Source organism: Roseateles sp. GW835-FHT13E02, assembly GCF_058794035.1.
The window spans coordinates 113,236-170,099 of record NZ_JBXAGJ010000012.1 but is presented as its reverse complement, the minus strand read 5'-3'; the positions used below and the strand labels follow the sequence as shown (position 1 = coordinate 170,099).

Below are 56,864 nucleotides of genomic sequence, written 5' to 3'. Positions count from 1 at the left end.
CGGGTTTTTCAGGCGCGGGCGCAGGGCCAGCAGCACCTGCAGCACGGCGGCATGCAGGCCTTCGCAGCGCTTCAGGTCCACCATGGGGCGGGCCTGCTCGCCCAGCCAGCTGGCCAGGGCCTCGGCGTCCTCGACGCTGATCTGGCCGTCCAGGGCTGCGTGTTGTTTCAGGTATCGGATGGCCATCACAGCAGCTCCTTGGGGTTGAGGATCATCAGCACGCTGCCGTCGCCCATCAGGGCGGTGCCGGCGAAGGCGGTCAGGCCGGACAGCACGCCGTCCAGGGGCTTGAGGATGATGTCGCTGGTGCCGTGGAACTCGTCCACCACCAGGCCGATGGGCTCCTGGCCCAGTCGCACCAGCAGCACGGCATGCTCGCCCTCGCTGTTCAGGCGCGGCGCGCTGCCGATCTCGAGCAGGCTGTTGAGGCTGCGCAGGGGCACGACGCGGCCGCGCAGCACGGCGGTCTGGGCGTTCTTGAAATGGTGGATGTCCTCGGCCGGCACGCGCACGGTCTCGATGATCAGATCCATGGGCACGCCGAAGCGGATGCCGGCGGTCTCGATCATCATCACATTGGTCACCGCCATCGACAGGGGCAGGGACAGGCGGATGCGTGTGCCTTGGCCGCGCTCGCTGCTCAGGCTGACGACGCCGTTGACCCGCTCGACGGCGGCGCGCACCACATCCATGCCGACGCCGCGGCCAGACAGGTCGGAGATCGCGTCCGCGGTCGAGAAGCCCGGCAGAAAAATCAGCTGCACCGCTTCATGCTCGCTGAGCAGCTCGGCACGTTCGGCTGGGATCAGGCCGCGCTCGACCGCCTTGGCCCGCACCCGCTCGGTGTCGACGCCGGCGCCGTCGTCGCTGATGTCCAGCAGCACGCGGTCGCCCTCCTGGCGGGCGCTGACGCGCAGCGTGCCCATGGCCGGCTTGCCGGCGGCCAGGCGCTGGGCCGGGCTTTCGATGCCGTGATCGAGGCTGTTGCGCAGGATGTGGATCAGCGGGTCGGCGAGCGACTCGATGACGTTCTTGTCGGCCTCGGTGTCCTCGCCTTCGATCACCAGGCGCACCTCCTTGCCCATGCGCTTGCTGGTGTCGCGCACCAGGCGGCCGAAGCGTTGGAAGATGGTGCCCACCGGCAGCATGCGCACCTGCATGATGGCGTGCTGCATGTCCTCGGCGATGCGATTGATGACGGCGTACTGGGTCTTGATCTCGCGCGCCAGGTCGCGCTGGCCGTACAGGCTCTCGGCGCGCTGGGCCAGGTAGGGCAGGGCGTTCTTGGCCACCACCATTTCGCCGATCAAGCCCATCAGGCGATCGATCTTGTCCTGGTTGACCTTGAGCACGCGCGGGCCGCGCTCGCCGTGGCCGCCGCCGCTGGCCAGGGCGGCGTCGCTGCCCAGGTCCTCGCTGGCCGCGCTGCTGCTGCTGCTGTTGCTGTTGCTGTTGCTGTTGCCGCCGCCCGGCGTGGCTTTGCTGCCGCTGCCCGGGCGCTGCAGACCCGACCAGGCCAGCAGGGCCGCGGCGCTGTCGGGCACCTGCTGCAGGCTGCCCAGTGCGGCATCGAGATCGCCGACCAGGGCGCCTTCGGGGGCCGTGCCTTCGCAGGCCAGCACCTGCAGCAGATGGGCAAAGACCTCGCGGGTGGCGCGCAGGCTGGCGGCATTGGGCGCGCCCTGCTCCAGCAGGCGGCGCTGCTCGTCCCAGATCTGCAGGGCGCGGCGCGCCAGCAGGGCCTGGGTGGCTTCGAGCGTGCTGGGGTGGGCGCCGGCAGTGGCTGCCGGTGCCGCTGCTGCGGTCGCTGCCGGCGCGCTGGCGGCGGGCACCAGGTAACTCTCGATCTGCTCGGGCACGTAGCGGTAATGCTCGTTCACATAGGCCAGGGGCGCGTCGCAGCTGAGCAGGAAGTCCAGCCGGCATTGGTAGCAGTCGAAATCGGCGCTCTCGGGCCAGGCGAGGCCGGGGGCCAGGTCCAGATGCTGCAGGCCCGGTGTGGCCAGGACCAGGCGCAGCGGGTCCTCGCCCTTGAAAAAGCACTCCGGCTCGGGCCGGTAGCGCAGCAGCACGCGGCCGGGCTGGCGCTGCGCTTCGGGCAGGGAATGGATCCATTCCGGGGCCGTGGCCGGGCCGGCCGCGGGCGCGACCGCCGCCTCGGGGGGGCTGGCCTTGCCATCGTTGAGCCGGGCTCGGATCTGCTGCGCCAGGGCCTGGCTCTGGGCCAGGCGGCTGTCGTCCAGGCGGCCGTCGCTGGCGATGCGCTCGACCAGCTCGATGGCCAGGTCCATGGCGTCCAGCAAGGCATCGGCGATCTGGCTGCTGTAGGCCAGCTGGCCGCTGCGCACCCGGTCCAGAAGGTCTTCGCCGGCATGGACCAGCAGCTCCAGCGGCTTGAAATCGAACAGGCCGCAATTGCCCTTGAGGGTGTGGACCAGGCGGAACAGATCGTTCAGCAGGGCCGCGTCGCCGGGGGCGCGCTCCACCTGCAGCAGGCGTTCGCCGATCTGCTCCAGGCATTCGCGCGCTTCCTGCACGAACTGGTCGAGAAGTTCGGTGGTGCTCATGCCAGGACTCCTTTGGGCAGGCTCAGCGAGGGGGGCAGGGCTGCGGCGGCGCCGGCGGCCTGCAGGGCGGCGCTGACGTCGCCGAGCAGCAGGGCAGCCGTCAGCACCAGCTCGGCCGGCTTGGCCGGTTTGATCAGGTAGCAGTTGGCACCGGCCTGGCGGGCGGCGCTGGCGTCCTGGCTCTGCGCCTCGGTGGACACCATCAGCACCGGCGCCTGCACGCTGCTCGGCAGGCGGCGCAGCTCGCGCACGAACCCGTAGCCGTCGAGCTTGGGCATGTTGACGTCGACCACGAAGAGGTCGAAGCGTTGACCATCGGGCAGGCTGGCCACCTTCTCCAGCGCATCCATGCCGTTGACGGCCTCGGCGCATTGCCAGCCGGCATCGCCCAGCAGTTTGCGGTGGTACATGCGCACGGTGGCGGCGTCGTCGACCACGAGGATATGGGCTGCACTCATGGGGACTCTCCCTGCAGAGGTTTCTGGTAGACCATGGCGTCGGCGAAGCGCCGCACGCGGTAGAGCGAAGTGATGCGACTCATCGATTCCGAGTGGCCCAGGCAGATGAAGCCGCCCGGGTTGAGCGCATCGAACATGGCTTCGGCGGCCACCTTGCGGGACAGGTCGTCGAAATAGATCAGCAGATTGCGGCAGAAGATCAGGTCGATATTGCGGAAGCGGCGTGTGTCGGCCGGGTCGCTCAAGTTGACCTGGCTGAAGTCCACCGCTGCCACCAGATCGCGCGAGATGGTCCATTCCTGCTCGCGGGTCTGGGTGAAGTAGCGGTCGAGGTAGTCGCGCGGCAGGTTGGCGATCGAGCGGGCCGAGTAGACGCCGCGCTGCGCCGCGCCGAGCACCTTGGTGTCGATGTCCGAGGACAGGATCTCGACCTCGTAGTCGTTGATGTGGGCCCAGCGCTCGAGCAGGTAGATGGCGATCGAGTAGGGCTCCTCGCCGGTGGACGAGGGCACCGACCAGATGCGGATGCGCTCGCCCGGGGCTTTGCGCTTGATCACCTCGTTCAGCATGTCCTTGACCATGCAGTCGAACTGGTAGGCCTCGCGGAAGAAGTAGGTCTCGTTGACCGTCATCGCGTTGACCAGGTGCTGCAACTCCTCCTGGCGGTTTCGCTCGAAGCGCAAGGCCAGGAAGTAGCTGCGGAAATCCTCGGCCCCGGTCGCCTCCATGCGCTCGATCAGGCGCTTGTCGACGAAGTAGCGTTTGCTTTCTTCGAAGTGGATGCCGGTCTTGCGATAGAAGAACTCGCGGAACTTGAGGAAGTCCGCCTCGCTGATCTGGGCCCGGTTGCGGGCTTTGAGTTCGGTGTTCATGCGGCGCCTATGTGTTGCAAGGCCATGTCCACGGCGAAGCTCAGGTAAGCGTCGTCGGCGAAACGTTCACGTACCTTCTGCAAGGCCGCCACATGCTGGCGATCACCGAGCTCGACCAGCAGGTCCACGGCGCTGGCCACCACATTGAGCTCCTGCTCCTGTTCCAGCACCTGCAGCAGCCATAGCGGCACCTGCTTGTGGCGCAGCTCGCCCAGCAGATTGATGCTGAGGATGCGCACATCGGCATCGGGGTCGCGCAGCAGCTGTTCCATGCAGGGCGCCACCAGATGCGGCATGGCGGCCAGGGTGCCGATGGCGCCGTTGCGCAGCTGGGCATCGTCGCTGCGCAGCAGGGGCAGCAAGGCCTGGGCCGCGCTGGTGTTGGCCAGGGAGTTGAGGCTGGTGAACAAGGCCTCGCGCACGGCGCTGTCGCGCTCGATCAGCAGCTGGGCGCCCAGGGCCGGCGCGGCATCGGGATGGGCGGCCAGGTCGCGCGCGGCCCAGCGGCGTTGCTCGGCCTGGGGGGCGCTCAGCTGGACCAGCAGGTCGGGCAGGAGCCGGCTCTGCTGGCGGGGCTGGACTGCGTGCAGCGTGGCGCCGTCGGTGACTTTTCGGAGTGCCATGGTGGGGGTCCTGTTGCGATGCGCTTGCGCCGTTTAGGACGCGGAGATCCAGTGCTGGATCTGTTGGGCAATTCCGCTGCTGGGGCGCACCACGCTGGCGCCCCCGAGGCGGATCAATTCGGCCGGCATGCCAAACACGACGGCGCTTTCGCTCGATTCGGCCACCGTGCGGCCGCCGCTCTGGCGCAACCGGCTCATGCTGGCGGCGCCGTCGTCGCCCATGCCGGTCAGCAGCACACCGATCAGGCGCTGGGCTGGCAGGCGGCGCATGGCGCTGTCCACCAGCACATCGACGCTGGGATGCCAGGGGTGGGCCGGCGATTCGGGCCGCGGCTGGGCCACCAGGCGGCCCAACTGCTCGGTGACGATCATGTCGCAGCCGCCCTTGGCGATCAGCACCGTGCCCGGGGTCAGCGGGGTGGGGGCGCTGCATTCGCGCACCTGCAGGCGGCACAAGCCGTTCATGCGCTGAGCAAAGGATTCGGTGAAGTGCGGCGGCATGTGCTGGGCCACCAGCACGGCCCAGGGAAAGTTCTCGGGCAGCTGGGGCAGGATGTCTTCCAGCGTGCGTGGGCCGCCGGTGGACACGCCGATCAGTACCAGGCCGGGCAGCTCCTCACTCGCCACGCCGCTGGCCTGGGCCTGGGCCTGGGCTTGCACGGCCGGGAAGAAGCGCGCCGGTGCGGCGCTGGCTGTGCGCGCGCTGCGGGCCGGCAAGGCCGGCCGCAGGCTGCTGCCGGCACTCAAGCCCGGTCGCGGGCTGCGATCGCGGTTCAGGCCGCTGGGTCGGCGCGGCTGGGCTTGGGCGGCGGCCCGCACCTTGCCGACCAGCTCCTCGCGCACCTGGTCCATGGACAGGGAGATGGTGCCGCCGGGCTTGTGGACGAAGTCCACGGCGCCCAGGGCCAGGGCTTCCAGCGTGGCCTGCGTGCCCTGCTCGGTCAGTGAGGACACCATCACCACCGGTGTGGGGCGGGCCTGCATCAGCAGGGACAGGGCGGTCAGGCCGTCCATCTCCGGCATGTTGATGTCCAGGGTCACGACATCGGGATGCCATTCGGTCAGGCGGTTGACGCCCTCGACACCGGTGCGCGCGGCTGCAACTTCGAAGCCGGCTTCGCTCAGCATCTCGGTCATCAGCCGGCGCATCAGCGCCGAGTCATCGACGATCAGTACCCGTTTCATGGTGAGGCTCGATGGGAACGTGGGGCAGATGGGTGTGGATGGCTGCGGCTCGGGCGGCGCTCGCTCAGGCGGCCCGGGCCAGTTCCGGCAGGGCGGCCGGGGCCGAGTCGAAGGCCTCCTGCATGGCCAGGCTTTCGCCGGCATCGAGCAGCTGGCGCTGGTCGATCAGCATCACCAGGCGCTTGTTGTCGTTCAGCTTGGCCACCTGGGTGATCAGGCGCCCCTGCTCGGCGCTCAGGGCCGGAGCCGGGGCCACGCTCTGGCGGTTGATGCGCAGCACCTCGGCCACCGAGTCAACGATGAAGCCGGTGCGCATGCCGTCGACCATGAAGACCATGATGCGCTGGCGGTCGTTGCGCTCCAGCGTGGCCATGCCCAGGCGGCTGCGCTGGTCGATCACCGGCAGTACCGTGCCGCGCAGATTGATCACGCCCTCGACATAGGACGGGGTCTTGGGCACCCGGGTCAGCAACTCGGGCACGCGCACGATCTCCTGCACGCTCATGATGGGCACGCCGAATTCCTCGGCGCCGAGGCGGAAAATCACGACTTGCAGCTCCTCTTGCTGCTCCAGCTGGACGGCTTGGCTCAGGCTGCGATGCATTTCATTCTCCGCAGAGGTTTCGGCTGTGGCGGCATGGGGGTCGGAGCCCAGTTGCAGGGCCGCGGCTTCCTGCACGGCGTCGAGACCGAGCAGGGCCTGGGTGGAAATCACCGAGACCAGCCGCCGGCCGTCGTCCAGGCGGCAGATGGAGGCGAACTCCTGCATCTGCACATCGCGGGCCAGGATGCCGGGCATGGGTTCGTTCTGACGGCGCGGCACATGGATCACTTCCTTGACGGTGTCGGTGATCAGGCCGACCAGGGCCGGCTCCGTGCCAGTGCCGGCCGGCGGCAGGGCCACCACGACGATGCGGTGGTGTTCATCGGCGGCGATGCTGCCCAGGCCGAACAGGCTGCGCAGGTCGAGCAGGGGCAGCAGGCGGCGGCGCAGCGAGATCAGGCCGCTGACATGCACGGGGGCATTGGGCAGGCTGGTGATGTGCTCGGGCAGCTGCACGATCTCCTGTACATCGTTGATCGAGATGCCGTACTCCTGGCCGGCCACGGTGAAGCTGACCAGGCGCAGGTCCTCGCCGCCCTGCTTGTCGGCCGGGCTGCATTCGCTGTCGGCGTTGTGGCCGACCTCGGTGGCGACCTGGGGCGCGGGCGTGTCGCCGCTGCGGCCGTCGCGCGTTTCGCGGCGCAGCTGACCGGCGGACTGCAGGCCCCCGAACTGGGCCTGCACCAGGCGTTCGAAATCCAGGATCAACAGCAGCTGGGTGCCGCCCTCGGGGCGCTCCTGCTGGATCAATCCGCTCAGGTACTCGGTTCGGACCACGCTCTGGATCGCGTGGGCCGGCTGGATCTGCGAGGGCTCCACATTGACGACGCTGGCCACGTGGTCGACGATGAAGCCCAGGGCCTGGCCCAGGTTGATGACCAGGGCGCGGGTGGCGTCGTCGGCCTCGCGGCGCTCGGCGCCGAACAGGGTGCGCAGGCTGATGATGGGCAGGACCCGGCCGCGCAGATTGGCCAGGCCCTCCAGGGCATGGGGCGCCAGCGGCAGCTGGGCCACCTCGGGCAGGCGGATGATTTCCTGCACCGGGTCCATTGGCACGGCAAACATCTCGCCGGCCACGCTGAAGGTGACGAACTGGCGGTCGGCGCTGCCATCGCTGGCCGGGCTGCCCGCGTCGGCGCGCGTGGGCTCGCCGTCCGGGTGGGGGTGTTTGAGATTCACGGCGACTCCTTGATGCCTGGGCGCGTGGGCTGCGGGCTCAGTTGCTTTGCAGCTCGTCGGCCAGGGAGGAGATTTCCTCGATGGCCGCGCTCAGTTCGTCGGCACCCTGGGCTTGCTGGCGGGCGGCGCTGGCGGCCTGCTCGGCCGCCTTCTCGGACTGCTGGGCCGCGGCCGAGACCTGGTCCACGGCGATCTTGACCTGCTGCATGGCGGTGCTGATCTCGCGGGCGCTGGCCACCGCTTCCTGGTTGCCTTGCTCGACCTGGGCCACGTCTTTTTCCATGGCTTCGAGGTTGGCGGTGATGGCGCGGGTCTTCTCGACCTCGGCCAGGCCGGCGCTCATCAGATCGCTGAGGTCGCGGCCGACGGCGCTGATCTGGTCCTGGATGCTCTTGACCAGGTCCTTGATGCGGTCGGCGTTCTCGGCCGAGTCATGGGCCAGATTGCGGATGTCGGTGGCTACCACCACAAAGCCCTTGCCGTACTCGCCGGCGCGCGCGGCTTCGATGCTGCCGTTGACGGCCAGCATATTGGTCTGGATGGAGACCTGGGTGATCGCATCGACGATCTTGTCGATCTTGCGGCTGACCAGCTCCAGCTCCTTGATCTGCTTCATGCTGGCGCGCGTGGCCTCGACGCTGCCGCTGATGGTCTGCACCAGGCGGTCGATGTTCTGCTTGTTCTCACCCATCAGGCTGCGGATGGCGGCGGCACGCTGGCTGGCTTCGGTGGCGCGCTCGTCGGCGATCTGGGCGCCACGGCTGATCTGGCTGACGGCGGCGGCCGATTCGGTGGTGGCGCTGGCCTGGCTTTGTGCGCCTTTGCGGATCTGCTCCAGGGCCACCATGATCTGGTTGGCGGCGCGGGTGATTTCGGCCACGGCGCTGGACAGCTCCTCGGCGGCCGAGGCCACCTCTTCGGCGCTCTTGGCGATGTCGGTCGAGCTCTTCAGCTCTTCGGCGATCTCCGACAGGTTCTGCGCCGTCTGCTCGCATTCTTCGAGTGCGGCGCTTTGCTCCTGCACGGTCTTGGCGGCCTCTTCGCAGGCCGAGGACTGCTCGGTCGCAGCGGCGGCGATCTGCTCGGCGCCCTTGAGCGCCTGGTTGGCCGCGGTGCTGCTCTGGCTGGCGGCGCTGGCAATCTCGACGGCGCCGGAGACGATGTCGGCCGCGTCCTGGGCGATGCGGGCCAGCTGCTGCAGGATTTGCTCGCTCTTCTCGACCTCGGATTGCACCGCGTCGGCCGACTGGTTGATGCCCTCGGCGATCACGCCGACCTCACCCTGGATCTGGCCGACCAGGTCCTGGATCTGCTTGGCGCTTTTCTCGCTGGTCTCGGCCAGGGTGCGCACCTCGTCGGCAACGACGGCAAAGCCCTTGCCGTGCTGGCCGGCTCGGGCGGCTTCGATGGCGGCGTTCAGGGCCAGCAAGTTGGTCTGGTCGGCGATGCGGGCCACGGCCTTGACGATGTCGCCGATGTTGGCGGCCTGGCGTTCCAGCTCGGCCATCATCTGCACCGAGCTGGCCTGGCGCTGGGCGGCCACGCCAACGGCGCTGATGGTGGCCTTGACTTCCTGATTGACTCGACCGGACATGTCGCGCATGCCCTCGGCCTTCTGGCGGGCCTGGGTGCAGGCCGTCATCTGGCGGCTCAGCGAACCCACCACCTGGGTGATGGCGGCCAGCGATTCCTGGGCGGCGCCCGAGGCTTCCTCGGCGCCGCTGGCGATCTGGTCGGCGGCGCGCTTGAGTTCTTCCGAGGCCGAGGCGGCTTCGTTGATACCGGCCGAGAGCTGGGTCGAGGCGCTGGCCACACGTTCGGCCGCCTGCTGCTGCTTGGCCAGGGTGCGGGCGCGCTTGCGGTTGGCTTCGGCATCGCGCGTCATGGTCTTGGTGATGCCTTTGACCAAGCCGGGGGTGAGGGCAGGGGCGCTGACGGTTTCGCGTGGTTTGGTGACCAGGGCCATGACGTAACTCCTTGAAATGGGCTTGATGGGATGCTCGGCACCACGGTGTGGTTTGGGGGTGCCTGGGCCTCGTCCTGGACATCTCGGCCAGCGCCTGCGAAGGCGGACAACGGGAGCGTTGGTGTCGATGTGCTGGCTGATATTTCACTACAAATGATAAAAATACTAGGTGATGGATTGCACGAATTTAGCGATTTGTCGCCTCGTGGATTTGCCGCTCCTTCGTTGCGGGCCAATGCCTGTGGGCTTTTTCTCGTCGAAGCGGGCGGCGTGCGCCGTCTCCGCCGTCTCCGCTTGATAAATGATTGTTTTGATAGGTTTTATTGGCTCTCTGGCTGCGCAGGCCGCAGCGGCCAGGCCTGGGCCAAGCCCCAGAGCAGCTCGGGGCCCAGGAACAGCAGCAGCAGCGGCGCCTGGGTCTGCCACCAGGCATGGGCCATCCAGAGCGAGAACAGTGCGCGGGCAGCGGCATCGAAGCGGCCCAGATGGATCTGCGGTCGCCACAGGCGCAGCAGCGACCAGACCGCGACCAGGCTGCCCATCAGATGGCAGAACAAGGCCTGCAAGGGGCCGAAGGCCGGGAAGGCCTGGCCACCCAGGGCCTGGTTCAGCGCGGAGAGCTGGGGCAGCAGCCAGGCCAGGGTCCAGGGCGTGGCAAAACCGGTGGTGAGCAGCAGGTCGTAGAGCGCGCTGGCGCGCACCAGGCGGAGGTAGGGCTGCGCCTGGAAGCGCGGCCAGCGGGTGTTCAGGTCAAAGGTCGGAACCATGGAATCTCCAGGAGCTTGAAAGTGAGAAGGGCAGGCTTGAAGCCGGGCGCGACAGGCCCATCTCCACAGCCAGGGCCGCAGCCTCGGGCCTGGAGTACGCTCCAGGGTCAAGCCCTGGCCTCCGCCTTTTTTCTCCGACCTTGTGAACCCACCCTCCATCCGCCATGCAGATCGGTGAACTCTCCGCCCGCACCGGCTTGAGCCGGGACACCTTGCGCTTCTACGAAAAGCGCGGCTTGCTTCGCGCCCGCCGCAGCGACAACGGCTATCGCGACTACCCGCCCGAGGCCGTGCGCTGGCTGGGCTATGTGCGCATGGCCCAGGGCCTGGGCTTCAGCCTGGCCGAGATCGAGGCCGACCTGCCCCGGGTGACGGATGCGCAGCCGGCCGCCACGGCGGATGAGCTGCAGGCTGTGCTGGCGCGCAAGCTGCAAGAGATCGATGCCCGCATTGCCGGCTTGCAAGGTCTGCGCGCCGAGTTGCTGGCCCAGCTGCAGGCGCCGCAGCCGGCCTGTCCTTTGCGAGGCGTGGGCGGCGTGCGCGGCGAGGTGCTGGCATGAGCGGCGGCGGTCCCTTGATGATCCCGCCCGCGGGCGATGGCCTGCCCGATCGCATCGCCCAGGCGGTGCTCAGCCTGGTGGCGCAGCGGCCGGAGTCGCAAGCCCTGCCCAGCATGCGCCCGGCCGATGCCGCGCGCCAGGCCACCGGCGAGGCCGCGGCCAAGGCGGCGCTGGCGGCTGGCTCTCTGGCCCTGCCGCCCGGTCCGCTGGGTTGGCTCACGGTGTTGCCTGAGATGCTGGCAGTCTGGCGCATCCAGTCCCAGCTGGTGGCCGATATTGCTGCGCTCTACGGCCGCACGGCCGAGCTGGGCCAGGCGCAGATGCTGTACTGCCTGTTCCGCCACACGGCCGCCCAGGCGGTGCGTGACTTGGCCGTGCGGGTGGGCGGGCGCTGGCTGGTGCGGCCGGCCACCACCGCGCTGCTGCAGCGCGTGGCCGGCCAGTTGGGCGCCAAGCTGGGCGAGAAGCTGCTGCAGAAGACCGTCTCGCGCTGGGTGCCCGTGCTGGGCGCGGCGGCGGTCAGCGCCTACGCCTTCTACGACACCCAGCAGGTCGGTCGCGTCGCCATCGAGCTGTTCGAGCGCGAGCAGGTGCTCGACAACCCTGTCTGAATTCCGGCCGCCGCGGCCTACACTGCGGCATGACCGCGGTCCTGCACAGCCCCAGCCCCCTGGCCCTGCGAGCCCCCGCCATCCTGGATGTGGAGGCCTCGGGCTTTGGCCGCGGCAGCTACCCCATCGAGGTGGGCTTTGTCGAGCCCAGCGGCACGGTCTTTTGCTCGCTGATCCAGCCCGAGCCCGACTGGCAGCACTGGGACCCGAGTGCCGAACTGGTGCACGGCATCAGCCGCGAGATCCTGCGCCGCCACGGCAAGCCGCCCGCTTGGGTGGCGGCCCAGATCAACGAGCGCCTGGCGGGCCAGACGGTCTACTGCGACGCCTGGGCCCATGACTACTCCTGGTTGGCGCGGCTGTTCGACAGCGCGGACATGACGCCGGCCTTCCATTTGCAGGATTTGCGCTGCCTGCTCAGCGAGGCCGAGGCGGCCTGCTGGCATCAGCTGCGCGAACAGGTGCGCGAAGAGCTCCAGCTCGACCGCCACCGCGCCAGCGCCGATGCCCGCGTGCTGCAGACCGCCTTGCTGCGCCTGCGGGCGCCGGCGCGTGGCTGAGGCTGGCGCGCCGCCTCAGCCCAGCTGGTCGAGATTGCCGCGCGCGCAGTTGCGGCCGGCGCGTTTGGCTTCGTAGAGCTTGGCATCGGCCTCGGCCACCATGGGCTCGAGCAGCAGGCGGTGGTTGGGGCTGATGCAAAAGCCCACGCTGATGCCGATGTGCAGTTCCAGCTGCTCGATGCGGAAGGGCGCGCCGATGGCCTGGATGATTTTCTCGGCCACGATGCGCGCGGCGCCTGGATCTTGCAGGCCTGGCAGCAGCACGGCGAACTCGTCCCCGCCCAGGCGTGCCACCAGGTCTTGCGGCCGCAGCACATGGCGCAGGCGCCCGGCCACGGCCTTGAGCAGGGCATCGCCGACCGGGTGGCCATGCTGGTCATTGACCGGCTTGAAACGGTCCAGATCCAGGTAGAGCAGGGCGGCATAGCCGCTGCTGCGCCGGGTGCTGACGGCATCGAACAGGTCTTGCGCCTTCTTGTTGAAACCGCGCCGGTTGAGCAGCTGGGTCAGGGGGCAGGTTTGCGAGGCGTCACGCAGGCGCTGCTCTTCACGCCGCGCCTCGGTCACATCGTGGGCGATGCAGATCACGCCTTCGATGGCCTCGCTCTCGCTGCGCAGCGGTGCGTAGCGCAGCTGCAGCACCAGGGCCATGTCCTCGCTCGTGGCCTGCGAGCGGGCATCGGCGGCCTGGGCCGTGCTGCGGTCATAAACCCGCTCGAGCTGGGTGGCCAGGCCTTGCAGCGCCCGCTCGATGGCCGGGCGGCGCGCCTGGTACTCCTCGTCGCCCAGCAGCTCGGCCACATGGCGGCCCAGCCAGGCCTCGCGGCGGACGTTGTAGCGCCGCTCGAAGGCCTGGTTGAAGAACAGGAAACGGGCTTCCAGATCGAGCACCGAGATCATGGCCTGCGAGGTCTGGGCAATGGCCCGCATCATGGCCTCGGTACGCTGGCGCTCACGCTGGGCGCGCACATCGGCCGAGATGTCGCGCAGGATGACCGAGAGCGTCTCCACCGCGCCGCTGGCCTTGCGGTGCAGCAAGACGGTGGCCATGCAGGGCACGGGCTGGCGTTGGCCGTCGAGCACCGTGCCCTGGCCCTGCCACTGGCCCTGGGCCAGCACGGCGGGCAGGATCTCCTCACGGAAGCGTTCAGCGCCGCCGGGGGCGAAGAAGTCGGTGTAGGTCGTGTCGCTGAGATCGCTGTCCATGGGCACGCCCAGGCGCTGGCGGGCGGCCGGGTTCATGTAGATCAGGCGGTGGTTCTGATCCAGCTGGCAGACGTAATCGGGCGTCAGGGCAAAGATGGCGTTCAGGGTGCGGGCGGCGCGCTGCTGCTCGGCCAGCTCGGTGATGTCCTCGACCGTGCCGACCTGACCCTGCAGCTTGCCATCCAGGCGCAGCGGCGCGGTGCGCACGGCCAGCAGGCGGCGCTGTCCATCGGGGCGCTGGATGCGGCTGAAGGCCTTGAGGCCCTCGCCGCGCCGGATCATCTCCAGCCAGTTGCTGCGCACGCGTTCGCGCCGCTCCGGCGCTTGCAGCTCCAGCCAGCCCCAGGCCAGCTGATCTTCGCGCAGGCCTTGCAATTGCAGATAGGTCGGGTTGGCGTAGACCATGCGGCCGCTCTGATCGCAGCGGAACAGGCCCAGGGGGGAGGCATCGCTGGCGGCGCGCTGGAACGCCTCTTCCAGGCGCACGCGCCTTTGCGTGCGCGCCAAGACCGCCGTCATCAGCAAGGCCAGGCCGCTGACCACGACGCTGAAACCGATCACCACCAGGCGTTCGATCCGGTGCCGCGCCAGCGCCGCGTTGTCGCCCTGCGAGACCAGCAGCTGCAGGCCGAAGACGTCGAGGCTGCGGTAGGCGCCGTGGCGCGGCTGGCCGTCGCTGGCCGCGCCGCTGGTGGCAAAAAAGCCCTCGCGGCCGCTGAAGCCAGCGCGGCGCTCAGGCCGATCGGCGAACACATCCCGGCCGATGAAGCCGGGCAGTTCGGGCACGCGCGACAGCGCCACGCCGTCCGCGCGCAACAGGGTCACCGCGGCGGCCGGACCACGGGCGAAGAAGCCATGCAGGCGCTGCAGGCGGGTCAAATCAATCAAGGCCACGGCCATGGGCAGGCCAGAGTCACTGGCGCTCAGACGCATCAGCATGGGAATCTGCATGGGCCCATTCGCGCGCAGGCGCAAAGGCAGACCGAGCACAGGCTTGGCCTCTGCATGGTCGGCCAGCAGGGCGAGGTAGGCCTGCTGCTGTGACAAGTCGGCCGCCGGCTGGCCGCTGATGGCCGGGATGCGGAAGGCCAGGCCCTGGGCATCCAGCAGAAGCACATCGACCATGCCACGCGAGGTCTCACGCAAGGTGTCGGCCAGCTGGGCCAGGGAGACATCGGCCAGAGGCTCGCGCTGACCGCGGGTCAGCAGCCACAAATCGATGGTGCGCAGGCTGCGCTCGGCGTCGCGGAACACGGCCTCGGTCTGCGCCGCTGCGGCCTCGGTGGCACTGGCCATCTCGCTGCGCTGGTCCTGCAGCAGCTGAGCTGGGTAGAACAGGGTGAACCAGACCACAAAGCCCCAGAGCATCACCAGCACCAGGCCGATGGCCGCGAAAGGGCCGAGCGTCAGCAGCCCGGCCAGGCGGGAGCTTGGCAGCTCAGAAGGGGGCGGCGGCGTGGACTCTTCGGGCATCCGGCATCGGGGGCCGGCCACGACGGAGGCCGGATGCAATCATTGTGCGGCAAGCGGGCCGCCGGAGATCGGCCGAAAAGCGCCGAGCCGACCTCCTTTCGTTTCAGCGTGCGGCGGTGCGCGCGCGGCGCGTACCCAGGGGCAGCAGGCCCAGTGCCAGCAGGCCCAGCGCCAGGCTGCCTGGCTCGGGCACCTGGTTGCCCTGGGTGTTGAAGTTGCCCGAGCCGTCGCCCTGGTACCACCAGGTGCCGTCCAGTTTGTAATCATGGATGTGATCGATGCGCAGCACGCCATAGCGCTGGTCGCTGCTCTTCCAGACCACGAAGCTGCCGACGCCATTGTGGACATCGCCGTCGCCCAAGGCTGGGGTCGCGTAGGCGCCGTAATTGAAGATGCTGGCGTCGGTGATCTGGTTGATGTTGGTCACGCCGGTGGCCACAGCCACCTGAAAGTCACCACCGAAGTCCACCGAGTAGAAGTAGCCGAAGTGATTGGTGGCCCAAGACCATTCGATCTTGATGAAGTTGCTGCCATCACCAATTTGTGTGTTGTAGCTCGAATCCTGCCAGCCGTTCAGGGTGCCGGTGACGACAGCCGCTTGGGCATGCAGGGCGGCGGCGGCCAAGGCGGCGCTGGCGGCCAGACGGATCAGAAATTTCCTCATGAGCAGACTCCCGGTCTTGAAGTGGTATGACCTGCGGAATTCTCTCGATCTTGTATCCAGAAGTAACGCGCCACCCCCGTGGATGATGGGTGGGTAAACCCCTGGATGTCACTGAAGAAGTGGACAAATACCAAGGCCTGGCGGGCGTCATGGCCTGCAGCGAAAGCGCCGGGCGCGCCAGGCTTTCGTTCAGCGCCGCTGACCCAGCAGCATGGGCACGGGGCTGAGTCGCTGCTCGGCCAGAAAGCGCTGGCGCACCAGCTCGATCAGGCGCTCGCCGTCCTGCCAGCCTTGCTGGCGCAGCAGCTGGGCCAGGTGCCAGGTGAAGACGCCGTGCAGGCGGGTGCTGGCCAGGCTGCCGCCCTTGGGCATCCATTCCTCGCGCACCCGCTCGTGGCTGCGGCCGGCGAAGAGCAGGGTGCGGCCGTCGCTGCGCGGGCTGCCGAAACGGCCGGGCGCGCGCGCTGCCTTCGCGTCTGCAGCGCTGCTGCGCGCATGGCCCAGGGTCAGGCCGAGCTCGGCCGGATGCAGGGCGCGCACGCGCGGGCCGGGGCTGGGCTCGCCGCTGTCGCTGCGCGCCATGCCGGCGGCGTGGCAGGTGTCGAAGACGGCCCAGACCTGGGCGCCGCGGTCGACCAGGCGGTCGATCCAGTCGCCGATCTCGTCGTCGAGCAAGGCATTGGGGATCTGGCCGCCGGCGCCTTCGCCATTCCAGGCCTGTACATCGGCGGGCAGCAGCACTTCGTCCAGGCCATCGGCCTCCGGCCAGCGGGCATCGGCGGGCTGGGCTTGCTGGCTGCCGTGGCCCGAGAAATAGAACAGCAGGCGCTCGCCCGCCCGGGCCTGCCGGGCCAGGTCTTCCATGGCTTGCAGAATGTCGGCCCGGCGGGGCGCGCCGCTGAGGACCTGGAGCTTGGCGGCTTCCATACCCTGGCTGCGCAGCAGCTCTTGCATCAGGGCCACATCATTGTCCGGGCCGCGCAGCCAGAGGCGGGTCGGCAAAGCCGGGTAGCGCGAGACGCCCACCAGCAGGGCCCGGTCCAGGGCCGGCAGGCTGGCGGGCGCGGCGGCGTGGGCTGGCAGCGCGCCGAGGCTCAAGCCCGCCAGGGCGAGCAGGCAGCGGCGGCGGGTCGGCAAGGTCGGCAGCAGGGCAGAGCAGGGCACGGCGAATTCGATCAGTGAACCCAGGTGAAAGCGGCCCAGAAATGCGGGTGGGCGCGGGCCTGGCCGCGGTACAGCTGCAACCAGCGACGCTGGGCCAGGGCCAGCAGCGCGGGGTTCAGCGTAGCACGGGCCCGGGCCCGTGACGACGGGGCTTGCCAGGGGGGCTGGGCGTAGAAAGTGCTCAGCCAATCGGCCGTGCTGTCGTCGGCCACGCGCCATTGGGTGGCCATCAGCTGCTGCACGCCGGCCCCGCGCAAGGTGGCGGCCAGGCCTAGCCATTCGCGGCCGCGGCCGCGGCGGCTGGTGGTGCTGTCGTCCAGCACCAGGGCGGTCTCGCAGGCCGAGAGCACGGCCAGCTGCACGCCGGCCCAGGGCAAGCGGCCCAGCTCCACCAGGTTCAGCCGCTGACCGTCACCCAGCAGCAGATAGGACTGTTCACGCCCGGCCGGGTCGAGCACGAAATGGCTGGCCAGGTGCACCAGGGCCGGGCCGGCTTCCAGCGCGGCCTGCAGGCTCTCGGCGGTGAAGTCCGGGTCCAGGCGCAGCTGCGCACCGGTGTGCTGTTGCAGCGCTGCCAGCTCCCGCCGCACGGCGGGCAAGGGCGCCAGGCGGCCGTCCTCGCTGGCCAGGCTGCGGCCCAGGCCCAGCGCGCCCTGGCGCGGCTGGGCGGCTGCCTCCTTGGCGTCCGGCAGGCCGCTGTCCATGCTCAGGCTGAAGCGTTCGACCAGGTAGCGCTGGCCATCGTGCAGGGCGGCAAAAGGCAGGTAACGCAGCACATCATCGGCGGCGATGTCCAGGTGCTGGGGCTTCGCTGAAACCGGCAGCAGTCGCAGGGCGGGTGCCATCACGGCCTGGTAGAGCGCCTGCGAGAGGGTCAGGTCTTGCTCGCAGCGGCGCTCCAGGCAGTGGCGCAGGGCCAGGGTCTGCCGTGCCAGGGCGGTGCGCGTCAGGGGCAGCTGCAGATGGCGGGCGGGCTGGCCGGCGGCTTGCACCCGCAAGCTCAGCCGCGCGTCGCGCAAGAAGAGGTAGCTGAGGCGGGCATGGCCGGGCGACAGGGCCGGCCCGTGGCGCGCGGCCGGATCGGCCTCAGTGGGTTCAGCCGGCTCGGCGCCCTCGTCCGCCAGCTGGCGCAGCTTCTGCACGGCCGCGTCCAGCGCGGTCTGGGCGGCTTGCGAGTGCACGCTTGTGCGGTCCAGCAGGCCCACGGTCTGCTCGATCTCGCTGTCGATGCGGTCGGAGGTCTGGCGCAGCTCGCGGCCCAGCTCGGCCAGGGCCAGCTGCCAGCGCTGTTCGGGCGCGGTCAAGCGCAGGCGGCCGTCTGCCGCGCTGGCGCTGCGGCGCCCGCCGCGCAGCAGCTCGCCGCGTTCTTCCTCCTGCAGAAAGGCCAGCGCCGCCTCGCTGTCCTTGAAGCGGCCTTGGTCGATCAGCAGCTCGACCCAGGCCCGCAGATGGTGCTCGTAGCGGGCCAGACCGGCGCGCTGCAGGTCGGCGCTGTCTTGCGGCAAATCGCTGCGCAAACGTCGCAAGGCCAGGGCACCGAGCTTGTAGAAGACCAGGGCTAGGCGGGGCTGGCTTGCGCTGAGGCGCTGGGCGTTCTCGAACAAGGCTTGGGATTCATGGGCCGGGCTGCGGCCCATGGCCCCCAGGGCCAGGGCGCGCCACTGGTGCCAGGCGCGCAGGCTAGGCTCCAGCCGTGCCCGGGCCAGGTGCAGGATGGCGCGGTTGCTTTGCAGCGGTGTGCTGTGCTTGGTCACGATGCGCTCGACCTCGCCTGCGGCCCAGCGCATGAGCTCGGTGTCACCCTCGCGTTCGGCCAGAGGCAGCAGGGCTTCGGAAAAGAACAGGGTGTAGTTGCTGCCGAATCCCTCGCCCTCGACAATGTCCCGACCCCGTGCCAGCGCCTGCGCATCACCCAGATGGTGGCGGGCCAGCTGTTCGTACAGCCGTGTCGGCAGGGCCTCGGCATGCACCAGGCCGAAGGCCAGGCCAGGGCTGTGTGAGGCCTTCTCGGCCACTTGCAGCACCCGTGGGTAGTCGCCCGCGGCATGGCTGAATCGCACCACATTGTTGTAGGCCCGGCCCAGGCGCATCCAGGCGGGCCGGCCGGCGGCCTGCTCGGCCTCCCAGTAGGCCACCACCTGTTCGTGCTCGCGGATCGCCTCCATCACCTGGCCGCGCTCGTACATCACGATGGAGCGCTCGCTCTGCAGCAGGCGTAGCAGGCGCTCGTCGCCGGCGTGTGCCGCGCGAGCGCGCTGGTAGGCGGTGTCGATCAGCTGCCAGGCCTGCTCGACGCGGCCGAGCCGCCGGTGGTAGGCCGTCAAGGGCCTGGCGAGGATCAGGGTCGGCGCCGCGTCGGGGCCGAGTTCCCGGGCCAGGGTCTCGGCCAGGGCTTCCATCTGAGGCCGCGCGCCGACGGTGCCGTAGAGGCTTTCGCTGAGGCTCACCAGCTCCTCCTGGGCCCGCTGGGCGGCGGGGCTGCGGGCACCGGGTCCGGCAGCGCGCAGGACCTGCACCCGGGACTGGATCTCGCCAGCCAGCACGCTTTGTGCCTCGCTGAGCCGCCCCTGGTTCAGCAGGCTGCCCCAGAGCATGCGCAGCATCTGCATGCGGACTTCAGCGTCGCCTGAGGCCGCAGCCCGCGTCTCGTGGGGGCGGTGGATGTCCAGCAGTTCCTGCAAGGGCAGCTCGGGCTGCTTGCGGAGGGCCTGATGGAGCCGATAGCCATGCAAAGCCCAGAGCGAGTAGCCGGCCACTTCATCGGGCATCAGCTGCCAGGCGCAGTCTTCCCAGGCTTGGTAGAGCCGGTAGCGATCCGGCAGGGCCTCGAGGCTGAGGGCCTCGCGGTTCATGGCCGCCAGGCCGGGGTGGGGCTGCTGCGCCAGCGCCTCGGGCTCGCGCGTACAGGCGCCCTCGGGATTTGCCCGCAGGGGCCCGAAACTGAGCAGACTCAGGGTTACAGTCAGCGCCCGTGCGAAGCGCAAGCCTGCGCCTCGCACGCTTTGATTGTTGCGCTGGAGGCGCGGCCTGCGGTGTTCTCCCATGTGCCCGATTTTTCTTGTCCCGTTGCCGTGCTGCTTGGCCGGCCCCTCGTCTGGCGCCGGCTCGCCCGGGCCGAATCCTAACCAGCCCCATGTTCGATCGCACCGAGGATGAACCAGAAGCATCGGCCTCGCGTGCCGGTGCCAGTGAGGCCGATCTGGCCGCGCTGTATCCGCAGTGGTATCCGCGCCTGCTGCGCTATTTCGTGGGCACCTGCGGCTGCAGCGAGGCCCTGGCCCATGAGCTGGTGCAGGACAGTTTTGCCGCGGCCCTGCGCGGCCTGGCCGGCTTTCGCGGCGAGGCCCAGCTCTCGACCTGGCTCTGGCAGATTGCCGGCAACACCTTGCGGGCCCATCTGCGCCGCCAGCAGCCCCTGCAGCTGGGGGCCGAGCCGGACGAGGACGCGGTGGCGCAAGACCTGACCCTGGGCTCAGGCCTGAGCTTTTCCGAAAGCACGCATCTCAATGATCTGAGCGACTGTGTGCAGCGGGCTTTCCGACGTTTTCAGGCCCAGGAACCCGAGCGGGCCGAGGTCCTGTACCTGGCTTACGTGGAGGGCTGGACCCGGGCCGAACTGGCCCAGCGCCTCGGTCGCAGCGAGCACGCCACCACGGTCTACCTGGCCCAGTGCCGGGCCAAACTTCTGCCCTTGATGCAAGACTGCCATGACTGCTGAGCACCCACCCAAACTTCCGCCGGACGCCAGCACGCCCGATGCGCAGGCCTTGCGTCAGGCCGGCGATTGGCTGGACGGTCTGGCCGGCCGGCCGCGGCCGGCGCCCTCGGAAGGCGCTGCCGAAAGTGAGTCGCAGGAGGCCTGGCAGCAAGGCCAGCGCTTGCGCCGCGGCCTGGATCGCTTGCCGCAGCCGCCGCTCGCGGCCATGGACTGGGCTGAGGTTCGCGCTCGCGCCGGCCTGCAGCTGCAGCCCGCGGCGGTGACGGCGCTGAAGAATCCGCCGCCCGAGTCGGCCAATCACAGCCCGCTTCGCCACAGCAAGCCCAGCGGCGGCCGCTGGGCCTGGGGCCTGGCCGCCTCGTTCATGTTGGGTGGTGTGCTGCTCTGGCCGCTGCTGTCGTCGAAGGACTCGGGGAGTGCCGAGGGCGCCTGGCGCGGGGCGCCCCCGACGCCAGAGGCCGCCGTGGCCGTCTGGAAGGTGGGGGATGTGGCCGAGATGGCCCATCTCAGCGAGGCCCTGAGCGTGCAGCTGGAGGCCCTGGGTGCGAGCGTCGAGATCGCCTCGCGCATGCCCTCCGGGGCGCGCGATCGTGACGGCCTGTGGCTGCACATCCGCTGTGCCGCGGCTTGCGATGCGGCCCGGGTGGACCAGCGTCTGGCCGAGCTTGAAACCGCGCTGCAACCGGCTGCCGATGGCGCGCGCAGCTTGAGCCTGAAGCTGCTGCCGCATTGAACCCCGCTGTGGCGTGCGTGCCGTTTTGGGCACGATCTCGCTTGCTCTGCGCGCGCCCAGGCCCGATATTGGGGCCTGGCATCAGCAGGGAGACACGAATGAAATTGCGGTTTCAGGTCTTGGCTCTGGGTTTGGCCGGCACCTTGCTGGCCACCCTCACCGGCGGCATCGGCTTGTGGTCGGCCAATCGTCTCGGCGGCAATATCGAGGACGCGCTCCATGCCGCCGCTGCGCTGCAGGCCAGCCAGGAGGCGGACATGATGCATGACGCCATCCGCGGTGATGCCCAGCTCGCCCTGCTGGGCGCCTTGGAGCAGCAAGCAGCCCGCATCTCTGAAGCCGAGGCCGGGCTCAAGGAGCATGCGGCCACCTTCGAGAAGAACCTGGCCTTGCTGGACCAGGCCACGCTCAGCGAGGAAGCCCGCCAGGCCTTGCGCACGGTCCGGCCCTTGGTGGCGCGTTACGTGCAAGCGGCGCGCGAGATGGTTCAGGCCGCCCACAACGATGCCGCTGCGGCGCAAAAGGCCGGTCCGGCTTTGCAGGTCGCGTTCACCCAGCTGGAAGACCAGATGGCGGAGATGTCCGATGCCATCGAGAAAACCAATGAACGCCTGAATGAGCAGGCGGAGCAGGGTGTCAAGATGACCCGGTACCTGATGGCCGTGGCCTGGCTGGCCTCGGCCCTGGCCATGTTGCTGGCCTCGCTGTGGCTGGCCCGCCAGATGACGCGGCCCATGAATCAGGCGGTGCGTGTCGCCCAGGCCCTGGCCTCGGGCGAGCTGGGCAACCGCATCGAACCGGCCGGCAACGAGGAAACCCAGCAGCTCTTGCGCGCCCTGGCCGAGATGCAAGGCAGCTTTGCCGACATCGTGCGCGAGGTCAAGCGCAATGCCGACGAGGTGGCCAGTGCCAGCACCGAGATCGCCCACGGCAACCAGGATCTTTCCGATCGCACCGAGCAGCAGGCCAATGCCTTGCAGCGCACCACCTCGACCATGTCCGAGCTCGATGCCAATGTGCGCAACAACGCCGACAACGCCGAGCAGGCGCGTCAGCTGGCCGAGCAGGCCTCCAAGGTGGCGCTCAACGGCGGCGACATGATGGGCCGGGTGATCTCCACCATGGGCGGCATCAACGACAGCTCGCGCCGCATCGCCGACATCATCGGCGTGATCGATGGCATTGCCTTCCAGACCAACATCCTGGCCCTCAATGCCGCGGTCGAGGCGGCGCGTGCCGGTGAGCAGGGGCGCGGCTTTGCCGTGGTGGCCGGCGAGGTGCGCGGCCTGGCCCAGCGCAGCGCCGCGGCGGCGCGCGAGATCAAGGATTTGATCGACACCAGCGTCGGCCAGGTCGGGCAGGGCACCGAGCTGGTCAACCAGGCTGGCCAGACCATGGATGAAATCGTCAGCGCCATCCGTCGGGTCACCGAGGTGGTGGCTGAGATCAGCCGCGCTTCGGGCGAGCAGAGCGCCGGGGTGCGCGAGGTCGGCCAGTCGGTCGCCCATATGGACCAGGCCACGCAGCAGAACGCAGCCCTGGTCGAGCAAAGCGCGGCCGCCGCCGACAGCCTCAGCCAGCAGGCCCAGCAGCTGGTCAAGGCGGTGGCCGCGTTTCGCTTGCCGGGCTGATATTCAGGCGCTGCTGCGCGGTTCAGGCCGCGGCGGCCAGCTCGGCGGCGATTTCCTGCCGTGCTGCAGCGGGCCAGGCCACGGCGCGCGGTGCGCGCGCCGGGGTCCAATCGGGCCTTTGCTGCAGCGAGGGGCGCAGCTCGGGCACGGCGGTGGGTGCGGGCTCCTGGCGCCAGTGCAGCAGATCCACGCGTTCGGCAAAGTTGAGCGAGGGCCGGGCCGCCAGATGGAGCAGCAAGGCCGGTGGGATGGCCGCCCAGTCGCCGGCATCGAGCTGCAGGGTCCAGCGCTGGTCGCGCCCTTGCAGCTGCAGCAAGATCTGACCCTCCATCAGCAGGAAGAGGTCGGGGCCCCCGGACAAAGCGGCCAGCCCGGTCGAGCTGCCCAGATGGAGCTTGGACAAGTCATGCCGTGTGGCGTGGCGGCGTTGTGCCTGGTGCAGCTGGAAGCGGCGGTGCAAGGCTTCCAGCTCGGTCTGGTAGACCACGCCGGCCGGGCGGCCCGCGCGGGCCGGATACAGGGCCAGATGGCCCACGCTCAGCTTCAGCGGCGCCAGCAGGGCGCCGATCTGGGTCAAGGTCTGCGGTGGCTGCCAGAGCGAGGGGCTGCTGAGTTTGCTGCTGTCATGGGCATACAGGCGCATGGCGGTGTCCTCCGTGAGTGTGGTGTTCTTGTGCTTGGGGGCCAGGGGCGCGAGTCAAGGCAGGCGTGAAGCGCGGACGGTGCTCAGACTGCAAATGACCACTCCTGAAAGCTGGCCTGGGCCGGGCGCTGTTCGCGTGCGGCGCGGGCCAGGGCCGATTCCACCCAGCGCTTGGCCAGGGGGAAGGGGCCGAAGCCGGCCTCGGTGTTGATGTGGCCGACGCGGCCCAGATTGCTGTAGTGGCTGCCCCAGCGGCGCGCCCAGCGCTGGGCGCTTTGCGCGCTCATCCACGGGTCGTTCTCGCTGGCGATCAGGCTGCTGGGCACGCGCAGGCGTTGCTGCGGCAGGAGGTCCGCGAGGCCGAACTTGTCGGGCTCGGCCGGCGCCACCAGCAGGGCCTGGCGGATCGGTGAATCGGGCTGGTCCTGCAGATGCCGGGCCAGGGCAAGCGTGCCGAAGCTGTGGGCCACGGCGATCCATTCGCCCGGGCCGGCATGGTCGACGGTGCTGCGGATGCGCTCGGCCCAGCGCAGCAGATCGGGCTGGCGGAAATCATGCTGCTGCACCCGACGGGCGTCGCGAAACTGGGCTTGCAGCCAGGTCTGCCAATGGGCCGGGCCGCTGTCGTGCAGGCCGGGGATGATGAGCAGGCGCGGCGGGCGGTAGGCGGGCATGGTCAATCTCCTGCGGGGCGGTCGGCGCGCGGGCTCAGAGCGTGGCGATCGAGACCTCGGTCGACTTGACCAGGGCCACCACCTCGCGGCCCACGACCAGGCCCAGGTCCTTGACCGAGCGGGTGGTGATGACCGAGGTGACCAGGGCGCCCGAGGGGGTGATCACGTCGACCTCGGACACCACCGGCCCTTCGATGATTTCCTGGATGGTGCCGCGGAACTGGTTGCGCACATTGATGGCGGTGATGCTCATGGCAGTCTCCTGGTGAGGTTGTGTTGGCGCTTTGGCCTTCGAGAGTTGCCAGCTTAGGACGCGGGTTTCAGTCAGGAAACGAAGCGAAACGCGAGAGCTCATGCGCGCGGCAGATATCGGGGCCGGGCGTCGCCGCGACCCTCGGCATGCCGCGGGCGCCCTGAGTGCTCGGGCAGGGTTTGGCCTGGCAACTCGTGCAGGCGCGATCACTGGCCGGGCATGCTTTTGTGCCCTTGCCGCCTGGTTCTGTGGCCGCGATCGCGCTTTGAGCCCCCCATCCCCCTAGAACCTCAGTGCCCCTCATGGCAGCGCTTTCGGCGCGAGGCCCTGCACTGCTTTGCCCAATGCTGGCGGGGCTTGCGGGCGATCGACAACGAAAACTCCCGCACGCACCTGCCAGGCCGGTGCACCGCGCATCATCAAATTTAATGATGTTGTGCGGTCAACGCCCCTCATAGGCTGCGCGGGCCTGATGCAGCCATTCCCGGTCGTGACAGGCAGCGTGCCGCCGCGGCCCGGTGCTGCGGTGGGCGGATCGAGTCCCGAGCGTCGCGTCGTGCGCCTTGTCGAAACGGCGCCAGAAGGAGTTTTCCATCATGCCTGCGCAACTGAACTATCCCGGCGTCTACATCGAGGAGCTGCCCAGCGGGGTGCGCACCATCAGCGGCGTGGCCACCGCCATCGCGGCCTTCGCCGGTTCCGCGCCCCGGGGGCCGATCAACAAGGCGGTGCGCCTGTTCAGCTTCTCGGACTACGAGCGCCGCTTCGGCGGCCTGGCCCTCGACTCCGAGCTGGGCTATGCCGTGCGCCAGTATTTCCAAAACGGCGGCACCGAGGCCTATGCCATCCGCCTGGTCAAGGACGCCAGCGCGGCCGAACGCAGCTTGCGCAACGCCGCCGCCGCCGATGTGCTCAAGCTCACGGCGCTGGACGCGGGCGCCTCGGGCAATGGCATCGAGATCCGCGTCGATCACCAGAGCGCCAACCCGGGCAGCAGCTTCAACCTCTCGCTGTTCCGCGCCGAGGATGGGGCGGCCGAGAGCTATGCCAATGTCTCGATGAACTCCGCCGATGCGCGCTATGTGCTGGACCTAGTCAATGCCAGCTCGCAGCTGGTCAAGCTCAGCCGCCTGGTCAGCAAGGCTGCGCTCGATGCCTTGCCGGCTGGCACTTCGCGAAGCCTGCCCCTGGCCGATGTTGCGACATTGCTGGACGCCAACCACAACGAGTTCCGGGTCTCGGTCAACGGCCTGCCGCCGGTCAAGGTGCTGATCGCTTTGCCGGGCGACATCGGCGGCGGCACGGCCACGCAGCGGTTGGATAGCTTGTGCGCCGCCATCCAGCTCCAGGTGCGCGCCCAGGCCAACAGCCAGCAGGCCTACGACCTGTTCACCTGCGCCCGCCCGCCGGGCACCCAGCAGATCTTGATGACCTCGGGCCAAGGCGGCGAGTTCTCGCAGGTGCGGGTGCTGGCGGGCCAGAAGAACAATGCCAGCGGCGTGCTCAAGCTGGGCGCTGCCTCGGGCGGCCTGGAGGTGGACGCTGTGGCGACCATCCGCCCGGCACCCGTGCCCGATCCGGCCACGCTGAGCAGCGCCGTGTTTGCGGCCAATGACCTCAACACCCTGCCGGATGCCACGCACAGCGCGCTGCGCATCAGCCTCGATGGCTATGGCCCCGATGTGGTCGATATCGGCAGCGCAGCCGCCGCAGGCGCTGACCTGGCCGCCAAGCTCGACGATGTGGCGGCGCGCCTTCAAGCTGCGGTGCGGGCGCTCAAGCCGGGCCATCCGAGTTACCGTGATTTCACGGTCAAGGTCAGTGGCACAAGCCTGGTGCTTGCCACCGGTTCGCGCGGGGCGGGCAGCAGCATTGCCGTCAGCGCTGCCCCGGCCAAGAGCATCGCGAGCGAGCTGCACCTGCTGGCCGGCGCCACCAGCACCCAGCCGGGCAATCTCTACCTGGCCGGCGGCACCGAGACGCCCTACGCCGAGGCCGATCTCTACCCCACCTTCATCGCCGACCGCGCCAAGCGCCAGGGCATTTATGCGCTGGAAGAGGTGGATCTGTTCACCTTGCTCAGCCTGCCCGGTGTGACCGAGCCCGGCGTGCTGGCCGATGCGGCTTCCTACTGCGAGGAGCGCCGCGCCTTCTTCGTGATCGACGCGCCGCCCTCGGCGCAGGACCCGGCCCAGATGGTGGCTGCGGTCAACGGCACCGGCCTGCCCAAGTCCGACCATGCGGCGGTCTACTACCCCTGGGTCTACATCGCCGACCCACTGCGCAATGGCAAGCTGCGCCTGACCCCGCCCAGCGGCACGGTGGCCGGCCTGTTCGCCCGCACCGATGCCGAGCGCGGCGTCTGGAAGGCGCCGGCCGGTACCGAAGCCACGCTCAGCGGTGTGCAGAAGACCGCCTACACCCTGACCGATGGCGAATGCGGCGCGCTTAACCCCCTGGGCGTCAACTGCCTGCGGGTATTGCCGGTCTACGGCGCCGTGTCCTGGGGCGCGCGCACCTTGCGCGGCGCCGATCAGATGAGCTCGGAATACAAATACGTGCCGGTGCGTCGCCTGGCCCTGTTCCTCGAGGAAAGCCTCTACCGCGGCACCCAGTGGGTGGTCTTCGAGCCCAATGACGAGCCGCTCTGGGCGCAGATCCGGCTCAATCTGGGCGCCTTCATGAACAGCCTGTTCCGCCTCGGGGCCTTCCAGGGCAAGAGCGCCAAGGAAGCCTACCTCGTCAAGTGCGACCGCGAGACCACCACCCAGGACGACATCAACCGCGGTGTCGTCAACATCCTCGTCGCCTTCGCGCCGCTCAAGCCGGCGGAGTTCGTCGTCATCCGCATCCAGCAGCTGGCTGGTCAGATCCAGGTTTGAGTCAAGGAGTCGCGTCATGGCCCAGTTCACCGTCAATGCCCAGCGTTTCGATCCCTACAAAAACTTCAAGTTCCGCGTCAAGTGGGATGGACGTTATGTCGCCGGCATCAGCAAGGTCTCGGCGCTCAAGCGCAGCACCGAGGTGGTCAAGCACCGCGAGGGCGGCGACCAGAGCAGCAGCCGCAAATCACCCGGCCGCACCGAGTTCGATGCCATCACCCTGGAGCGTGGCGTCACCCACGACACCGAGTTCGAGAAATGGGCCAACAAGGTCTGGAACTACGGTTCCGGCCTGGGTGCCGAGGTCTCGCTCAAGGACTTCCGCAAGGACCTGATCATCGAGCTCTACAACGAGACCGGTCAGCTGGTGCTGGCCTACAAGGTCTTCCGTGCCTGGGTCAGCGAGTTCCAGGCCCTGCCGGACCTGGACGCCAATGCCAATGCCGTGGCCATTGCCCGCCTCAAGCTCGAGAACGAGGGATGGGAGCGCGACTACGAGGTGGCCGAGCCCAATGAAGTCAGCTTCACCGAGCCGAGCTGAACCTTCGCGCCTGCTCGCACCGAGGGTCTTTGAATCATGGCTTCCCTGAGCTCCGCCGACTGGCTGGACCTGCTCGACAGCAGCCACGGCCTGCCGCCGCCGCTGCGTGCCTGTGCCTTGCTGGACCGCGTCTGGCAGGCCGAGCCTGGCTGGGCCGCGAGCCTGCCCCTGGGCCAGCGCGACCGTCAGCTCCTGGAGCTGCAACAGGCCTTGTTCGGCCCACAGCTGGAGCTGCTGGCCACCTGCCCGCGCTGTGGCGAGAGCTTGGAGCTGGCCCTGCAAGTGCCCGAGCTGATGGTGCCAGAGCAAGCTTCAGGCAGCGCAGAGGCCCTGACGCTGGAACTCGACGGACGCCTGTTGCGCTGCCGCCTGCCCGACAGCCGCGACCTCTGGGACGCGGCGCAGCAGGCAGACGAGGGCCAGGCCCGTGCCTTGCTGATCGCGCGCTGCCTGCAGCTGAGCGAGCAAGACCAGGCCGAGGCTGCCGCGCCGCTGGCTCTGAGCGAGGACGCGGTGCAACGGCTGAGCGCGGCGCTCAGCGACGCCGACCCGCAGGCCCACACCGAGCTGGCCCTGCAATGCCCGGCTTGCGAGCATGGCTGGAGCGAGGGCTTTGACATCGCAAGCCATTTGCTCAGCGCCCTGGCGAGCTGGTCCGAGCGCTGCCTCGATCAGGTGCATCTGCTGGCCCGGGCCTATGGCTGGAGCGAGGCCCAGGTGCTGGCCCTGAGCCCCGGCCGGCGGGCTCGCTATCTGGAACGGGTGCTGGCATGAAGACCCAGGGCATGGCCTCGGACTTCTTCGCGGCGCTGGCTCGCAAGGCCGTGCAAGCGCCCGGCTTGCAGCCGCGCCGTGCCTCGCGTTTTGAGGAGGCCCCAGCGGCGAACGGACCTGCGCGATGGGGGGCGGACCCTGCTGCGTGGGCCGAGCCGGGTGAGGGCGATGGCCTCGGCGTGCCGACGCGCGGCCCGTCCCCGCAGCCCTGGACCAGCCCCCGCGCAGATGCTGCGCCTCAGCCGCAAGGCCCTGTGATGCAGGCCGTGTCAGACGCCGGTTCATCGGCGCGCCTCGCCCCGGCGACGAGTGAGCGCGATCTGGCGCCGCGCGCCACATCCGATCAGGCGTCTGCTGCGGAAGCAAGTGCGCAGCAACCTTGGAATCCCGTGGTGGCCCTGTCGCGGCCCCAGGACAATGGCTGGGCCGATGCCAGCCGGAGTCCGGCTGAACGCCGTCCTGCGCGCGATCGCGGGCAGGAATCTGAGGCCGCGCCACAACCGGCCGATTCACAGCGGGGCCGCTCGCCGGCTGTGACGCCATTGCGTCCATCACGCATGGCCGAGCTGGATCGCCTGGAGCCGGCAGCCACTGCGGACGACAGCTCGGCGCCGCGCGGGCCGGCCCAGCCATCGCTGGCATCCTTGAAGCTCCAGCCGCTGGATGCCGTGCAGGCCCAGCACGAAGCTTCCCTGCATACGCTGTCTGAACGGCGCGAGAGCGCCGCTTCGGCGCACTCCATGCGGCATGAAGCTCCGGCGCCGCAGATCGAGATACACATCGGCCGCATTGAAGTGCTGCCGGCCGGTGCCCCGGCGCCTGCGGCCGCTCCGCAGCCGAACCCCGCGCAGGCGCAGGCGCAGGCGCGTGCGCCGCAGTCGCTGGAGTCCTATCTGGCAGAACGGCGGCGCTCATGAGCTCGGCCCTGGGATTGGCCGCCACCTCGGCGGTCTTGCAGCAACTGATCAGCGATGGCTTTGTCGCGCTCAAGCTGGCCGATGTGCTGGGCGCCAGCCCGGCGGTGACCTGCTTGCCGCCCGAGAAGGCCCAGGCCCAGGCGGACCTGCCTTCGCTGAACATCGTGCTCTACAACCAGACCCGCAACACCGGTTGGGCCAATCTCGACCTGCCCAGCCGCGATGGGCGCGGCGAGCGCAGCGCCAATCCAGCCCTGGCCCTGGACCTGCACTACCTGCTGGTGGCCTACGGCCTGCAGGATTTTCATGCCGAGATCCTGCTTGGCGCCGCCATGCAGGTCTTGCACGACACGCCGGCCCTGGGGCGTGAGGCCATCCGCCGTGCGCTCAAGCCGGAAGCCAATAAACCCAATCTTCCCAAGCAGCTGGAGCTGGCGGGCCTGGCCGACCAGCTGGAGCAGCTGCGCATCACGGCCATGAACCTGGGCATGGACGAGGTCTCTCGGCTGTGGGGTGCCATCCAGCTGCCAGCGCGGCCCAGTGCGGCTTATTCGGTCAGCGTGCTGTTGACGCAGACGCCGCGCAGTGTGCGCACACCGCTGCCGGTGAGCAGCCGCCAGGTTCATGTGCTGACCCTGCGCAGCCCCCGCATCGACCGGGTGGAAGCTGAAGGGCCGGCGGGCGCGCCCATCCTGCCCAACAGCATCGTGCGCATCAGCGGCGCATTGCTGAAGTCGCCACAGCTGACGCTCAAGCTCAACGGCGTTTCGCTGCCGCCGGCCAGCCTGCTCTCGGTCAGCGACGAAGAGATCCGCCTGCAGCTCAGCCCCGCCCTGGACTTGCGCGCGGGCCTGTGCAGCGTGCAGGTCTGCCATGCCCATCTGATGGGTTCGCCACCGCAGCCGCATGGGGTGGTGGAGTCCAATCTCGGCGCCCTGGTGTTGCATCCGCAAGCGCTGTTTGCGCTGGAGCCCGGTGCGGGTCAGGACGTGATCGACGGCCAGGCCTATGCCAAGGGCCGCATCAGCGCCACGGTGACGCCACCGGTCGGCGCGCGCCAGCGGGTGCGCCTGCTGCTCAACGAGAAAGACCCGCCCGCCGACCGGCCGGCGCGGGCCTACAGCTTTGATGCGCCCGAGGGCAATGGCGTGGTCGCGCCGGCCCCCAGCAATGGCGTGCTGCGCATTCCTTTTCAGCATGTGCTGCCCGGCCGCTACCTCGCGCGCCTGCAGGTCGATGCCGGCGTCAGCCCGCTGACGGTGGCGGCCGATGGCCGCTTTGCCGGCCCGGAGTTGCTGCTGTGAACACCGCCTCGACCCCATCGAGCTCGCCAATCGGCAAGGGCAGCAGCAGCCACCGCGAGCAGGAGCGCAACGCCCGCGTGCTCACGCAAGCCTTGGCGCGCATCGAGCAGCATCTGCAGCAGGCGCCGGGCCAGCCCATGCCCTTGCTGTCGGGCGAGCAGGTGCCGCCGGCCTTGGCTCAGCTGGCGCACAGCCTGGGCCTGAGTCCGTTTGAGCGCGATGCCTTGCTGCTCGCCGTAGCGCCGCAGCTCGATGCCCGCATCGGCCCGCTGCTGGCGCAAGCGCAGGGCGAGGGCGGGCAGCCCTGGATGAACGGCCGCCTGGCCCTGGCCTTGCTGGCCGAGTCGCGTTGGGAAGCCCTGACGCCGGTGGCGCCACTGCGCCGCTGGCAGCTGATCGAGCTGGTCGGCGGACTGGGCCCGCTCGACGCACGCTGGGCGGTGGACGAGACCGTGCTGCACGCCCTGGCCGGGGTCCGTTATGCCGACCCGCGCCTGGCGCCCTGGCTGCAGCGCCAAGCGGCGCATCAGGATGCGGATCTGGGGGCACAGCAGGATGCCGGCCTCGCCGCACTGGCCGCCGCCTGGGAGGCGGCGCCTTCATTGCTCCACACCCCGGTGGCCCGCTACGCCGGCCGTGAGGCCGAGGTGCTGGTTCACACCTTGGCGCAACGCCTGGGCCTGAGTCTCTATCGCCTGCAAGAGCTGCCCCCATCGGCCGAGCGCGAGGCCATGTCCCTGCTCTGGGCTCGCGAGGCGCTTTTGCACCGTGGCCTGCTCTGGGTGGATCTGGATGCCATGGAGGAGGGCGGCGCGTCCGGGGCGCAGCTGGCCGCCTGGCTCGACGGCCTGCCCAGCCTGCTGCTGCTCAGCAGCCGCGGCGAGGCGGGTCGCTTGCCGCTGCGCCGCGCGCAGCGCTCGCTGCCTTCCACCGAGCTGAGCACGGAACGCCGCCTGGCCTTGTGGCGGGACAGTCTGGGCCAGAGGGATGTGAGCACCGAGCTGCAGCGCCAGCTGCCGGCCCTGGCCGAGCAGTTCCAGCTGTCCCAGACCCAGGTTCTGCAGCTGGCCGGGCAATGGCGCGCTTCGCTGGACGATCACGCGGGGGAGGACGAGCGTGCCCGGGCCGGCCGCCTGTGGCAGGCCGCACGCGAAGCGGCGCGCGAGGCCGCGGGCGAGCTGCTGCGGCCCTCCACGCGTGCGGCTTCGGGCATGGCTGGGGGCATGACAGGCGGCTCGGGGGCCGGCGGGCTGGACGGCCTGGCCCAGCGCATCGAGGCGCGCGCGCAATGGGCCGATCTGGTCCTGCCCGAGCCGGCCCTGCACAGCCTGCGCAGCATGGCCGCCCAGCTGCGCCAGCGCCACCGGGTCTACCAGAGCTGGGGCTTCGCCGAGCGCAGCAGCCGCGGCCTGGGCCTGAGCGCCCTGTTCAGCGGCGGCAGCGGCACGGGCAAGACCCTGGCCGCCGAGGTGCTGGCGCGCGAGCTGCAGCTCGATCTCTACCGCATCGATCTGGCCAGCCTGGTCAGCAAGTACATCGGCGAGACCGAGAAGAACCTGGCCCGCGTCTTTGCCGCCGCCGAAGCCAGCGGCGCCATCCTCTTGTTCGACGAGGCCGATGCCTTGTTCGGCAAGCGCAGCGAGGTCAAGGACAGCCACGACCGCTACGCCAATATCGAGGTCAGCTACCTCTTGCAGCGGGTGGAGAGCTACCGCGGCCTGGCCATCCTGACCACCAATCTCAAGCAGGCCATTGACCCGGCCTTCCAGCGCCGCATTCGCTTCATCGTCCAGTTCCCCTTCCCGGACGAGGCGGCCCGCGCCGCGATCTGGGAACGCGCCTTCCCGGCCGCCGCGCCGCTGGGCGCCATCGACATCGGCAAGCTGATGCGGCTCTCGCTCTCGGGCGGCCACATCCGCAATTTGGCGCTCAATGCCGCGTTTCTGGCGGCCGACGAAGACTCGGTCATCACCATGCGCCATCTGCGCGATGCCGCCGCGGCCGAGTTCGCCAAGCTGGAGCGGCCCTTGCCCGCCGCCGATGTGGGAGATTGGCTGTGAACAAGCCTGTCTCAGCGGCCACCTCGGTTCAGGCTGTGCCCCGGAGCGGCGCTGCGCCGGCTCCTCGGGTGCAGCTGCACATCGGCAGCCTCGCCTTGCCGGGCTACACGGCGCGAGATGGTGCGCGCCTGGCCGGCGCCTTTGAGCAGGAGCTCGGGCGCCTGCTGGCTCAGCAGGCTTCGCAGCTGGCCCTGCAGCCCAGCATGGAGGCCGATCTGCTGCGCATCGCGCGTTTTCGCCGCTCGGCCGCCGAGTCGCCTGAGCGCACCGGCCAGCGCCTGGCCCGCGCCTTGATCCAGGGGCTGCCGCGATGAGCAGCAGTGCCGTCCACGCCGCCAGCCCCAAGGGCGCGGAGCGCGAGCAGGCGCCGCGCGGCGAGAAGCGCCCGCCCGGCAAAGAGCCGGCGGTTCGCCCCTTGCTGCAACGCCGCTGCGCCTGCGGTAGCGGCGCCGGTGCCGGCGGCGAATGCGAGAGCTGTGCGGCCAAGGCCTTGTTGCAGCGTTACAGCAGCGGCGGTGGCCCTGCCTCCAGCCAGACCGAGGCCGCCTGGCCCGGCTCGGTCAGCGACACCTTGTCGCGCGCCGGCCGGCCGCTCGATGCCGACACGCGCAGCTTCATGGAATCGCGCTTCGGCCCTGGCAGCGATTTCTCGGCCGTGCGCGTGCACGACGACAGCGCGGCGGCCGCTTCGGCACGCGATGTCGATGCCCAGGCCTACACCGTCGGCCAGCACATCGTGTTCGGCGATGGCGCCTACCAGCCGCACAGCGAGCCGGGCCGCCACCTGCTGGCCCATGAACTGGCCCACACGGTGCAGCAGCAGGGCCTGCAGCGCAGCGGCATCAGCAATCTGGCCGATCACGGCCCCGACTACCGCCGTCTGGAAATGGAGGCCGACCAGACGGCCGACCGGGTGATGCGCGGCGGGCTGACGGAGGGTTTGAACCTGGGCCAAGGCCTGAGCCGCAGCGGCCCGCGCCTGTCGCGCAAGCCCAGCGCCACGCCGGCCGCCAGGCCCGCAGAGGCCAAGGATGAAGACACGGGCAAAGCCAAGCCGCCCAGCTTCGAGGCCAATTACGAAACCACCACCTACAACCGCAAGTTCTCGCTGACCGGAACCGCGGTGCCCGAGCAGGCCACCGGTACCGTGGACAAGACCGAGGCGGCCTACAAGGTGGACACCCTGGTCCTGCCGCCGCAGAAAGGCCAGAAGGCCCTGGACTATTGCAAGAAGAACACCAGTGCCTTGCACGCGGTGTTCGACTGGTCGGGCGGCCCGGTGCCGACGCAGAACAAGGCCGGCAAGAACGAGGCCCGCGATCCAACCGAGAAGCTGCAACGCTCTTGGCTGGAAACCGTGGGCCACAAGCTCGACAAGAAAGCCCACGCGCGCTGGGCCGAGGTCGGGGGTGAAAAGCAGTTCCCCAAGCCGCCCATCGGCCCCAGCTGCGAACTCGACCATATGCAGGAGCTGCAGGTCGGTGGCACGAACGCCGGCAGCAATCTGCAAGTCATCGACAAGGTGGACAACGCCTCCAGCGGCGGCCTGATCCAGCAGCAGCTGCGCCAGCTGGCCGAGCAGGCTTTTGCCGATGCCAAGGACGCGCTCGGCGGCAAGCGACCCAAGCGGGTGTCGCTGACCTTCGGCGGTGTGCTGATGCAGGGCTCGCCGACCTGTGGCATCTGCTGCCAGCTCTCTCAACGCTTTGTCGATCCGGCAGTCACGGCCGCCACCGACAAGCCCTCGGTCGATGTCGAAGTGAGTGTGCTGGGCAAGCCCTTCACGCTCAAGCTGCCGGCGGACAAGAGCAAGTCCATTCCGCTGACTGGGGTCAATGCCGCCATCGCCAGCAGCGTCAAGGGTCTGACGATCATCAGCTACGAGCGCGATCCCAAGGGCAAGGGTCACGACAAGCTCAAGGCCACGCTGGACGATGCCGCCATTGGTGCCAAGGCGGGGACCAAGAGCACGGTCGTGACCCTGGCCATCGGCCCGGATGGTGTGGTCAAGCCTCTTTCAGGCAAGCTGCCGGCGCCCATCAAGGCCGAGTTCGCCAAGCTCAGCCCCATCACCTTCACCACCCTGAGCATGGACGCTTCGGGGGTGACGGCTGCAGGCACCATCAAGCCCTCCCTGCCCCTGCTGCCCACGCTCGATGTGGTGCTGGACCCCCAAGGCTTCCGCATGGGCAAGGCGCTCGATCCCAAGAAGATCAAGCCGCCCTTCCCGGGCATGAAGGTCACGGAGGCCAGCGTGATGATGGAGCTGGCGCCGGCCTTCAAGCCGGTGGGCACCCTGGCTTTCGAGATCGGCGGGGCCAAGAAGGTGGCCGATGTGAAGCTGACGGCCAGCGCCGACGATCAGGGCCTGGTGCTCAAGGGCGATCTCTTCGTCTACATCCCCGGTGTCGATGAGGCCAAGGGCACGGTGCTCTACCAGGCCGGGCAGTGGAGCGGCGGCGCCAAGGTCGAGGCGAGCAAGCTCAAGCTGCCTTTTGTCACCGGCGGCGCGGTCGATGTCAGCCTGAAGAACGGCAAGCTCGATGCCAACGGCCGGGTCGATCTGGAGCTGCCCGGCAAGAACCCGGCGTCGCTCGAGGTCAAGTACGCCAACAACCGCTTCAGCTACTCGGGCCGCGGCCGCATCGAAACCAAGAGCAAGTACCTGAAGCCCATCGACGCCAAGCTCTCGGTCGATGGCGATCTCTTCCGTGCCACCGGCAGCACCGGCATCGCCTTCTCCGGCCTGGACGGCACGGTCAGCGCGACCTACGAGAACCAGGGCGGCAAGGAAAAGGTCTACGGCGACGGCAATATCAAGATCGACAAGGGCCGGGCCAAGGGTTCCATCGACGTCAAGCTCCACCCCAACCAGACCCTCACCGGCAGCGGCAAGCTCAGCTACGAGATCAAGAAAGACATGGTGGCCTCGGCCGCCATCACCATCGACGAGAAGCAGAAGATCACCTTCGATGGTGAGCTGAGCTTCCCCGACATCACCCTGTTCCCGCGCTTTCCGAAGGACGAGACGCCCAAGAGCCTGTTCAGCGCCTCGGGCAACATCCCCATCCCGGGTGCGTCTATCGGCCCCATCGGCCTCAAGGTCGAGCTCTACGGCGGCCTGGGCTATTACTACTACGTCGGCCCGGGCGTGCTCACCGGCATCAAGGCCACGGTCAAGTTCAGCCCCTTCGAGCCCGACCCTGACTTCGCCTTCAGCATGAAGGCCAAAGCCAGCATCCCGGCCGGCGGTGGCATCACCGGCACGGTGGGCGCCAATGTGGTGCTCGATGCCTTCATCGGCAAGGTCGGCGGCGGGCTCAGCGTGGAGGCGCGTGCGGGGCTCAAGGGCAAGGCCGAGCTGGGCGGCGAGATCGCCTACGCCAAGGACCGTTTCAGCGTCGATGCCAGCGCCTACATCGGCGGCAGCATCGAGCTCGGTGCGGCGCTCAAGGCCAAGGTGTTTGCCGAGGCCGGCGTCTCGGTCTTCAAGGTCAGCACCGAAAAGGTCTGGACGCTCAAGGAGGCCAAATTCGACACCGGCCTGAGTCTGGGTGTGCGCATGCCGCTGCACTACGACAGCGTCGAGGGCTTCCGCATGCCCAAGCTCTCGGACATCCAGCCCGAGCCCGCCGAGTTCAAGCTCGACACGCAAAAAATGCTCGGCAATCTGTTCGGTGCCGCCAGCAGCGAGGAGAAGGAAAAGTGACCGGCCTGACCCGCTCGCCCAAGCTGCTCAAGGGCGGCATCATCTTGATCGACCCCTCCAGCGGTGCGGTGCAGCGCGTGATCGCCCTGCAGTACAACCCCGATCTGCTGACCCGCTCGTTGACGCCCCAGGGCGCCGGCAGCAGCACGGCGCTGAGCCAGCCGCTGCGGCTCAAGGGCCCGCCGATCGAGACCCTCAAGCTCGATGCCGACATCGACGCCACCGACCAGCTGGCTGCTCCCGACCAGCATGCCGCCGTGGTCGAGGTGGGGCTGCATGCCCAACTGGCCGCGCTCGAGGTGATGGTCTACCCCGACAGCGGCACCTTGATCCGCAACAACGCCCTGGCCAGCGTCGGCACGCTGGAGATTGCGCCGGTGGAGGCGCCGCTGCCACTGTTTGTGTGGAGCAAGGAGCGGGTGGTGCCGGTGCGCATCACCGATTTCTCCATCGTCGAAGAGGCCTTCGACGCCCAGCTCAACCCCATCCGCGCGCGCGTTTCACTGGGCATGCGGGTGCTCAACATCAACGACCTGGGCTTTGGCAGCAAGGCCGGCCACCTCTACATGGTCTACCACCAGGGCCGCGAGCGCCTGGCCCGCAAGGCCTCCAGCGCCTCGCTGGCCAGTTTGGGCCTGAACGCCTTGTTCTGAGAAGCCCCGCGCCGCACACGAGAGACACAGCATGAGCACCGACCAGCGCTACCCGCCCAACAGCCGCTACCACGGCATCGAAACCGCCGAGTGGAGCGAGGCCGACGGCCGCACCGTGGTCTATCTGCGGCGCCGCTTCGTGCCCGACCCGGCGCGCTTTGTCGGCTTTCAGGAGTACCGGGTGGTGGAGGGCGACCACATCGACCGCATGGCCGCGGCCGTGCTGGGTGACCCCGAGCAGTTCTGGCGCCTGCCCGATGCCAACGGTGATCTTGATGCGCGCGATCTGGAAGAGATCGGCCGCCGCATCCGCCTGACCCTGCCCGAGGGCATGGGTGGCGGCTCGGGTGGCTGGGGAGGGGCGGGCGGTGCTTAAAGGCATGCATGTCACCCTGCTGGTCGGGCCGGCCGTGCCGGTGCCCGTGCCACAGCCGGTGATGGAGGCCTTGCAGAGCTTCCAGGTGACTTCGGCGGCCGGCTCGCGCAGCGGCTTCCAGATCAGCTTTGCCATCGAGAACCGTTCCCCCCTGCACACCTTGCTGGTGCTGGCCGGCGGCCAGGTGCCCTGGTTGCGCGTGCTGATCGTGCTGACCATCAACAGCCTGCCGCGCGTGCTGATGGACGGGCTGATCACCAAGCAGGAGATCAGCGGCTCCAACGAGCCCGGCGTCAGCACCCTGACCATCACCGGCGAAGACCTGTCGGTGGCCATGGATCAGCAGCAGTTCAACGGCCTGCCTTACCCCGCCATGCCAGCCGAGGCGCGCGTGGCCCTGATCGTGGCCAAGTACGCCATGTTCGGCATGGTGCCCCTGGTCATCCCCCAGGTCTTCAACGATGTGCCGGTGCCGGTGGAGAAGATCCCCACCCATCAGGGCACCGATCTGTCCTATCTGGAGAAGCTGGCCAAGGACGCCGGCCATGTCTTCTACATCGTGCCCGGCCCGGCGCCCGGCATGAACACCGCCTACTGGGGCCCGGAGATCAAGATCGGCCTGCCCCAGCCTGCGCTCAATCTGGGCATGGATGCGCACAGCAATGTCGAGTCGCTGAACTTCAGCATCGACCATGCCAAGAAGGCCATGCCCGTGGTCTTCATCCAGAACTCGCTGACCAAGTTCCCGATCCCGCTGCCAATTCCCGATGTCAGCCTGCTCAACCCGCCGCTGGGCCTGCTGCAGTCCTTGCCCAAATCCATCAACCTGATGAGCGACACGGCCAAGCTCTCGCCCATGGCCGCGCTGTCCAAGGGCATGGCGGCGGCGGCCGGCTCGGCCGATGTGGTGCAGGCCACGGGCTCCGTCGATGTGCTGCGCTATGGCACGGTGCTGCGCGCGCGCGAGCTGGTCGGCGTGCGCGGCGCCGGCGTGGCCTTCGACGGCATGTACTACGTCAAGTCCGTCACCAGCAGCTTCAAACCCGGCGAGTTCAAGCAGAACTTCACCCTGACCCGCAACGGTCTCATCTCAACCCTTCCGATGGTGCCCCCATGAGCAGCGAAGGCAAGTACTACGGCAAGTACCGCGGTGTGGTGCTCAACAACATCGACCCCATGCAGATGGGCCGCCTGCAGGTGCAGGTGCCCGATGTCATGGGCCTGGGCCTGTCCAGCTGGGCCATGGCCTGCGTGCCCTTCACCGGCAAGCAGGCCGGCTTGTTCTGCCTGCCGCAGATCGGCGCGGGCGTCTGGGTCGAGTTCGAGCAGGGCGACCCGGACCATCCGGTCTGGGTCGGCGGCTTCTGGGGCAGTGCGGCCGATGTGCCGGCCCTGGCCCTGGCGGGCCTGCCGGTCTCGCCCAGCATCGTGCTGCAGACCGGCAACCAGAACGCCTTGATGATTTCCGACCTGCCCGGCCCGGCCGGCGGCATCCTGCTCAAGACCACCGCGGGCGCTCTGATCTCGATCAACGAGCTGGGCATCACCATCAGCAATGGCCAGGGCGCCACCATCATGCTCAACGGCCCCAGCGTCAATATCAACGCCGGCGCCTTGACGGTGATCTGAGCGCAACAGGAGCTTCGACTCTCATGCCAGGCTTCATCGTTCATGTCGGCGCCACGGTGCTGTGCTCGCACGGCGGCCAGGCTAATCCCAGCGTGCCCTTTCCGCGCGTGCTGGTCTCGGGCCAGCCGGTGGTCACCATCGCTGCGCCCTATCTGGTGGCCGGCTGCTCCATGCCGCCACCGACTGCCGGCAACGGCCCTTGCGTCACCGGCCAGTGGCTGACCGGCAGCACGCGGGTGCTGGCCGGCGGCCAGCCGCTGGTGCTGCAGTCCAGCAGCTCCGTCTGCGCGCCCACCGGCACGCCCTTGATCATCGCCATGACGCAGCTGCGCGCGTCGGCACTCTGAGTGAGGAATGGCAGCGATGGCCCTCGAGTTCCCCTACCGCATCGACAGCCGAGGCCGCAGCGCCGAGCGCGAGGCCGATGCCCGCATCCGCCAGATGATCGAGCAGGTGCTCTTCACCCAGCCGGGCGAGCGCGTCAACCGGCCCGATTTCGGCTGCGGCCTCTTGCAGCTGGTGTTCGCGCCCAACAGCGATGCCCTGGCCGCCGCCCTGCAGTCCACGGTGCAAGGCTCGCTGCAGCAGTGGCTGGGCGAGCTGATCGAGGTCGAGGGCGTGCAGATCGAGCATGTGGACGAGCGCCTGCAGGTCAGCGTGCAGTACATCGTGCGCCGTGACCGCGAGCGCCAGCTCGCCAACTTCTCGAGGGCCTTGCCATGAGCGGCGCCAGCAGCCAGCGCCGCCAGGCCCGCAGCGAGAACCCGCGCCGGCTGCAGCTGCTGCGCGAGCAGACGCTGCCGCCCGCCCTCAACGGCATCGACTACCTCGAGGTGGCCAGCAAGGACCAGCGCACGCTCAAGCTCGTCTTCGTGTTCCCGGTCAGCGGTCTGAGCGTCGCGCATTGCCGCATCGTCGGCGGCGTGCGCATCCAGGGCATCCGAGTGCTGACGGCCCAGGCCAGCGGCAAGGTGCTGACCTTGACGGTGGACCAGGCCGGCGATTTCTCCTGGTACGAGCTGCAACTGATCGACCCGGCCGCGCCCGAGTTTGCGCCCGCCGGCATCGACCCGGTGCTGGCCAGCATTCGCTTCAACTTCAAGGCGCAATGCCCCTCGGATTTCGATTGCGAGAGCGCCCACCACTGTCCACCCGCCAGTCTGCCCGAGCCCTTGCTCGACTACCTGGCCAAGGACTACGCCAGCTTCCGCCGCCTGATGCTGGACCGCATGGGCCAGCTGATTCCCGGCGGGCAGGACGCCCATCCGGCCGATTTCTCCACCGCCCTGGTCGAGATGCTGGCCCATGTCGGCGACCTGCTCAGCTACCGCCAGGACGCTGTGGCCACCGAGGCCTATCTGGGCACGGCGCGCCGGCGTGTCTCCTTGCGCCGCCATGCCCGTCTGCTGGACTACGCGGTGCACGAGGGCTGCAACAGCCGGGCCTTTGTCTGCGTGGAGGTGGCGCCCCAGGCCGATGGTCGCAGCCTGCCCGCGCGCAGCATGTTGCTGACCCGTGGCGGCGACCCGGATGCCCCGGTGCTGCGCAGTGACGAGCTGGCCCGCCTGCCCGAGGACGGCAGCCTGGTGTTCGAAACCCTGCATGTCCTGAGCCTGCATTCGGCCCACAACCGCATCGCCCTGCACGACTGGGGTGAGCTGCGCTACTGCCTGCCGCGCGGTGCCACCAGCGCGGCCGTGGTCAACAGCCCGGTGCTGGCCTTGCTGCCGGGCCAGGTGCTGATTGCCGAGGAGATCCGAAGTGCCACGACGGGCCGCGAGGCCGACCGCGAACGCAGCCACCGCCATGCCCTGCGCCTGCTGGCCGTGGAGCCCGCACGCGACGAGCTGACCGGCACCGATCTGCTGCTGCTGCGCTGGCATGAGGACGATGCCTTGCCCTTCCCGCTGTGTGTCAGCGCCGAGTTCGAGGAAGGCGGCAGCCTGGTGCGGCGCGCCATCTCGGTGATGCGCGGCAATGTGGTGCTGGCCGACCAGGGCCTGAGCCGGCGTGCGGAGAGCCTGCTGCCGCCCGAAGTGCCGGCCGATCGCCCGGGGCGTGCATCGCGACCCTACCGGCCGCGGCTGCAGGAGCCCGGCATCGCCTTTGCCGAGCCCTACAGCCACGATCAGGCCCAGGCCGGGTCGGCCGCGCGCGCACTGCGCCAGGACCCGCGCCAAGCGGTGCCGGCCGATATGCATCTGGAGCTGGATGACCCGGCCCAGTTTGGCGACCAGATCCTGCTCGGCGCCAGCCGCTGGACGCCGCGCCGCGATCTGCTGGCCAGCGACCGCTTTGCGCAGGAGTTCGTGCTGGAAACCGAGGCTGACGGCCGCGCCAGCCTGCGCTTCGGCGACAACCAGTTCGGCCGCCGGCCCGAGCCCGGCGCGCGCCTGCTGGCCAGCTACCGCCAGGGCGGCGGCGCGGCCGGCAATGTCGGGCCGGACAGCATCGTCCGACTGGTCTGCGACGAGCCCCTGATCCGGCCCTATGTGCTGCGCGTGCGCAACCCCCTCTCAGCCCAGGGCGGCTGCGATCCCGAGAGCGCCGACACCGTGCGCCTGTTCGCGCCCGAGTCCTTCCGCAGCCAGGAGCGCGCCGTCACTGAAGACGATTACGCCCGCATGGCCGAGCGCCACCCGCAGGTGCAGCGCGCCGCCGCCCGCCTGCGCTGGACCGGCAGCTGGTACACCGTCTTCGTCAGCATCGACCGGCGCGGCGGTCTGCCCCTGGACGCCGCCTTCCGCGCCGAGATGCTGGCCCATCTGGACCGCTACCGCCTGGCCGGCTACGACCTGGAGCTGCAGGAGCCGGCCTATGTGCCGCTGGACATCGAGCTGGCGGTCTGCGTGCGGCCCGGTTTCATGGCCGCGGCGGTGGAGCAAAGCCTGCTGGCGCGCCTCTCCAATGGCCTCGATGCCCAGGGCCAGCCGGCTTTCTTCCACCCCGATCATTTCAGCTTCGGCGGCAGCCTGGCGCTCTCGGCCCTGGTCGAGGCGGCGCAATCCCTGGTGGGGGTGGCCTCGGTCGAGGTGCTGCGCTTCCAGCGCTGGGGCCGCACGGCCCAGGGCGAGCGGGCCGCGGGCGTGATCCTCGCGGCCAGCCTGGAAGTGCTGCGCCTGGACAACGACCCCAATTTCCCTGAGAACGGCCGGCTGCGGCTGAGCATGCGAGGTGGTTTGTGAGCGCCCCATCGTCACCCTCGAACCCAACGGGCGCGGATGCGCAATGCGGCTGCTGTGCCGGCGTGTCGGTGCTGACGCCGGTGGATGCCATCAATCCGCCGGGCCAGCGCAGCCTCTCGGCCCGGGTCGGCAGCCAGGCGCGTTTCATGGAAAGCCAGCTGGCCCTGCTGTCCCAGGCGCCGGCCCTGCAAGCCCTGAGCACGCGCGAGCGCAGCGACCCGGCCCTGGCCTTGCTGGACGCCTGGGCCGGTGTGCTCGATGTGTTGAGCTTCTACCAGGAGCGCCTGCTCAACGAAGGCTTTCTGCGCACCGCCACCGAACGCCGCTCGGTGCTGGAGCTGGCCCGTGCCATCGGCTACGAGCTGCGCCCCGGCGTGGCGGCCTCCACCTATCTGGCCTTCAATCTGGAGACCTCGCCCGGTGCGCCGCTGCAGGCGCGCATCGAAGCCGGCAGCAAGACCCAGAGCATCCCGGCCCAGGACGAGAAGCCCCAGGTCTTCGAGACCCTGGCGCCGCTGCAGGCCCGCGCGGCCTGGAATGCCATGCCGGTGCTGAGCATGGAGGCCGTGCCGCCGCACTGGGGCGGCACCACGCTCTATCTGGCCGGCCAGTCCACGCGCCTGGCGCCGGGCGATGCCCTGCTCATCATCGGTGAGGAGCGCCGCCTGCAGCCCGACAACGAGAACTGGGATTTCCGCCGCGTCGCCCGCGTGCAGCTGGTGGCGCCCGAGAACCCTGGTGTCGATCCGCAGGGCGGCTACACCGTGGTCACCCTGGACCGGCCGCTGGGCAACCACTCGCCCACGGTCCACCCCGCGCGCGTGCAGCCTCGCTGTTATGCCTTGCGCAGCAAAGCGGCCTTGTTCGGCCATGCGGCGGCCGATTGGCGTGCCATGCCGCGCAGCCTGCGTGCGGCCTTTCTGGGCCTTGACGACCCTGACGACTCCAAGGTCAACATCCAGACGCAGCCCGAGTGGCCGGCCTTCAGGATCACCGGCGTCTCGGGGGATCAGGAGACGGTCATTCATCTGGATGCCAGCTATCCGCGCATCACGCGCGGCAGCTGGGTCGTGCTCTCACGGCCGGGCTATGAAGAGGTTTACGAGGTCGAGGCGGTGCAGGAGGATGCGCGTGCCGCCTTCGGCCTGGCCGGCAAGAGCACACGCCTGAAGCTGATCGGCGAGCAGCTGTACGACAAGTTCAACAACGCGCTGCGCGAAACCTCGGTCTGGGGCGAATCGGTGGAACTGGCCTGGGCGCAGCGGCCGCGCTCGGGCTTCATCAGCGGCCATGAGCTGAGCCTGGCCGGCGCGGAGCCCGAGCTGGAGGCCGGGCGCTGGCTGGCCTTCAGCGGCCATGTGCTGGCCGAGCGCGACGAGAACCGCGTGCTGCGCCGCCGGCTGCGCACCGGTGAGCATCTGGCCGCGGTCGAGCTGGCGCGTGACGAGCGCAGCGCTGTGTTCAGCTTCAGCAATGGCGACCGCCTGCTCGGCCATCTGGAGCGGGTCAGCGAGGTGGTGCAGCTGCAGCGCCAGGACCTGATCGAGGGCCGCAGCCGCCTGCTGCTGGCCAGCGATCTGGTGCATGACTACCTGCCCCTGACCCTGCGCATCAACGCCAATGTGGTGGCCGCCAGCCATGGCGACAGCCGGCAGATGAAGGTGCAGGCCGAGGTGCTGGGCAGCGGCCGCGGCAGCGCCGCTTTCCAGCGCTTCAACTTGCAGCAAAAGCCGCTGACCTACATCTCCGCCGCCACACCCTCGGGCACCGAATCGACGCTGGAGCTGCGCGTGGACGGCGTGCGCTGGCAGGAGGCCGCCCGCATCAGCGAGATGGGCCCGCAGGACAGCCGCTACCTGCTGCGCCGGGCCGATGACGGCACGGTCAGCGTGATCTTCGGCGATGGCCAGTACGGCCGGCGCCTGCCCAGCGGCAGCATGAATGTGCAGGCCCGCTACCGCGTGGGCATTGGCAGCGAGGGCAATCTGCCGACCGGGCAGATCAGCCTGCTGCTGGAGCGGCCGCTGGGTGTGAAGGAGGTCAGCAACCCGGTTCCGGCCGCAGGCGGCGCCGACCCCGAGCGCCTGGAGGATGCGCGCCGCAATGCGCCGCTGACCGTGCTGGCCCTGGACCGCATCGTGTCCCTGCGTGATTTCGAGGACTTCGCCGCGGCCTTCGCCGGCATTGGCAAGGCCCAGGCGGTCTGGCTCTGGGATGGCGAGCAGCGTCTGGTGCACCTGACCGTGGTCGGCCTGGACGGCGCCGACATCGCCCCCAGCTCGGCCCTCTACGCCCATCTGCTGGCCGCCATCGACCAGGTGCGGCCGGCCCACCAGCCGCTGCGCGTGGCCACCGGCGAGCTGCTGCGTTTTGGCCTCAGCGCGGGGGTGCGTCTGCAGCCGGCCTATGCCGCCGAGACGGTGTTCCCGGCCTTGCGTCAGGCCCTGGCCGAGGCCTTTGGCTTCCAGGCGCGCGGCTATGGCCAATCGCTGGCCGGCAGCGAGGTCCTGAGCGTGATGCAGCGCGTGCCGGGTGTCGAGCGGGTGGACCTGGACCGCCTGCGCGCCCAGCTCGGAACCTCGGTGGCCGGGCCCGATGGCCGCCTGCGTGCGCGCGGCGCCCGCTGGCAGGGCGCGCAGATCCTGCCGGCCCAGCTGCTGCTGATCGATCTGGCCGATGTGCGCCTGACGGAGTTGAGCTCATGACAAGCCCCAGCAAGACCCTGGATGCCGACTTTCTGTTCAGCCGGCTGCCGGCCTTTTACCAAACCCGCGATGCCGAGCTGGGCGGCCCGCTGCGCGCCCTGCTGGAGGTGCTGGCCAGCCAGGGGCAGCTGCTCGATGAGGACATTTCCCAGCTCTACGACAACTGGTTCATCGAGACCTGCGAGGACTGGCTGATCCCCTACATCGGCGATCTGCTCGGTGTGCGCGGCCTGTACTCGGTGACGGGCACCCAGGCTTTTGGCCAGCGCGCCCATGTGGCCAACACCCTGGCCCTGCGGCGGCGCAAGGGCACGCTGCCGGTGCTGGAGCAACTGGCCCAGGACACCACTGGTTGGCGCGCCCATGCGGTCGAGTATTTCCAGCAACTGGGCTGGACCCAGCATCTCAACCATGTGCGGGCCTTCAATGTCCGCACGCCCGATCTGCGCCAGGCCCTGGCCCTGGAGCGTGTGGACGGCGCCTTCGACACCAGCGCCCACACGGCCGAAGTGCGGGCCCTGCCGGCCGGGCGCTACAACATCCCGCACATCGGCCTGCACATCTGGCGCCTGCAGGCCTATGCCGTGCAGCGCGGCACGGCGGCGGCGGTGGGCAGCGTGGCGGGCTTTTTCAGCTTCGACCCGCTGGGCCGCGATGTCGGCGAAGCGGCGCCGGCCGGCGAATCCTGGCTGTTCAACCGCCCGCGCACCGAGGCGCAGATCAGCGATCTGGCCCAGCCCATCCATGTGCCGGAGCCGCTCTCGCGCCGTGCGCTGCACGAGGAGCTGAGCGCCATCCAGGCCGACCTGGCCCAGGGCCGCGAACCGCAACGGCGCTACTTCTCGCAGGAATCGGGCGGGCCGGTGCTGCGTGTGTGGCTCGATGGGGTGGAGGTGGCCGAGACGGCCTTGCGCGTCTGCCATCTGGGCACGATCCCGGGCCTGGCGCCGCCGCAGTGGCGTCGCCCGCCGGCCGGCTGCGTGGGCATTGACCCGGTGCTGGGCCGCATCGCCCTGCCGGCCGGTCAGGCGGTCGCCCGGGTCGAGGTGGCCTATGCCTATGGCTTCCCCGGTGACATCGGCGGCGGCCCCTACGACCGCCGCCCTGCCCGCGCCGAGGACGAGGCCACGCAAGGCCTGTTCTCGGCCGAGGGTGCGCGCCTGATCCGCGTGCCCCTGGATCAGCCCAGCCTGGTCGCCGCCCTGGCCCAGGTGCAGACTGGCCAGCGCACCCTGATCCGCATCGACAGCGATGCCACCGAGGCGCTCACGCCCAACCTCAACCTGCCCGACAGCGAGCTGCTGATCGAGGCGGTGAACCAGCGCCGCCCGGTGCTGGTGGGCAGCTGGAAGCTGCGCGGCAACAGCAGCACACGCTTTGGCTTCTCCGGCCTGTGGATCGATGGCGAGCTGCAGCTGCAAGGTGGTTTGCGCGCGCTCGATGTGCGCCACTGCAGCCTGCGGCCCAGCCGCGGCGGCATCCGCCACAGCGGCAATGGGCCGGAGTTGCAGATCCGCCTGAGCCACAGCATCTGCGGGCCGATTCAAGCGGCCAAGGCCCTCGGCGGCGTGAGCCTGAGTGCCTCCATCATCGATGCCGATGTGGCCGCGCAGCCGGCGCCGATCGACCCGCAAGCCCTGGTCCTGCCCGACACCGCGCTCGAGATCGACCGCTGTACCGTGCTGGGCGCCTGCAGCGCCGGCCAGCTGGAGGCGGGCAACAGCCTGTTCAACGGCGCGGTCGAGATCGAGCGGCGCCAGCAGGGCTGTGTGCGCTTTTGCTACCTGCCCATCGATGCCCTCACACCGCGGCGCTACCGCTGCCAGCCCGAGCTGGCGCTGCAGGGCTTGTCGCCGGCACAAAAAAAGGGCGAGCTGCTGCGCATCACGCCCAGTTTCAGCTCGCTGCGCCACGGCCATGCGGCCTATGCCCAGCTGCGCCTGAGCTGTGCGCCCGAGATCCGCCGCGGCGCCGAGGACGGTGGCGAGATGGGCGTCTGGAACCTGCTCCAAGAGCCGCAGCGCGAGGCCAATCTGCGCCAGGCCCTCGATGAATACCTGCGTTTCGGCCTCGAAGCCGGGCTGATTTTTGTCAATTGATCTGAAGCGAACCATCACGGGACACCACCATGAAAGCCGACCTGACCCGATCGACCGACCGGCCCGACCAGCATTACCGCGCGGTGCGCATGCAGCAGGGGCGGGTGCAGCTGGATGCCGAGTGGAATGAGCAGCAGGACATCCTGAACCGCCGCATCGAAACCGAGACCGTGGACAGCCTGGGCGCAGGCGCGGCCGTGCCCATTGATGCGGCCGGCTTTTTGCTCACCGGTGCCGGCGAGAACATCAGCATCAGCGCCGGCCGTTGCTATGTGCAGGGCCTGCTCTGCGAGGCGGCCACCGGCCACACGCTGATCACCCAGCCCGGCCTGGCCAGCGCCATCTCGCCGGTGCTGCCTACACAGCCGGCGGGCCAGAGCTTGCTGGCCCTGCCGCCGGCCCAGGCCGCGCCGCTGAGCCAGATCCGCGTCTACAACGCAGCCGGTGCCACCGTGGCGCCAAGCGAGGGCGTCTACATCGGCTATGTCGAGGCCTGGCTGCGCCACATCACGCCGCTGGAGGCGCCGCACATCCGTGAGGTGGCCCTGGGCCTGCCGGACACCAGCACGCGCGACCAGCTGGTCTGGCAGGTCAAGCTGTTACGCGCCGGCGATGTCAGCACCTCGTTGAACTGCCTGAGCGTCGAGCCCTGGGCCAGCTTCAGCCAGGCGCCCGATGGCCGCATGGCCGCGCGCGCCGAACCCACGGTGCCGCCCAAAGACCCCTGCCTGCTGACCCCCGAGGCCGGCTACCGGCGCCTGGAGAACCAGCTCTACCGCGTCGAGATCCACGACGACGGCAGCATCTCCGGCAAGCCGCGCTTCAAATGGTCGCGTGACAACGGCAGCATCGCCACCCGCGTGACGCGCTGGCTGGGCGAGCCCACCGCCCATGAGTTCGAGGTGGCCAGCTTAGGGCGCGACGCCAGCCTGTCCATCCAGGCCGGCAGCTGGATCGAGTTCTACAGCGAGCTGCACGAACAGACCGGCCAGCCCGGTACCCTGGTGCAGGTGCTCAAGACCGCGGGCACGGTGGTGACGGTCGACCTCAGCAGCAAGACCGGGCCGCTGGACAAGGGCTTGTTCAGCGTCAACCCGCGCGTGCGGCGTTGGGAAGGCTGGGGCCAGATCAACCCCGCCGCGCCCAACACCAACACCGGCTGGGTCGAGCTGGAAGACGGGGTGGAGCTCAAATTCGCGCCCGGCCGCTACCGCGTTGGCGATTTCTGGCAAATCCCGGCCCGCACGGCCACGGCCGATATCGAGTGGCCACTGGACAGCGCCGACAAGCCCCGCTTCCTCGCGCCGCTGGGCGTGCTGCGCGCTTTTGCGCGCCTGGCCGTGCTGCGCTACCAGGGCAATCAATGGACGCGCCTGCATGACTGCCGCCAGCTCTTTCCCAGCTTGAGCGAGCTGCGCAACCTCGTCTACGTCGGCGGTGATGGCCAGCAGATCGCGCCCAACCCGATCGCGCCGACGCCCGTGCCCTTGCCGCGGCCGCTGGAGGTGGCGGTGTTCAACGGTCAGTTCCCGGTGGCCGGGGCGCGGGTGCGTTTCACCGCCAGCCACGGTCAGCTTCCGGGCGGTGGCCTGGTGGCCGAGGTGGACACGGGGCCGGACGGTCTGGCCAGTGTGAGCTGGTCGCTCTCGCCAACGGTGCTGTCGCAGACCTGCAGCGCCGAGCTGCTGGAGGCCGGCGCGCCGGCAGCGGGCAAGTTCAATCGCATCCATTTCAACGCCAGCCTGCTGACCGCCGCCCAGGTGGCCTACGACCCCAGCAACTGCGCCGAGGCCAAGGCGGCCCAGATCCACACGGTGCAGGAGGCGCTGGATGCCTTGTGCAAGCGCAGTCATGGCGGCGGCTGCAGCAAGACGGTGGGCGATGGCGGTGATTTCGCCTCGCTCGACGAGGCCATCGAGCGGCTCATCAATGAGAAGCGGCGCGACATCGTGCTCTGCCTGCTGCCCGGTGATCACCACCTCAAGGACAGCATCGATGTGCAAGCGCCCAGCGGCACGCGCCTGCATGTGCATGGCGCCGGGCAGGCCAGTCGCCTGTTCGTGCAGGAGCAGGAGTTCAATCTCTTCAACTTCGCCTCGGTGGAGCTGGACCAGTTCGAGCTGGTGTGGAGCGAGAGCTGGGCTTCGTTGCGCATCGAAGGCTGCAGCCAGGTGCGCCTGAGCCGTCTGGGCTTGAGCGGCTTCACCCCCAAGGGCCTGAGCCTGCTGCAGATTGCCGGCGCCAGCGCGCTGGAGATCAGCGCCTGCCGCATCAAGGCCTACACGGGCGAGGGCCTGCCGGCGCGTCTGAAGCAGGTGTTTGAGCTGCTGCCCGACTTCAAGTCCTTGCAGTCCAGCTTCGAGGTCAAGGAAGGGCGGGTGTTCGAGCCGCTCGATCTGCGGGTGGCCGAGGCCTTTGCCCAGCTCAGCGCAGCCCAGCGCAAGAGCCTGGGAGCCCAGATCGCCAACTACCTGCGCATGGCCGACACGGGCGCCTTGGCGCTGGCCCCCGAGGAGCGCGAGGCGCTGCAGCAGTTCCAGCGAGAGCTGCAAGATGAACAGGTGCCGGCTCAGCAGCTGCTGGCCACACTGGAGCGCTGGCGTGTCGGTGTGCTCTTGAGCCAGGGTGGCTCGGCCCTGACCCTGGCCGATGCACGCGCGGACACCTTGTTGGCCGACAACCTGTTCCACGGCCAGCTGGCCTTGTACGGCGACGCCAGCCTGCCCGAGTTCCCGCAAGCTCTGTTCCAGGGCCTGAGCCAGGCCCTGAAGGCCGGACGGGTCAGCTTGGCCCATGGCAACGGCCGGCTGCGCCTGCGCAACAACCGCTTGCGTGGCGTGCGCCTGGCGGACGAATGGGTTCAGCGCATCGACAGCTTGATCAAGAACGGCGGTGTGCTGGATGGGTGCTACCGCAGCCTGGTGGGCGATGCCAATATCGCCAGCGCCCTGAGCCTGGATCTGCTGGCCTACGAGCTCAGCCTCAGCACCACGGCGTTCGAGCGCAACGACGATGTCGGCGTGGTCATTGCCGATCAGGGCAAGTACCTCGGCAACTTCGCCCACAACGATTTCCGGCTGTTCGCCTTCGGCCATGTGCCGGAGAAGTTCGGCAACGGGCCGCTCAATATCGTGGCGGCCTGAGCCTCGGGCCAAGGTCTGGATTGCGGCCGCGCCCGGCCGCCGCGCCCTCAGGTCTTCTTGACCTTGCCGCTCAGGGGAGCCAGCAGCTGTTGCTGGGCCAGCTCCACCAGTTCGTCCTCGGGGTAGCCGTCCACGCGCAGCAGGCGGCGTTCGTGCAGGGCGGCGCGGCGCAGGGCCTGGCTGAAATGCTCGTCGAACAGGCGCTGGTAGCTGCCGTTGCGCAGGGCATTCTGCAGGCCCAGCTGCAGGGCTTCGGCCAGCCCGGGCGCGTCCGGGCGCACGACGAAATAGTCGTCCAGCGGGTAGCGCAGGCCCAGGCCCGGCACCACCGCGAGGCCTGGGCCCACCAGCTTGCCATTGGCCAGCTCTTCCCAAATTTCGTTCAGGCCGCGCGAGAGGTAATCGCTGCGCCGCGCCTGCAGCATGCCGAACAGGCCGGCGTAGTTGGAGGCGCTGACGACCTTGAAGCCCAGGCGCTCGAACACGGGGCGGTCGGTCCAGTCGATGCCATAACCCAGGCCCAGGGCCTTGAGCTCGGACAGGTCGCGCAGCTGGGACAGAGTCTGTGCGCGCTCGGCGCGACAGAGCAGCAGGCGCAGGCCCAGCAGGCCGCGCCGCAGCGGAATGGGCACGACCAAGCCTTCGCTGGCCGGCAGGTCGCGGCGCGTGACCATGGTGACATCCAGGCGGCCCTGGCGCAGCTCGGCCATGGCGCGTAGCTGGGTGTAGTGATAGCGCTCCTCGACGCGCGGCTCGCGGCCTGACTGCTCCAGCACCAGCTGCAACAGCTGCAAGGGGTAGACGCGTCGCGGGTCCTCGCGCGGGTCGGCCACCGGAAAGCTCACACCCTTGCCCGTGCCCGTGCCCGGTAAGGCCTGGGCCCGCAGAGGCGGCACCGTGAGCAGGCTGCTGCCGGCCAGGGCCAGGAGGATGCGGCGACGATCGCTCATGCGCGTGGACGGATGCTCAGTGCCTGTGGGCGCGACGCAGCGGAGCTGGGCAGAGTGGCATGGTGGGTCCGTATCTTGGTGACTGCTGCTGCGGCGGCGCTGGCTCGGCTTGCTTGCGAGCGTGGCTTCTGGCAACGGGACAGCATTGAGCGAAAACTCGCGGGGTGTCTATCCCACCAAAGCGGGGTGTGCGCTTGCGAGCCCCGCCGTGCTGGTTGCCGCGCTCATGTGATGGTGTTGTGGGCCATCGCTGCGCTCAGCCCGGCCGGGCTTCAGGCTGTCTGGACAGTGTCAGCTAGCTTGAGTTCCAAGAGGCCCTGGTCGCTGCCGTCTGGTCAGCCGCGCTTGGCCGAGGTTTCGAGCTAGACCGCACTGGCTTTGTCACCCTGGATGCGCGCCTCCTCACGCGACTGGGCGGCCGGATTGCCGAGCAGGGCAATGTTGCGTGGCAGCCGCGCCGTCTGCCTTGCCACAATGTGCCACCCCTGCTTGCTCTGGAGCCTTCACCATGCCCTTCGACCCGCAACAGCGCTATGTCCACCTGGCCGAAGACGGCCATGCCATCGAGTTGCCCGGTGGTGATGCCTTCTGGAGCTTGCCTGCCGCACAGATGGAGGCGTTCGACCTCGGCTGGTTGGTCACTGAGTTCGAGTGCAGCGAGGACTGGCCCAATTGGGAGCGCCACCCTGAGGGCGATGAGTACGTCTACCTGCTCACCGGTTCCGTTCAGCTGCTGCTGGAACTGCCCGATGGCCTGCAAACCTTCTCCTTGGAAGGGCGAGCTGCCGCGCTCGTGCCCCGGGGTGTCTGGCACACGGCGCGGGTGAGCAGTCCCAGCCGCTTGTTGCACATCACGCGCGGCCGGGGCAGCGAGCACCGGCCGGTGCGTGCGGGCGCTGCGCCGACCATGGCCAGTTGATGCCGGTATGGGGGCGGTGCCGTTCCCGGCTCGTGCCTCCGCCTGCCTGCGGATGTAGCTGGCGTGACATCACGCTTGAATTGGTGATGGCCTTTCCTGCGTGGCATGGATTCAGTTTCGAGCCAACCGAACGCGCAGGGCCCTGTGCGGCCTGGCCGCATGGGCTGTGGTGCTTTCCAACTGCGACGCCGCACAGGCGGCCATGGCTGACCTCCTGCGCCCGGCTGTGCCGCCTGACATTCGCCTTGTTCGCTTTGCCTCGCCCAAACAGGCCGCAGCGGCCAGCCCGCCCGGCAACCAGGGCAAGTTCCGTGTGCCGCGCCGGGCAGGGCAGGCGGGGCGGCCAAGTCGCAGTCTGAGCCGATCCTGCACGGATCTGCCGGCAGCCTGCAGAGGGCGGTCGATCGCTCGTTTAGCTTGGGTACAGACGGGAGGGAGTGGCCACCTGTCGGCGATGGCATCCGACCGGGCGGGTGCACACATTCGAAACATCAGGTCAATCGCCGGGAAGCCCGCGCAGAGTATTGACTACGCCATCGAGGGTTTGGGTCTGCTTGAAGATCGATCAAGCACGACCGTGTTCTCGCAAAGATTGAAGGGAAAAGCCCGGCGAGAGCACAGCATCAACCGTCGGGCGCCCCACATCTTGCTCGGGCAGCGGCCTATTTTTGGAAAGTTTTCAGCGCCTGCTTCAAGCGCTTTCGCCCATCGCTGTTTGTTTCGCGATAGACCTTCAGGGCAAGTGCCAGGAACTGCTGCTCTCCTGGAGACAGCCCAGTTGGTTCACGCTCTACATCGAGCCAACCTGGCTCCTTGCCGCAATGCTGTTCAATCTGCCGCGCCAGCTTGTCACCGATGGGGCGTGCGCCACTCTTGGCCATCGACCATGTTGCGCCACTCATCTCGACTTGTTTAGCCCAGGTGGATTCAAGCCCCTTGGGCGGATCGCCTGCGGCGATGCGTTCTTCCGCAAAAGTCTGGAAGAGCGCGATGGCGTTGAGTCGGCGGAACGTAGTGATGCTGGACACGGCTGGTGTTGTTAAAACACTTCACATGCATTCTATGTGATCGAATGTGTTGACGAACCCGTGAACACTCTTCACAATTCTCCTATTCGTTGATTCACCCCAACCTGCCAGATCTCATCATGCTCCGCACAGTCTCCATCGCCAACGCCAAACGACCCATGTCGGTCGAGATGGCTTTGTGCGTCGCTGCGGGTCGCCATGAGTTCGCGATGCCGCTCGCACTGAGCCAGCCGCGGCATGACCGATTTGAGGGTGACTCACCGTTACCGGGAGGAACTTCAGCCTACTGAAGTTCTTACATTGCAGGGATCCATCTCCGATCCCCTGAGGCCCGGTCTCCTGCAGGAACCGGGCTTTTTGTTTGGCTCTTGCAAATCGGATTGATGCCCTCTCGGGTGTGCCCGTGCACAAGCACCGGCCAGCTCGGTGTGCATGTGTGCCAAGCAGGTTCTGCAGACGGAGCCGGCATGCAGCGATCTCGGCAACCATGCCGAGATCGCGTGCGGACACAGCCGAGAGTGCATGGCCTCGTTAGCTCAGCGGAGCAGAGCGCCGGTCTACGAAGCCGGAGGCCGGAGGTTCGAATCCTCCACGAGGCGCCAGTTTTCTTTTCTGTCCCGTTGGACTTCCGGTGAGGTCCTCGGCCCTTCAAGCCGAAGAGGCGGGTTCAACTCCCGCACGGGATGCCAAACCCAAGCCTGTCGTCGAGCTCTCGTTTCGATAGGCGCAAACCGGCCGCAAAGATTGGGCGGCGTCGGAACCCGTCACCGACAACCCTTGGGAGCACGACCCGTGTGTGGCGCAAGTGGAAAGCGCAACTGCTTTGGGAGCAGAACCGCCATCACTACCAGCGTTGAGCAGCGCTGCCGCCCATTGGTCAGCCGTGGCGTCGCTCTGCTGGAAGAGAAGAGCACTAAGCCTTGAACCCGCTGGGCGCAGCTGCAAGCTTCGCCGCCTTCGCCATTGAATTTCAGTCGTGCCCAGTCGCAGAAAGGAGGACGCCATGCACGATGTATTGCAGTTGGACATCACCGGCCAGCCCCAGGCCTGGATCTCGGTCGAGCAGGGGGCGGTCCATGTGGCCTCCCGCTCCGTGGCCTGGTCGCTCGGTGATACGCCGCTGGCCATCCTGCGCGGCGGCATGAACCTCCACTCCGGCCTTCAGTCCAGGATTGAAGTTCCAGCCATCCTGGCCTTGAGCGGCGGTTCGCGCTTGAACCTCTTCGAGCGAGAGCCGGGCTTCAACAAGCTCAAGCTGATCCGGCGTGACCGACAGACCTGTGCCTACTGTGGCGATGCGCATGACCTGCGCGAACTCACGGTCGACCACATCCTGCCGGCCTCGCGTGGCGGCCCTCTCAGCTGGATGAACACGGTCGCTGCCTGCCGCGCCTGCAATGCGCGCAAGGCCGACCGCACGCCGGAGGAGGCCAGGATGCCGCTGCTGTTCACGCCTTATGTGCCCAGCCGCTTCGAGGACTTCCTGCTCAAGGGCAGGCGGATTCGTGCGGACGTGCATGAGTGGCTGGCCGCACGGCTGCCGAAAGAATCGCGCCTGAGTTGATCCACGAGGTCGGCCCAGGCGCCAACAGATCTGCCTTGGAAGGCAGGGCTCACAGGTAGGGGGTACCACCCCACCGGTGCGCTGTGGCCGGGTCCGTCCCGTCGCTGCGGCGCATGCCGCTCTGCTGGAAGAGGCCGATACGGTGAAGCACGGTTGTCCCGCAAGGGTCCGGGTTCGACTCCCGGTTTCGCCACCACTGGATAGCTCAGTCGGGTAGAGCAACGGATTTGGAATCCGTGTGTCGTGGGTTCGACTCCCACTCCACACATGGCCTGTCACGCCAGTGAAAAACGGTCGAAAGACCACCCCGCCGAACGTGCCGGTCTGCCTTCGGGTTTGAACGGCATCAGCGCGGCCACCTGTGCTTCGGGCACGCGGGGTCTGCGTCCACGGCCAGTCCGAGGCTTGTCCAGAAAGGGCATGCCGACGACGCACCGTGGCACCCAGTCCCAGGCATCCGAGGTCCGTGTCCGCGCTGTAACGGCACCCTATTTGAAACACACGCTGCAACAAGGAGAACACCATGACGATCAAGCGTGTCAATGTGAAGAAGAACGAGCGCGGCCTGCTGCTGCGCAATGGCGACTTCGAGCGTGTGCTGCAACCTGGCACACATTGGCTCCTGTCTGGACTGGATCGGCTTCAGGTCGAACTGGTCGCCATCGTAGCTCCGGCTTTCGTGCACCCGCTGACTGACTACTTGCTGGCCAAGGAGCCGGCGGTGGTCGAGACCGAGTTCGTTCGTGTCGAGTTGAATGCGACGCAGGTCGGTCTGCGCAGCGAAAACGGTGTGCTTGTCGAGCTGCTGCCGCCTGAAACCCGCCGGCTGTACTGGAAGGGCTTGGTGGATGTGCAGGTGGAGGTGATCGACCTGGCCAGCACCAAAGAACTGTCGCCTGCACTCACCGCCCGCCTGTTGCAGACCCAGCTGCGTCCGCGCAGCATCACCGGCTTGGCTGGTGTGCTGCAGGTGGTCGTGCCGGAACATGGAGCGGGCATTCTGTGGGTCGACGGCAAGATCGAGCGCTTGCTCGGTGCAGGCTCGTTCGCCTTCTGGAAGTTCAATCGCAGTGTGAACGTGGAGCTGGTGGACCTGCGCTTGCAGTCCGTTGAAGTCTCGGGCCAGGAAATCCTGACCCGAGACAAAGTGGCGCTGCGACTCAATCTCTCGGCTACCTGGCGTTATTCGGACGTGCTCAGCGCCTACAAGGCGCTGGCCAAGCCGGCCGAGCACCTGTACCGCGAGCTGCAGCTGGGCTTGCGCGCCGCGGTGGGCACGCGCTCGCTCGATGAGCTTCTTGAGAATAAGAGTGTCATCGACGAGGTCGTGACCGCGCAGGTGAAGGACAAGCTCGCCGCTCTCGGGCTCGAGCTGACCAGCGTTGGCGTCAAGGACATCGTGCTGCCGGGCGAGATGAAGACCATCCTCGCTCAGGTGGTGGAGGCCGGGAAGGCGGCCGAAGCCAACGTGATCCGCCGCCGCGAGGAAACCGCTGCAACGCGCTCGCTGCTGAACACCGCCAAGGTGATGGAGGACAACCCCGTCGCCCTGCGCCTCAAGGAACTGGAAACCCTGGAGCGCGTGGCGGAACGCATTGACAAGATCTCCGTCTTCGGAGGTCTGGACCAGGTGCTCAACGGGCTTGTGAAGCTGCGCTGATCACCGCCCTGGCCGGGCGCGATTTGAATGTCGCCCGGCCGGGGCTCTACATTGGAAACAAGATCATGGAACAAGAACAAACTCAACATATCCACGAAGACGTCCCCGGCGGTGTGCCGCTGAAGATGTGGACGCGTGGCGTGCCCATCGAGCCCGAAGCCAAGCGCCAACTCACCAACGCGGCACGCCTGCCCATCGTCTTCAAGCATGTGGCTGCGATGCCGGACGTGCACTTCGGTATCGGCGCTACCGTGGGTTCGGTCATCCCGACCATCAAGGCCATCATTCCGGCCGCCGTGGGCGTAGACATCGGTTGCGGCATGATGGCCTGCAAGACCACGCTGCGCGCTGAGGACCTGCCCGACAACCTCGCCCCACTGCGCGCGGCGATTGAGCGAGCGGTGCCGCATGGACGCGCGCCAGGCAACCGTGACCCGGGTGCCTGGCAGAAACCGCCAGGTTCAGTGGACACAGCTTGGGCGCAGCTCGAGCCCGAATTCAAGGGAATCTGCCGCAGCTATCCCAAGCTGGAGAAAACCAACCACCACAAGCATCTGGGCACGCTCGGAAGCGGCAATCACTTCATTGAGGTCTGCCTCGACGAGGCTGGTGCCGTTTGGTTCATGCTGCACTCGGGCTCGCGAGGCGTGGGCAA

General features: G+C 68.6%; 46 protein-coding genes and 2 tRNA genes (2 of these 48 only partly in view). 30 read left to right on the top strand and 18 right to left on the bottom strand.

Features of this window, described 5'->3' with window-relative positions; genetic code table 11:
- The 9 genes from AC1Q6P_RS13725 to AC1Q6P_RS13685 form a co-directional block, all read right to left on the bottom strand.
- Positions 1-186, bottom strand: the 5' portion of a protein-coding gene (locus tag AC1Q6P_RS13725) for a hypothetical protein (protein ID WP_492664402.1). 48 nt of this gene lie to the left of the window's left edge; only the first 186 of its 234 coding nucleotides appear in the window; it begins with the start codon at positions 184-186; its stop codon lies off the left edge, out of view.
- Positions 186-2,567, bottom strand: coding sequence for a chemotaxis protein CheA (locus AC1Q6P_RS13720; protein ID WP_492664401.1), 2,382 nt, complete (start codon positions 2,565-2,567; stop codon positions 186-188). The genes AC1Q6P_RS13725 and AC1Q6P_RS13720 overlap by 1 nt, the downstream gene beginning before the upstream one ends.
- Positions 2,564-3,025 carry a response regulator gene (locus AC1Q6P_RS13715; RefSeq protein ID WP_492664400.1) on the bottom strand — a complete coding sequence of 154 codons (462 nt, stop codon included), beginning with the start codon at positions 3,023-3,025 and terminating at the stop codon, positions 2,564-2,566. The genes AC1Q6P_RS13720 and AC1Q6P_RS13715 overlap by 4 nt, the downstream gene beginning before the upstream one ends.
- Complete coding sequence (locus AC1Q6P_RS13710) at positions 3,022-3,897, bottom strand: CheR family methyltransferase (protein WP_492664399.1); 876 nt, start codon at positions 3,895-3,897, stop codon at positions 3,022-3,024. The genes AC1Q6P_RS13715 and AC1Q6P_RS13710 overlap by 4 nt, the downstream gene beginning before the upstream one ends.
- On the bottom strand, positions 3,894-4,520 hold the full coding sequence (locus tag AC1Q6P_RS13705) for a HEAT repeat domain-containing protein (RefSeq protein ID WP_492664398.1): 627 nt from the start codon (positions 4,518-4,520) through the stop codon (positions 3,894-3,896). Before AC1Q6P_RS13705 ends, AC1Q6P_RS13710 begins: the two co-directional genes overlap by 4 nt.
- Positions 4,521-4,553: 33 nt before the next feature.
- Complete coding sequence (cheB, locus tag AC1Q6P_RS13700) at positions 4,554-5,705, bottom strand: chemotaxis-specific protein-glutamate methyltransferase CheB (protein WP_492664397.1); 1,152 nt, start codon at positions 5,703-5,705, stop codon at positions 4,554-4,556.
- Between the two features lie 64 nt (positions 5,706-5,769).
- Complete coding sequence (locus AC1Q6P_RS13695) at positions 5,770-7,488, bottom strand: chemotaxis protein CheW (protein ID WP_492664396.1); 1,719 nt, start codon at positions 7,486-7,488, stop codon at positions 5,770-5,772.
- A gap of 37 nt (positions 7,489-7,525) precedes the next feature.
- Positions 7,526-9,454: a methyl-accepting chemotaxis protein gene (locus AC1Q6P_RS13690; protein WP_492664395.1), complete on the bottom strand. Its 1,929-nt coding sequence runs from the start codon at positions 9,452-9,454 to the stop codon at positions 7,526-7,528.
- A 320-nt stretch (positions 9,455-9,774) separates the two neighbouring features.
- Positions 9,775-10,221 (bottom strand): hypothetical protein, encoded by a 447-nt coding sequence (locus AC1Q6P_RS13685; RefSeq protein ID WP_492664394.1) that lies wholly within the window; start codon positions 10,219-10,221, stop codon positions 9,775-9,777.
- Between the two features lie 164 nt (positions 10,222-10,385).
- Here AC1Q6P_RS13685 and AC1Q6P_RS13680 point away from each other — a divergent pair, with 164 nt between their 5' ends.
- The 3 genes from AC1Q6P_RS13680 to AC1Q6P_RS13670 are packed head-to-tail and all read left to right on the top strand — an operon-like array spanning position 10,386 to position 11,952.
- Positions 10,386-10,781, top strand: coding sequence for a MerR family transcriptional regulator (locus AC1Q6P_RS13680; protein WP_492664393.1), 396 nt, complete (start codon positions 10,386-10,388; stop codon positions 10,779-10,781).
- Positions 10,778-11,392 (top strand): hypothetical protein, encoded by a 615-nt coding sequence (locus AC1Q6P_RS13675; protein WP_492664392.1) that lies wholly within the window; start codon positions 10,778-10,780, stop codon positions 11,390-11,392. Before AC1Q6P_RS13680 ends, AC1Q6P_RS13675 begins: the two co-directional genes overlap by 4 nt.
- A 29-nt stretch (positions 11,393-11,421) precedes the next feature.
- Positions 11,422-11,952: a 3'-5' exonuclease gene (locus AC1Q6P_RS13670; protein WP_492664391.1), complete on the top strand. Its 531-nt coding sequence runs from the start codon at positions 11,422-11,424 to the stop codon at positions 11,950-11,952.
- A 15-nt stretch (positions 11,953-11,967) separates the two neighbouring features.
- Here AC1Q6P_RS13670 and AC1Q6P_RS13665 read toward each other — a convergent pair whose 3' ends face one another.
- The 4 genes from AC1Q6P_RS13665 to AC1Q6P_RS13650 form a co-directional block, all read right to left on the bottom strand.
- Positions 11,968-14,631, bottom strand: a complete 2,664-nt coding sequence (locus AC1Q6P_RS13665; RefSeq protein WP_492664390.1) for a diguanylate cyclase domain-containing protein — start codon at positions 14,629-14,631, stop codon at positions 11,968-11,970.
- A gap of 103 nt (positions 14,632-14,734) precedes the next feature.
- Positions 14,735-15,295: a hypothetical protein gene (locus AC1Q6P_RS13660; protein WP_492664389.1), complete on the bottom strand. Its 561-nt coding sequence runs from the start codon at positions 15,293-15,295 to the stop codon at positions 14,735-14,737.
- A 189-nt stretch (positions 15,296-15,484) separates the two neighbouring features.
- Positions 15,485-16,459, bottom strand: coding sequence for a caspase family protein (locus AC1Q6P_RS13655; protein ID WP_492664388.1), 975 nt, complete (start codon positions 16,457-16,459; stop codon positions 15,485-15,487).
- A gap of 11 nt (positions 16,460-16,470) precedes the next feature.
- A complete protein-coding gene (locus AC1Q6P_RS13650) occupies positions 16,471-19,458 on the bottom strand; it encodes a CHAT domain-containing protein (RefSeq protein WP_492664387.1) in 2,988 nt (995 codons plus the stop codon).
- Between the two features lie 134 nt (positions 19,459-19,592).
- Here AC1Q6P_RS13650 and AC1Q6P_RS13645 point away from each other — a divergent pair, with 134 nt between their 5' ends.
- The 3 genes from AC1Q6P_RS13645 to AC1Q6P_RS13635 all read left to right on the top strand — a co-directional run bounded on the left by AC1Q6P_RS13645 (position 19,593) and on the right by AC1Q6P_RS13635 (position 22,541).
- On the top strand, positions 19,593-20,177 hold the full coding sequence (locus tag AC1Q6P_RS13645) for an RNA polymerase sigma factor (RefSeq protein WP_492664386.1): 585 nt from the start codon (positions 19,593-19,595) through the stop codon (positions 20,175-20,177).
- The gene (locus AC1Q6P_RS13640) at positions 20,167-20,910 is read left to right on the top strand and encodes a hypothetical protein (RefSeq protein WP_492664385.1); all 744 of its coding nucleotides are present in this window, start codon (positions 20,167-20,169) and stop codon (positions 20,908-20,910) included. The genes AC1Q6P_RS13645 and AC1Q6P_RS13640 overlap by 11 nt, the downstream gene beginning before the upstream one ends.
- A gap of 98 nt (positions 20,911-21,008) precedes the next feature.
- Complete coding sequence (locus tag AC1Q6P_RS13635) at positions 21,009-22,541, top strand: methyl-accepting chemotaxis protein (RefSeq protein ID WP_271008410.1); 1,533 nt, start codon at positions 21,009-21,011, stop codon at positions 22,539-22,541.
- Positions 22,542-22,563: 22 nt separating this feature from the next.
- Here the strand turns inward: AC1Q6P_RS13635 and AC1Q6P_RS13630 are convergent, their stop codons facing one another.
- The 3 genes from AC1Q6P_RS13630 to AC1Q6P_RS13620 all read right to left on the bottom strand — a co-directional run bounded on the left by AC1Q6P_RS13630 (position 22,564) and on the right by AC1Q6P_RS13620 (position 24,111).
- Positions 22,564-23,184: a hypothetical protein gene (locus AC1Q6P_RS13630; RefSeq protein WP_492664384.1), complete on the bottom strand. Its 621-nt coding sequence runs from the start codon at positions 23,182-23,184 to the stop codon at positions 22,564-22,566.
- An 83-nt stretch (positions 23,185-23,267) separates the two neighbouring features.
- Positions 23,268-23,858, bottom strand: a complete 591-nt coding sequence (locus AC1Q6P_RS13625; protein ID WP_492664383.1) for an RBBP9/YdeN family alpha/beta hydrolase — start codon at positions 23,856-23,858, stop codon at positions 23,268-23,270.
- A gap of 34 nt (positions 23,859-23,892) precedes the next feature.
- Positions 23,893-24,111: a TOBE domain-containing protein gene (locus AC1Q6P_RS13620; protein ID WP_171829091.1), complete on the bottom strand. Its 219-nt coding sequence runs from the start codon at positions 24,109-24,111 to the stop codon at positions 23,893-23,895.
- A gap of 596 nt (positions 24,112-24,707) precedes the next feature.
- Here AC1Q6P_RS13620 and AC1Q6P_RS13615 point away from each other — a divergent pair.
- From AC1Q6P_RS13615 to AC1Q6P_RS13530, 18 genes are all read left to right on the top strand, one after another.
- Entirely contained in the window at positions 24,708-26,993 is a 2,286-nt protein-coding gene (locus AC1Q6P_RS13615) for a phage tail sheath family protein (RefSeq protein WP_492664382.1), read from the top strand.
- Positions 26,994-27,009: 16 nt separating this feature from the next.
- On the top strand, positions 27,010-27,534 hold the full coding sequence (locus tag AC1Q6P_RS13610) for a phage tail protein (RefSeq protein WP_102767933.1): 525 nt from the start codon (positions 27,010-27,012) through the stop codon (positions 27,532-27,534).
- 36 nt (positions 27,535-27,570) lie between these two features.
- Positions 27,571-28,308: a T4 family baseplate hub assembly chaperone gene (locus AC1Q6P_RS13605; RefSeq protein ID WP_492664381.1), complete on the top strand. Its 738-nt coding sequence runs from the start codon at positions 27,571-27,573 to the stop codon at positions 28,306-28,308.
- Between the two features lie 257 nt (positions 28,309-28,565).
- Positions 28,566-29,225, top strand: coding sequence for a hypothetical protein (locus tag AC1Q6P_RS13600; protein WP_492703219.1), 660 nt, complete (start codon positions 28,566-28,568; stop codon positions 29,223-29,225).
- Entirely contained in the window at positions 29,222-30,529 is a 1,308-nt protein-coding gene (locus AC1Q6P_RS13595; RefSeq protein ID WP_492664379.1) for a Pvc16 family protein, read from the top strand. The genes AC1Q6P_RS13600 and AC1Q6P_RS13595 overlap by 4 nt, the downstream gene beginning before the upstream one ends.
- Entirely contained in the window at positions 30,526-32,589 is a 2,064-nt protein-coding gene (locus AC1Q6P_RS13590; protein ID WP_492664378.1) for an AAA family ATPase, read from the top strand. The genes AC1Q6P_RS13595 and AC1Q6P_RS13590 overlap by 4 nt, the downstream gene beginning before the upstream one ends.
- Complete coding sequence (locus AC1Q6P_RS13585; protein WP_492664377.1) at positions 32,586-32,903, top strand: hypothetical protein; 318 nt, start codon at positions 32,586-32,588, stop codon at positions 32,901-32,903. The genes AC1Q6P_RS13590 and AC1Q6P_RS13585 overlap by 4 nt, the downstream gene beginning before the upstream one ends.
- Entirely contained in the window at positions 32,900-36,298 is a 3,399-nt protein-coding gene (locus AC1Q6P_RS13580; protein WP_492664376.1) for an eCIS core domain-containing protein, read from the top strand. Before AC1Q6P_RS13585 ends, AC1Q6P_RS13580 begins: the two co-directional genes overlap by 4 nt.
- Positions 36,295-36,951, top strand: a complete 657-nt coding sequence (locus AC1Q6P_RS13575) for a hypothetical protein (protein WP_102767928.1) — start codon at positions 36,295-36,297, stop codon at positions 36,949-36,951. Before AC1Q6P_RS13580 ends, AC1Q6P_RS13575 begins: the two co-directional genes overlap by 4 nt.
- Positions 36,952-36,982: 31 nt before the next feature.
- Positions 36,983-37,327 carry a hypothetical protein gene (locus AC1Q6P_RS13570; RefSeq protein WP_102767927.1) on the top strand — a complete coding sequence of 115 codons (345 nt, stop codon included), beginning with the start codon at positions 36,983-36,985 and terminating at the stop codon, positions 37,325-37,327.
- A gap of 4 nt (positions 37,328-37,331) precedes the next feature.
- Positions 37,332-38,444: a hypothetical protein gene (locus AC1Q6P_RS13565; protein ID WP_207795934.1), complete on the top strand. Its 1,113-nt coding sequence runs from the start codon at positions 37,332-37,334 to the stop codon at positions 38,442-38,444.
- Positions 38,441-38,956 carry a phage baseplate assembly protein V gene (locus AC1Q6P_RS13560; protein ID WP_102767925.1) on the top strand — a complete coding sequence of 172 codons (516 nt, stop codon included), beginning with the start codon at positions 38,441-38,443 and terminating at the stop codon, positions 38,954-38,956. The genes AC1Q6P_RS13565 and AC1Q6P_RS13560 overlap by 4 nt, the downstream gene beginning before the upstream one ends.
- Positions 38,957-38,979: 23 nt before the next feature.
- On the top strand, positions 38,980-39,303 hold the full coding sequence (locus tag AC1Q6P_RS13555) for a PAAR-like protein (protein WP_102767924.1): 324 nt from the start codon (positions 38,980-38,982) through the stop codon (positions 39,301-39,303).
- Positions 39,304-39,319: 16 nt separating this feature from the next.
- Positions 39,320-39,679, top strand: coding sequence for a GPW/gp25 family protein (locus AC1Q6P_RS13550; protein WP_171829083.1), 360 nt, complete (start codon positions 39,320-39,322; stop codon positions 39,677-39,679).
- Entirely contained in the window at positions 39,676-42,141 is a 2,466-nt protein-coding gene (locus AC1Q6P_RS13545) for a putative baseplate assembly protein (RefSeq protein WP_492664375.1), read from the top strand. Before AC1Q6P_RS13550 ends, AC1Q6P_RS13545 begins: the two co-directional genes overlap by 4 nt.
- Positions 42,138-44,846 (top strand): putative baseplate assembly protein, encoded by a 2,709-nt coding sequence (locus AC1Q6P_RS13540; protein WP_492664374.1) that lies wholly within the window; start codon positions 42,138-42,140, stop codon positions 44,844-44,846. The genes AC1Q6P_RS13545 and AC1Q6P_RS13540 overlap by 4 nt, the downstream gene beginning before the upstream one ends.
- Positions 44,843-46,945 carry a hypothetical protein gene (locus tag AC1Q6P_RS13535; protein ID WP_492664373.1) on the top strand — a complete coding sequence of 701 codons (2,103 nt, stop codon included), beginning with the start codon at positions 44,843-44,845 and terminating at the stop codon, positions 46,943-46,945. Before AC1Q6P_RS13540 ends, AC1Q6P_RS13535 begins: the two co-directional genes overlap by 4 nt.
- Before the next feature lie 29 nt (positions 46,946-46,974).
- Positions 46,975-50,088: a DUF6519 domain-containing protein gene (locus AC1Q6P_RS13530; RefSeq protein WP_492664372.1), complete on the top strand. Its 3,114-nt coding sequence runs from the start codon at positions 46,975-46,977 to the stop codon at positions 50,086-50,088.
- Between the two features lie 47 nt (positions 50,089-50,135).
- Here the strand turns inward: AC1Q6P_RS13530 and AC1Q6P_RS13525 are convergent, their stop codons facing one another.
- Complete coding sequence (locus tag AC1Q6P_RS13525; protein WP_492664371.1) at positions 50,136-51,038, bottom strand: hypothetical protein; 903 nt, start codon at positions 51,036-51,038, stop codon at positions 50,136-50,138.
- 508 nt (positions 51,039-51,546) lie between these two features.
- On the opposite strand from AC1Q6P_RS13525, the gene AC1Q6P_RS13520 reads away from it, so the two are divergent.
- Positions 51,547-51,957: a cupin domain-containing protein gene (locus AC1Q6P_RS13520; protein WP_492664370.1), complete on the top strand. Its 411-nt coding sequence runs from the start codon at positions 51,547-51,549 to the stop codon at positions 51,955-51,957.
- A 662-nt stretch (positions 51,958-52,619) separates the two neighbouring features.
- Here AC1Q6P_RS13520 and AC1Q6P_RS13515 read toward each other — a convergent pair.
- Complete coding sequence (locus AC1Q6P_RS13515) at positions 52,620-52,985, bottom strand: hypothetical protein (protein WP_102767917.1); 366 nt, start codon at positions 52,983-52,985, stop codon at positions 52,620-52,622.
- Positions 52,986-53,510: 525 nt separating this feature from the next.
- Here AC1Q6P_RS13515 and AC1Q6P_RS13510 point away from each other — a divergent pair.
- From AC1Q6P_RS13510 to AC1Q6P_RS13490, 5 genes are all read left to right on the top strand, one after another.
- Positions 53,511-53,587: transfer RNA gene (locus AC1Q6P_RS13510), tRNA-Arg, on the top strand.
- A gap of 12 nt (positions 53,588-53,599) precedes the next feature.
- A tRNA-Glu gene (locus tag AC1Q6P_RS13505) sits at positions 53,600-53,674 on the top strand.
- Positions 53,675-53,988: 314 nt separating this feature from the next.
- A complete protein-coding gene (locus tag AC1Q6P_RS13500) occupies positions 53,989-54,549 on the top strand; it encodes an HNH endonuclease (protein WP_492664369.1) in 561 nt (186 codons plus the stop codon).
- 523 nt (positions 54,550-55,072) lie between these two features.
- On the top strand, positions 55,073-56,209 hold the full coding sequence (locus AC1Q6P_RS13495) for a slipin family protein (RefSeq protein WP_492664368.1): 1,137 nt from the start codon (positions 55,073-55,075) through the stop codon (positions 56,207-56,209).
- Positions 56,210-56,274: 65 nt separating this feature from the next.
- On the top strand, positions 56,275-56,864 hold the 5' end (the start) of the coding sequence (locus AC1Q6P_RS13490) for an RtcB family protein (protein WP_492664425.1). The gene runs 637 nt beyond the window's last position; 590 of the gene's 1,227 nt are visible here — the first part of the coding sequence; the start codon lies at positions 56,275-56,277; the stop codon falls past the right edge of the window.

Coding starts and splice junctions, on each gene's coding strand:
- AC1Q6P_RS13720 (WP_492664401.1), bottom strand. CDS start 2,567: ATGAGCACCACCGAACTTCTCGACCAGTTCGTGCAGGAAGCGCGCGAA.
- AC1Q6P_RS13715 (WP_492664400.1), bottom strand. CDS start 3,025: ATGAGTGCAGCCCATATCCTCGTGGTCGACGACGCCGCCACCGTGCGC.
- AC1Q6P_RS13710 (WP_492664399.1), bottom strand. CDS start 3,897: ATGAACACCGAACTCAAAGCCCGCAACCGGGCCCAGATCAGCGAGGCG.
- AC1Q6P_RS13705 (WP_492664398.1), bottom strand. CDS start 4,520: ATGGCACTCCGAAAAGTCACCGACGGCGCCACGCTGCACGCAGTCCAG.
- cheB (WP_492664397.1), bottom strand. CDS start 5,705: ATGAAACGGGTACTGATCGTCGATGACTCGGCGCTGATGCGCCGGCTG.
- AC1Q6P_RS13690 (WP_492664395.1), bottom strand. CDS start 9,454: ATGGCCCTGGTCACCAAACCACGCGAAACCGTCAGCGCCCCTGCCCTC.
- AC1Q6P_RS13685 (WP_492664394.1), bottom strand. CDS start 10,221: ATGGTTCCGACCTTTGACCTGAACACCCGCTGGCCGCGCTTCCAGGCG.
- AC1Q6P_RS13680 (WP_492664393.1), top strand. CDS start 10,386: ATGCAGATCGGTGAACTCTCCGCCCGCACCGGCTTGAGCCGGGACACC.
- AC1Q6P_RS13675 (WP_492664392.1), top strand. CDS start 10,778: ATGAGCGGCGGCGGTCCCTTGATGATCCCGCCCGCGGGCGATGGCCTG.
- AC1Q6P_RS13670 (WP_492664391.1), top strand. CDS start 11,422: ATGACCGCGGTCCTGCACAGCCCCAGCCCCCTGGCCCTGCGAGCCCCC.
- AC1Q6P_RS13665 (WP_492664390.1), bottom strand. CDS start 14,631: ATGCCCGAAGAGTCCACGCCGCCGCCCCCTTCTGAGCTGCCAAGCTCC.
- AC1Q6P_RS13660 (WP_492664389.1), bottom strand. CDS start 15,295: ATGAGGAAATTTCTGATCCGTCTGGCCGCCAGCGCCGCCTTGGCCGCC.
- AC1Q6P_RS13645 (WP_492664386.1), top strand. CDS start 19,593: ATGTTCGATCGCACCGAGGATGAACCAGAAGCATCGGCCTCGCGTGCC.
- AC1Q6P_RS13640 (WP_492664385.1), top strand. CDS start 20,167: ATGACTGCTGAGCACCCACCCAAACTTCCGCCGGACGCCAGCACGCCC.
- AC1Q6P_RS13635 (WP_271008410.1), top strand. CDS start 21,009: ATGAAATTGCGGTTTCAGGTCTTGGCTCTGGGTTTGGCCGGCACCTTG.
- AC1Q6P_RS13630 (WP_492664384.1), bottom strand. CDS start 23,184: ATGCGCCTGTATGCCCATGACAGCAGCAAACTCAGCAGCCCCTCGCTC.
- AC1Q6P_RS13625 (WP_492664383.1), bottom strand. CDS start 23,858: ATGCCCGCCTACCGCCCGCCGCGCCTGCTCATCATCCCCGGCCTGCAC.
- AC1Q6P_RS13620 (WP_171829091.1), bottom strand. CDS start 24,111: ATGAGCATCACCGCCATCAATGTGCGCAACCAGTTCCGCGGCACCATC.
- AC1Q6P_RS13615 (WP_492664382.1), top strand. CDS start 24,708: ATGCCTGCGCAACTGAACTATCCCGGCGTCTACATCGAGGAGCTGCCC.
- AC1Q6P_RS13610 (WP_102767933.1), top strand. CDS start 27,010: ATGGCCCAGTTCACCGTCAATGCCCAGCGTTTCGATCCCTACAAAAAC.
- AC1Q6P_RS13605 (WP_492664381.1), top strand. CDS start 27,571: ATGGCTTCCCTGAGCTCCGCCGACTGGCTGGACCTGCTCGACAGCAGC.
- AC1Q6P_RS13600 (WP_492703219.1), top strand. CDS start 28,566: ATGCAGGCCGTGTCAGACGCCGGTTCATCGGCGCGCCTCGCCCCGGCG.
- AC1Q6P_RS13595 (WP_492664379.1), top strand. CDS start 29,222: ATGAGCTCGGCCCTGGGATTGGCCGCCACCTCGGCGGTCTTGCAGCAA.
- AC1Q6P_RS13580 (WP_492664376.1), top strand. CDS start 32,900: ATGAGCAGCAGTGCCGTCCACGCCGCCAGCCCCAAGGGCGCGGAGCGC.
- AC1Q6P_RS13570 (WP_102767927.1), top strand. CDS start 36,983: ATGAGCACCGACCAGCGCTACCCGCCCAACAGCCGCTACCACGGCATC.
- AC1Q6P_RS13565 (WP_207795934.1), top strand. CDS start 37,332: ATGCATGTCACCCTGCTGGTCGGGCCGGCCGTGCCGGTGCCCGTGCCA.
- AC1Q6P_RS13560 (WP_102767925.1), top strand. CDS start 38,441: ATGAGCAGCGAAGGCAAGTACTACGGCAAGTACCGCGGTGTGGTGCTC.
- AC1Q6P_RS13555 (WP_102767924.1), top strand. CDS start 38,980: ATGCCAGGCTTCATCGTTCATGTCGGCGCCACGGTGCTGTGCTCGCAC.
- AC1Q6P_RS13550 (WP_171829083.1), top strand. CDS start 39,320: ATGGCCCTCGAGTTCCCCTACCGCATCGACAGCCGAGGCCGCAGCGCC.
- AC1Q6P_RS13545 (WP_492664375.1), top strand. CDS start 39,676: ATGAGCGGCGCCAGCAGCCAGCGCCGCCAGGCCCGCAGCGAGAACCCG.
- AC1Q6P_RS13535 (WP_492664373.1), top strand. CDS start 44,843: ATGACAAGCCCCAGCAAGACCCTGGATGCCGACTTTCTGTTCAGCCGG.
- AC1Q6P_RS13530 (WP_492664372.1), top strand. CDS start 46,975: ATGAAAGCCGACCTGACCCGATCGACCGACCGGCCCGACCAGCATTAC.
- AC1Q6P_RS13525 (WP_492664371.1), bottom strand. CDS start 51,038: ATGAGCGATCGTCGCCGCATCCTCCTGGCCCTGGCCGGCAGCAGCCTG.
- AC1Q6P_RS13520 (WP_492664370.1), top strand. CDS start 51,547: ATGCCCTTCGACCCGCAACAGCGCTATGTCCACCTGGCCGAAGACGGC.
- AC1Q6P_RS13500 (WP_492664369.1), top strand. CDS start 53,989: ATGCACGATGTATTGCAGTTGGACATCACCGGCCAGCCCCAGGCCTGG.
- AC1Q6P_RS13495 (WP_492664368.1), top strand. CDS start 55,073: ATGACGATCAAGCGTGTCAATGTGAAGAAGAACGAGCGCGGCCTGCTG.